This is a genomic window from Polaromonas sp. P4_F9 (genome assembly GCF_056401235.1).
Genome location: NZ_JBFUJT010000016.1, coordinates 55880 through 112091, shown reverse-complemented (window position 1 = coordinate 112091; position 56212 = coordinate 55880). Strand labels below are relative to the sequence as shown.

The following is a 56212-nucleotide window of genomic DNA, read 5'->3' as shown; positions in this document are numbered from 1 at the left end:
GATGCTGCCCATGGCGAAGGGGCGGTAGCCGAAGAGGGCGAGGTTCATCAGCGGCGCGCCACCCGTGGCGGCCAGGCGGCGTTGCCACCCCACAAACACCAGCAGCGCCACTGCCGCAGCGCCCAACAGCCCCAGCGCCGGCAGCCGGTCGCCGCCGTGCAGTTCCACCATGCCATTGAGCAGGCACAAGGTGCCCACGGCGGCCAGCAGCAGGCCGCGCCAGTCAATCATGGCACCGTTGCGGTTGGCGGGCGCCCCGCCGGGTGCGGTGGCCGGCACATAGCGCCAGGCCAGCCACAGCGACACCAGGCACAGCGGCACCACCATGAAGAAAATCGAGCGCCAGCCGAACAGGTCGACGAGGATGCCGCCGATGCTGGGCCCCAGGGCCGGGGCCAGCACCACGCCCATGCCAAAGAGGCCGCTGGCACGGCCCTGTTCGTGGGGGCCGAAGGCGCGCATGATGATGATGGCCGGGATCGGCTGCACGATGCCCGCGGCCAGCCCCTCGGCCACACGCGCACCCAGCACCAGGCCGAAGCTGTTGGCCAGGCCGCCGACCACGCCGCCGGCCATCAGCAGCAGCATGGTGCCGGCATACGTGCGGCGGTAGCCATAGCGCGCCAGCAGCCACGGTGTGGTGAGCATGGAAACCGTCGTGGCCGCCATGAATCCGGAAGTGACCCATTGCGCACGCTCCTGCCCCAGCGCGAAATGCTGGCTCATGTCGGGAATCGCCACATTGACGATGGTCGACGACATGATGGAGGCCATGGTGCCTATCATCACCGACAGCAGCAACAGCCAGCGGTAACGCGGGCCGTAGCGCGCCTGCATGTCGGCGAGCGAGGAGGGGGCGGCGGGGGCGGTCACAAAAAGATCCGTCGGATGTATGCCAACCGATTGTGCCAGCTGCCTGCGTCGCTGTCCGGGCTCCGGGACGGAGGAGGCCTGCGGCTCTTATGTCACGGGTACGGCCTTGGCCCAGCACCGATTCGCTGGCTTCGCCCGGCCCGACGCGCCTGGCGCGGGGCGCGGTCGAACTTCGCGCGGAAGGGCTGGAACGGCTGGTATTTCCAGGCCCGGATGCGCAATCAGGGCAGGAGCTGCAGAGCTATTTCCGTATGTTCAGTCAACCTTGATGCCGTTGTCGCGGATCAACCGCCCCCAGCGCTCGCGCTCGCTCTTGACGTAGCTGGCCATCTGCGCCGGCGTACCGGGCAGGCCCTCGACACCGAGCGCCTGAAAGCGTGCCTTGACCGTGGTCGAGTTCAGCGCGTCAACCAGTGCCTTGTTGAGCTTGGTGACTGTCTCGGGCGGCGTGCCGGCGGGCACCGAAAGACCTTGCCATGCGTAGGCCTCGAAGCCGGTCAGCCCCTGCTCGGCGAGCGTCGGCACGTCGGGCAAGGTGGCAATGCGCTGGGCGCTCGCCACGCCGATGGCCTTGACCTTGCCGGCCAGCACAAACTGGTTGCCGCTCGCGCTATCGACCAGCATGAAGGGGACAACGCCGCCCAGGATGTCCTGCATCGCCGGCGCCGCGCCGCGGTAGGGCACATGCGTCATCTTGAGGCCGGTTTTCTCGCGCAGCATTTCGGTCGCCAGGTGGTGCGGACTACCCGCGCCGGCCGAGGCGTAGTTGATGCCGTTCGGCTGCGACTTGGCCCAGGCCAGGAACTCCTGGAGGTTTTTCACCGGCACGTTCGCACCCACCACCAGCACCAGCGGAAAGCGTGCCAGCATGCCGACCGGCATCAGGTCCTTCTCGGCGTTGTAGCTGAGTTTGGAAAACAAAAAAGGATTGGCCGCGAGCGTCGCGAAGTCGGCCGTGAACATCATGTGGCCATAGTCTTTCGAGCGTGCCACATAATCGGCCGCGATGTTGGTCGCCGCGCCGGGCTTGTTGTTGATGATGATGGTCTGACTGAGCGCCTTCGACATGGTTTCGGCGGTGGCGCGCGCCACCGAGTCCGAGCCGCCGCCGGCCGCGTAGCCGACGACCCATTCGATCGGTTTGCTGTCTTGCGCCGCGGCCGCGAAGGCGGTGAACGACAGGGCCAGGGCGAGAATGCGGGAAGTGAATGTCATGAATGTCTCCTTGGGGTTGGGGTGCGGGAATCAGGCGCGCTGCGCTGCGGCGAAGGCCTCACGCAATACAGCGAGCGCGCCGACGTGGTTGGCTAGCACCAGCACGAGACGCGCGTTGAGGGCGTGGCTCTCTTCGGTCGAGAGCCCCTGGTGGGCTTCGATCAGCGCTTCGTAAAAATCGTCGGGCGCATCGAGGTTCGGGGAGGTGATCAGATTCATGGCGGGCTCCTTCATGCCTTGGCGAGTGCGTGGTCCAGTGCGGTGCGGACGGCTTGGGCGCTGGGCTGCCGCCAGCGTGCGCAGACGTGGTGGTCGGGCCGCAGCAGGTAGACGGTGCCGGGCCGTGCGTCGTAGCGCTGGGTAGCGAGCGCGTGAACGCTGCTCAATGCGATGCGCACCACCTTCATGGCCGGGTCGGCCTCGGCGACTGCGCGCACGCTGCGCTCGGCCAGATCACCGCCACCACTGTCGTCGCCGAACACCAGCGCGCTGAAACCCCTGGGGTTCAGTTCGCGTAGCAGCCAGCCGGCGCTGCCGTCGGTGCAAGCGACAGGCGCGTCGGCGGCCGGTGCGCCGGGCACCAGCTGGCTGTCGAAGACGTCGGTATCGGCGGTGTTCAGCACGGAGCCGTGCAGCGTGGACGGCACCGAGAGCCGGCCGCTGTTGACCAGCGTGCGCGCAAAGCCGTGGCGCTTGGCCAGTTCGAGCACCGCGTCGCGGAACAGCCGGCTGATCTCGCTCTTGGGCGTGATGAAGTCGGTGGCCCGCGTGGAATTGCGGATGTTCTCGTCGGCCGCGTATTCGCGCTCGCTGGCGTAGCTGTCGAGCAGCGCATCGGGCGCGTCACCGCGCACGACCGCCGCCAGTTTCCAGGCCAGGTTCTCGGCGTCCTGCACGCCCGAGTTGGCACCGCGGGCGCCGAAGGGCGACACGCCGTGCGCCGAGTCGCCGGCGAACAGCACGCGGCCATGGCGGAAGCTGTCCATGCGCAGGCAGGCGAAGGTGTAGACGCTGGCCCATTCGAGCTCGAACTGCGCGTCCTTCATCGCCGAGTTGGCCAGCAGGGCCTTGACGCGCGGAATGATGTTCTCGGGCTTTTTTTCGTGCTCGGGATCGGCATCCCAGCCGAGCTGGAAGTCGATGCGCCAGACGTTGTCGGGCTGCATGTGCAGCAGCACGCTCTGGTTCGGATGAAACTCGGGGTCGAACCAGAACCAGCGCTCGGCTGGCCGGTCCAACTTCATCTTCACATCGGCAATCAGGAAGCGGTCGCGAAAGGTGCGGCCATGGCTTTCCTGCCCGATCAACTGGCGCAGGCTGGAGCGCGAGCCGTCGCAGGCGGCGACGTAGCCGGCTTCGATCTGGTAAGCGCCATCGGGCGTTTCCACCGTGAGCAGCGCATGGTCGTCGCGCTGCTCGATGCCGACCACCTTGTTTTTCCAGCGCAGGTCGATCAGCGGCAACTGCGCCGCGCGCTCGGCCAGGTAGCCTTCGACGTAATACTGCTGCAGGTTGATGAAGGCGGGCCGCTCATGGCCAGCTTCGGGCAGCAGGTTGAAGCTGTAGATCTGATCGTTCTTGAAGAACACCTTGCCGACATTCCACGACACGCCCTTGTCCGTCATGCGCTGGCCGCAGCCGAGGCGGTCGAACACCTCGAGCGTGCGCTTGGCAAAGCAGATGGCGCGCGAGCCGGTCGAGAGCGTGCAGTCGTTGTCGAGCAGCACTACCGGCACGTTCTGCTGTGCCAGGTCGATGGCCAGCGCCAGGCCCACCGGACCGGCGCCGACCACCACCACCGGGTGGCGTGCGGGCGGGTGGGCGTCTTGGTCGGCATGACGCTCATAGTCGAACGCCAGCTTCTGGTAATCAACGCCGCGACCCCGGGTGTTTGGAAGTTCTTGCAGTTCTTGCAGTTTCATCTTTGTCTCCTCAGGGGGTCAACCTTCCAGCGTTTCCCACATCTGCTGGTCGCGCTCGGCCGTCCAGATGCGCGGGTCGGGGTACTGTGTCGCCTCGTCGAAGCAGCGGGTCACGTCGAAGGGCATGCAGTGGTCAAAGATCACCCAGTGGCCGTACCTGGGTTTGAGCCTGGCGTAGGTTTCCTTGTAGACCGCGTTGAGGTCCTTCCCGGCCTTCACGCCGGCCTGGACGCTGGCATACACGTCGGCAATGAAATCGCGCGTGCCGGCCAGGCCCTTCTGCACTTCCTCGGGGGTAGTGAGCGCCGCGCCGCGGCCGGGCACCAGTGCCGCCGGCTTGAGCGCCGCCAGGTTGTCCAGCGTCTTCGGCCAGTCCTTGAAGTAGGCGTCGCCGGCATAGGGCGTCGCGTCGAACTCGACCAAGTCGCCCGAGAACAGGATCTTGTCCTTCGGCAGCCAGACCACCGTGTCGCCCTTGGTGTGGCCGCGCCCGAGCTGCAGTAGCTGCACTTCGAGCGAGCCCAGCCACAGCGTCATCTTGCCGGTGAAGGTCAGGGTCGGCCAGGTCAGGCCGGGCGGTACTGATTCCACATCGCGGAACAGACGCGGGAAGCGGCCGATCTCGCTGGCCTTGTCCTGCTCGCCGCGTTCGACGATCAGCTCGTAGGTGTCCTGGCTGGCCAGGATGTGCTCGGGCTGGTAGCCGCTGGCGCCCAGCACACGTACCGCGTGGTAATGCGTCAGGACCACGTACTTGATGGGCTTGTCGGTCACCTCGCGGATGCGGCGCACCACGTCGGCCGCCATGGCCGGCGTGGCCTGGGTGTCGGCCACCAGCACGCAGTCGTCGCCGATGACGATGCCGGTGTTGGGGTCGCCTTCGGCCGTGTAGGCGTAGGCGTTGTCCGAAAGCCTGGTGAAGGTGACCTGTTTCTCGTCGAGGTCGGCTTGGGAGGCGAATTTCTTGGGGCTGCTCATGAGATCTCCGGAGTTGGCGGGGCAGAATTAAATTTGTCTATTGCAAATCGATTTGTCAATTTTATGCAAAAGTTTGCTATTGTCAAATCGATTTGTGAAATGATTGGTGCTTGTGGCCACCAGCCACCCCCCACCCCCTTCACACCTCAACCGGGAAGCCAGCCATGGACAAGGACGAACACGATCACCAGAAAGAACATAAAGAGCAGCGGGCCGTGCAGTCGGTCGAGATAGGCGGGCGGCTGCTGCTAGCGCTGGCCGAGCACCCAAGCCCCATGACGCTGAAGGATCTGGCGGCCAAGGCCGGCCTGCCGGCGTCGCGCGCGCACACCTATCTGGTGAGTTTTGGCAGGCTGCGCCTGATCGAGCAGGACGCGGTCACAGGCCGTTACGCGCTGGGCGCGGCGGCGTTGCAGGTGGGGCTGAGCTGCCTGCACCAACTCGATCCCCTGAAAGCCGCCACGCCGGTGGCCGAGGCGCTGGCGCTGGCCATCGACCAGACGGTGGCCATCGCGGTGTGGGCCAATTTCGGCCCGACGATCGTGCGCTATATCGAGGCCAGCCAGCCGCTGCACGTCAATATGCGCATGGGCACGGTCATGTCCATCCTGGGCACGGCCACGGGGCGGGCTTTTGTCGCCGCGCTACCCAAGCAGCGACTGGAGCAGTCCATGCTGGGTGCCTGGGGCGATGCGCCCCGGCGGCTGGACCGCAGCGCCGTGAAGGACCTGGACCAGGAGATCAAGAACATCAAGGCTGAAATGCAGCAGCACGGCGTGGTACGGGCAATGGGGCGGCCGATTCCCGGCGTCAATGCCTTCAGTGCCGCCGCGCTGGACCACGAGGGCAACGCCGCGCTGGTGATCACGGCGCTGGGCCATGAGGATAATTTTCCGGCGGACTGGGACTCCGATATCGCCCGCGCCGTGCGCCAGGCGGCGGCGGATGTGTCGTTGCGGCTGGGCTACCGGGTCAAGGCGTCAATTGGGCCTTAGAGCCGCTAACAAAACCCTCCTGGCGTTGTTGCGCCGCCTTGCCGTGCTACAGCACTGTCTGCGGCGGCACGCCTAGCCAGGACCGCTTCGCTGGGTTTTGTTAGCGGCTCTTAGCCCGGGCGGGATGGGCGCTGCAAGCCATTAAGCGATTAACTTGCATGCCGGCCGCAGCGCGCCTGCCGGTCGGCGAGCGAAGCAGGGGATGCGGACGGGCTTGAAAATTTCCTGGCGCTCAGCTTCTGGGTTCGGACCAGAGCTTGCCGCCGGTGGCCCAGTTCTCGCGCTTGATGTCGGTGATGATGATGTCGACCGAATCAGGCTGGCCGCCGAGAATCTCGACGCTGACGCGGGTGATGGCTTCGGCGAGCTTTTTCTTTTGCTCGACGGTGCGGCCTTCCATCATTTCTACATGGTATGTGGGCATGGGTTCCTTGGGTGATAGTTGAAGATGACCAGATGATAAAAGTAAAAGCAAGGGCTGATCGAGCAAGGGCTGGCCGGCAGGCGGAAGTTTGCTGAACTGAAAGTGCCGGGTGCCGGGTGTCGCTTATCCGGGTGTCACTTATGTCAGCAGGCGCTTACACGCGCACAAGGCTCACTGCCCTCACGTCGCCGTCATCAAACGTGGGACACTGGAAGCCATGGAAGTGCAGGGTTCTGCAGGTTCCTTTTTTTCCGGCACATCTCGCGTGTGCCTTTTACCTTTGTCATTCAATACGTTTCCAAACACCGCGGATCAACCCCTGCCCCTGCTGGCAGGGCGTAATTACCGCTGCCAGTGCGGGCAGCCGGTCTTTTTTCGCAACAGCAAATGCCTGGCTTGCGACACCCCGCTGGGCTACGACCCGGAGCGCGGCATGTTGCTGCCCCTCATGCCGGGGCCACGAGAGGGCACCTGGCGGGAGTGGCAGGCGCAGGCCGCGCCCGCCAAGGCCACTCCCGACGACGCGCATCCGCCCTTGTTGCAGGACATCCCCGGCCAGCAATCCGCCAACCCCCCAACCGCCGCTCCCGGGCCGGACGTCGCCGGGACCGTGTCTGGAGCCGTGTCTGAGAGCGGCGCACCGGTGTACAAGCGATGCCTGAATCTTTCGACGCCGGCTTCCTGCAACTGGCTGATATCCGTCGAAGACCCGCACGACATGTGCCGGGCCTGCAGGCTGAACCGCACCATCCCCGACCTCACCGACCCGGCCCTGCCGGACAACGGCTATCTGTGGGGCCAGGTGGAACTGGCCAAGCGCCGCCTGGTCTCGTCGCTGATCCTCCTGAAGCTGCCCGTGGCGTCGCGCATGAGCGAGGACCCCGAGCGCGGCCTGATGTTTGATTTTTTGCATTCCCCCCTCAACGGGCCGCACATCATGACCGGCCACAACACCGGCCTCATCACGCTCAACATCGATGAAGCCGATGATGCCAAGCGGGAGGCGGTGCGCAAAGCCCTGCGCGAGCCCTACCGGACACTGCTGGGGCATTTGCGCCATGAGGTCGGCCACTACTACTGGGGCCGCCTGATCGCCGGCACCCACTGGCATGAGGGCTTTTCCTGGCTCTTTGGCAATGAGTCGGTGGATTACCTGGCCAGTCTCCAGCGCAACTACGACGAAGGTCCGCCGCCGGATTGGCCCATGCATTTCGTGAGCGCCTATGCCAGCGCCCATCCATGGGAAGACTGGGCCGAATGCTGGGCTCACTACCTGCACATGCGCGATGCGATTGACACCGCACTGAGCTTTGGCCTGAGCGTGGATCGCTTCGACCTGGAGTTCACGCCCTTCACCCTTGACGCCCTGTATCAGCCGGAGCATCCCGAGGCGGGGCAGTTCCTGGCGTTCCTGAACCACTGGACGCGTCTCACCACCATGCTGAACGAAATGTCGCGCAGCATGGGTCAGCCCGACTTCTATCCATTTGCGTTGCCTCTCAATGTGGTGGGAAAACTGCATTTCATTCACCTGGTGGTGACCTCGGGCAGCTGGCTGGACACCGGCCATCGTGGTGCGGTTGACGGGTGATCGACGGCCGCAGCATGCGGTACAGTGTGCCCACACTGCCTCCATCTCCCATGCCCAGCAAGCCCCGTGGCCACCATTACAGCGTGTATGTGATCGAGCTGGCGCCCGAGGTCTGGGATGCGGCACGGTTTCGCCGCGCCAATCCCGACTACCAGCTGGGCAGACCGTTTGTGTATGTCGGCATGACCGGGCTGGACCCGGACGTGCGCTTTGACAAACACAAGGCCGGCATCCAGTCGAACCGCTTTGTGCGCGATTTCGGTGTGCGCCTGATGCCCGAGCTGTACGCCATGTACAACCCCATGCCGTACGAAGGTGCGCGCGACATGGAAGTCGAGCTGGGCATTGGTTTGCGGGAAGCCGGCTATGGTGTCTGGCAGGCTTGAATGCCAGATGGCCACCGCCCGTGCCCCCTGCCGCGGTGTGAGCGGGCAGCGCTGCGCTGCACCCTTCCCCTAAAAAAGGGTAGCGCTTGCCCGGGGCGGCCCACCCGGAGAATTGTCTTCAAGCGCCTTCAGCGGCAGCGTCAATGCGCGGTCGTAGGCCATCAGGTCGGCCCGGTAGCACGGGCAGGCTTGTGCTTGCAGCCTGGCTTCATCAAGCAGCATCAGGTAGCCCCGGCTGTAGCTGATCAGGCCCATTTTTTGAAACACGCTGGCTGCCTGCGACACGCTCTCGCGCCGGACACCCGCCATCAGGCCCAGGGCTTCATGGGTGAGAAAGAGCTCCCCGGAATGGGCTCGGTCGCGCGTCATCAGCAGCCAGCGCGCCAGGCGCTGCGGCACCGTGTGGTAGTGCAGGCAGGCCGCCTGCTGCGCCATATGGCTTGCAAAAACGTCGACGTAGCGGTGCAGGACATTGCGCAGACAGGCATCTTCAGCTCGCCGCAGTCGCAATGCATTGCGGTGGATCTTGAAGGCGCGCCCTGCACCCAGCACCAGACTGGTAAACGACGAGGCGGCCACACCCAGCATGAGCGAGGTGTGGCACATGCCCTCGCTGCCGACCAGGGCAACGCCAAGGCCCGGGGCCTGGACCTGCTCCACCGGCAGGATCACCGAGACAAAGCCTTCCACGGGAAAGTAGGCGTGCTCGGGCGTCTGGCCGGCTTCTATCAGCACCGTCTGGGGCTTGAGCTCAACCAACTCGCTGTGTTCAATGAACATGGCGCGTTCGTACGCCGGCAGTGCTGAGATCAGCCGGTTGGCCAGAGACAGATCTTTTTGAAACGACAAGGCACCTCCTGTTGGCTTTGCGGACAACGAGTGGTGCGTACTAGTCTAGACGCTTCACTCGCCGCACAAGCGAAGCTATTGCTGCGATCTGCATCCATGTGTATCCAGGCCTGCTGGAAAAAAAGCAATGGGGCAATGGGGCAATGAGGCAATGAGGCAATGAGGCAATGGGCGGACAAGCCGCGGCGGACCCCGCCAGGCTCAAACCGGGGTTTTGCGGACCGGATCTTCGGCGTCGGGGATCCCCGGCGCGGGCAAGTCCCTGTCGTCAGGCTGCACGGGCAGGCTGGGCGGGTCATCGGGCTCATCAACCGGCGGTGCGCCGGGAAGGGGCGGGGGCCGTGGGTGGCTGGACTTCATGGTTCGATCTCGTGAGGAATTTATTGTGGCAAGTTCGGGCTGTTACACCTGAAAGCAATCCAAAAAAACCCTTCCTGCATGCCGGTCGAGGCCGATGGCGGTCGGTCGAGGTCGGTAGCGCCAGCCGTATCGCCACCTTCAGGGTTGGCGGACAAGGAAAAAGCGTTTGCGAGCTTAAACGCTCATGAGGTCCGCTGATGCCGGAACCTCACCGGGCGTGCTGGCAGGGGTGTCCGCTTCCAGGGCCAGCGCGTCAAGCGCCTGGCCGACGACGCCTTGTGTATCGACGGGCCGCAGAAGGCGGTCCCGGATCAGTCGCTCGCAGCTTCGCCGTGTCATGGAATGGGGTTGCCCGCCATGGCTCACAAACATGAAGAGGGTGCCTTTGGTGCCGGCCCAGATCAGCTGGGCGCGCAGCCAGCGGTGCTTGGAGTACAGGTCGACCCAGTGCCCCGCCCGCAGGCCGAGCAGCAACCGTTCGGCTTCGGCCGGGGCGATGGCCGGGCCGGTTGCTGGAGAAAGAACGTCCTGCTGCTGTGCCGCCGGCTGTGTTCCTGGGGTCCCGGCCGGATCGCCGGCTGCCGCTGACTCGGCCACGGCCACGACCACGGCAGGGGTGTCGTCTTCCAGGGGCGCGAGTTCCCCGGGCGCAGTGGGCAGCGTGTCTTCAAAACCGGCTGCGTCCAGGTCATCGCGGCCCAGCCAGGGCGGCGCGGCAGATCGGGCCTCGCGGGGCTCGGTGGTGGGGTCCGTGATGAACGTGGTGGTGCGGGCCTCTTCAGGCTCCAGCGGCATGGCGCCGGACTCTTCCGCGTCACGCTGGCTCTTGAGCCGGCGCAGCTTGAGTACCGGCCTGTGCAGCTTCATCAGCTCGTCAAAAAAAACCTCGCTTTCGCGCGGGTCCTGGCCCAGCAAGGTCAGTCCTGCGTGAAGTTTGCCCAGCAGGCTCGGCAGCATCTCGAACAGTTTGGCGGGACGCTTCAACGTCACTCCACGCTTGACGCTCCACAGCAGGTCGGGCACCACCGAGCCAAAGCCTTCCGGGTCGACCTGGTTGCGCGTGTCGGTGAGCCTGGCATGGGCCATGGCGAGCGCCCAGGAGTCGAACAGAAAGTCCAGCACCAGAGCCGGGACATCCCCAAGATCTGAACGCCTGCTCAGTTCCAGGGCAATTTCATCGGCAAGGGTTTGGCGTTCCTCTGCAAAATGCAGGGCCTGCAGCAGGTTGTCGCGGTTTTTGGCCTCCAGCCGGTCCTGTTCGTCCCAGTGTTGGGCCAGTGTGGCCAGCGCGGCATCGAAAGGCTGGGCATTCTTGATATCCAGCCCGTTGAGTTTGTTGAAGGCGCGGATGACCGGCTGGAGAAACTCCGAGAATTCGCTACTGAACTCGTCGTTGTAGCTGAAGCTGCGTTGGGCCACGCGCTCCATCAGCCGCCTGCCGGGGTGGTCCTCGTCACTGAAAAAAAGCGGATCCACCATGGCCAGGCGCATCAGCGACGGCTCCAGCGCCACAATGGCCTCGCGCACCGGCGCCAGCAGGCGCGGGTCCTGCGCCACATGGCTGACCAGCTTGCGTACCACCTCCAGCCCCATCACCTGCCCGACCTGCCTGGCCTCCTTCTTCAGCTGGGTCCGGACAATGTCGCGTTCCCGGGGGCGCCCATAAGCTCCCCAGACCTGCTGGCTCAGCTGGCTGCGTTCATCGACAACCCGCTGGGGGCGGTCGACGGTCGGCATTTTCTGATAGCCGGAAAGCGGTGCCGCGCGTGACTCGAGCGGAGCCTGTGCCGTCTCGCGCGCTGCTTTCAACGCCTTCAGTTCTTCTTCGATGCTGTCGTAATAGGCGGGCGCCAGGCCGCGCTGCGCATTGCTTGCGCCATTGAACAGGAAATCATGGAACAGGTCGCTCTTGACCCCGGGGTCGGACAGGTCGGCAAACTGCGAGGGCCGCAGGGGCTCGTCGGAGACGTAGCCGACCGGCGGCGGTGGGGGCGCGTCATCTCCGCGGCTGGCGCCCTGGGCGCCCTCCGGCCCGGTACCTGTTTGTGGGTTGCCCCGGCTCCTGTTGCCGCCGCTGGCAGGCGTTTGCAGCACGCGATAGCCGGCGCCCTGCACATTGGCCATTTCAAGCTGGTTGATCAGCCGTTCGTACACCAGCTTGAGTTCGCGCCCGAGCGGGGCTGCCAGGTACCGGATCCACAGCGCGCCGATGGCCCGATCGACGGGCACGGCAAAAATCATGTCCTGAAGCGCCTGCGCGAAGACGTCCGGGCGCAGCGGGTTGAGTTCCGGCCGCACATTGGGCAGGCCCTGTACGGCGCTGATCAGCGTGTTGAGTTCCGCGAGGCTTTGCTCGACCGCCGGTAAAACCTGCTGCAACAACCGTGACGACTCAATCGCATGGGATACATCGGCGTCATCCATCAGCGAAAACGCCTCGGTGGAGCTGAGCGTGCTGGTCGCGGTGACGGTGGAAGCGGCCCCCCGGCCCTGAGGCGACACGCCGGCCGGTGCCGAGGCCGCTTGCGCAGCCGCTGCTGCAACCTGGGTTTTGAAAACGGTAAGCAGGTCGGCGCGGTACTGTGCGCTCCAGGGCGCCTTGTGTTTCAGCAACTCGCGGTAGGCTGCAAAAAGCTCTTCGCGCTCTGCCGCATCAGCGCTTTGGCTTTGCGCGAGCTCCAGCGCCGCTACTGCATCCTCGATGCAGCGCTCCATGGCCGGCTTGGCCGCTTTGGCGGCTTCCTCTATGCAGGATTGAAGAACTTCGGGTTGCGAGGCCATCTGGAGCGGGTTTGCGGGAAATTTTTTTTGATAATGACACTCAGCCGGGCAGCTTGCAACCGCGAATGCTTGAACGGAGGAGCCCTGAGGTTAAAGGGCAACGGTAATTTCCTTGGGACACTTGCAAAGTGTTTCAATTGGTTTCTACTTCACACACCTGTTGGCGCCGGACCCTGTTTTGGAACCCGGGGGCACTCCCGGTTGCACTATCGGCTGCACTACCTGTTCGCCGCAGCGACCCCGGCAGGCCCAAGTCGAGAGGTCCATCGAGTTAGCGTTAACATGGTTGCATGGATTCCCTTAAAAAGCCTGGCCGGGCCGCCAGGCCAGGCACGGGCGGCATCACGCTCAATGATGTGGCCAAGCTGGCCGGCGTGTCGGCCATCACCGTTTCGCGCGCCCTCAACACGCCCGCTGCCGTGTCCCCCGACACGCTGGAGCGCGTGCGCGGCGCCATCACGCGCAGCGGTTATGTGCCCAACCTCGTGGCGGGCGGCCTGGCGTCCAACCGCAGCCGCCTGGTGGCTGCGCTGGTGCCAACGATCGCCGGACCGGTGTTTCTGGAAACCATTCAGGCGCTGACCGATGCCCTCGCGGAAGCGGGCTGCCAGCTGATGCTGGGCCAGAGCGGCTATGGCGGCGCGCGGGAAGACGCCCTGCTGGACGCCATCATCGGGCGCCGGCCCGACGGCATCGTGCTGATCGGCATCATGCATTCCATCGACGGGCGGCGGCGCTTGCTGGCGTCCGGCATTCCGGTGGTGGAAACCTGGGACATCACGCCCACGCCGCTCGACATGATCGTGGGGTTTTCCCACGAGAAAGTCGGCGTTGCGGTGGCCGATTACCTTCACGGGCGGGGCTTTCGCCGGCCCGGCATCGTCAGCGCCAGCGATGAGCGTGCGACGCGGCGGCGTATCGGGTTCGAGCAGCGTTTTGCCGAGCTGGGCGTTGCGGGCATTCCGGCGTGTGTGGTGCCGTCACCGTCCTCGCTCGGCAATGGCAGGGCCGGATTTGCCGAGCTGCGCGCCGGCCATCCCGGCATTGACGTGGTGTTTTGCAGCTCCGACGTGATTGCCCACGGCGTCATCACCGAGGCCCAGGCCACCGGCCTGAGCGTGCCGGACGATATCGCCGTGATGGGCTTTGGCGACCTGCCGTTTGCCGCTTTCACCTATCCGCAGCTGAGCACCGTCCGCATCGACGGCACCTCCATCGGCCAGCAGGCTGCCCGCTTCATCCTGGATCGGGTAGAGCGCCGCGACGTCGGCCCGCCGGTGCGCGATATCGGGTTTTCCCTTGTCCAAAGAGGCAGCGCCTGACTTGACGTCTTGTCGGGTCCTGTTTTATGATCAATTGTTAGCGCTAACATTTTGAGTTTGGCGCCTCTGCATCGTTGTATTCAAGCAACTCTCTTCTCAAGTCTTTTCAAGGAACCCGTCATGACGACAAATCTCTCCCGCCGCAAGGCAGTTCTTGGCCTGGGTGGCCTCGGCCTCGGCACCTTGTTGCCCCTGCCCGGCGTGGCGAGCGCCGCGGACACAGCCACCACGGGCTGGCCCGCCAAACCGATCACCTATGTCGTTCCCTTCACGCCGGGCGGCTCCACCGACGTGATTGGCCGGACGCTGTCGCAGAAGCTGGCTGAAACACTGGGCCAGCCGGTGATCGTCGACAACAAGCCGGGAGCCGCCGGTGCCGTGGGCGCGACCTACGTGGCCAAGGCCAAGGCGGATGGCCACACGCTGCTGGGCGGCACCATCAGCACGCACGCCATCAATGCCAGCCTCTACAAGAACCTGCCCTACGATCCGGTCAAGGACTTTGAGCCGGTGGCGCTGGTCGCCATGCTGCCCAATGTGTTGATCGTCAACCCCAACCTGGGCATCAATTCGGTGGCGGACCTGGTGGCGCTGCTCAAGCGCGAGCCGTCCAGGCGCAACTTCGCCTCCTCGGGCGCGGGCACTTCGACGCATCTGGCCGGCGAGATGTTTGCCGACCTGATTGGCGTGCCGCTCACCCACATCGCCTACAAAGGCACACCGCCCGCCATGCTGGATGTCTCGTCCGGCCAGGTGACCTTCATGTTTGACCAGATGACGGCCGCCGTGTCGCTGGCCCAGGCTGGCCGGCTCAAGCTGCTCGCGGTGACCACCCCAAAACGCATGGCGCTGGCACCCAACCTGCCCACCATGATGGAAGCGGGCATCAAGAACTTCCAGATGGCCTCATGGCAGGCGGTGTATGCCCCCAAGGGAACACCGCCAGCCATCGTGCAGCGGCTCAATGCCGAGATTGTCAAAATCCTGAAGATGCCGGACGTGGCGGCCAAGCTGACCGACCAGCTCGGCATGGAGATCGTGGGCAGCTCGCCCGAGGAACTCGCGGCCCACATGAAGTCCGAGATCACGCGCTGGGCCGAGCTCGTGAAGAAATCCGGCGCGACGGCGAGCTGATACGGGAACTACGAGCGCTACGAAAACCAGCTCCGGATCGCGCAGCTGCGCGCGATGGTGGGGTTGCGCCGTCAGTCAGATTTCGACCCGTGGCTGGAACTCCACCGCAGGAACGGTACAGCCAAACTCGCGGCACCAACGCTCGTACTCCGATGTATCGCCGTGGCCTGCGAACAGCGGATTCCATACGAAAAGGCGGGCGTGGATGCGACAGCGCAGCGTGGCGGGTTCGGCCGCTGCATCGGTCCTCAGCGCCTGCTTGACGGCCGCCATGTCGGTGCGTATTCGCGCCATGCGGATGCCGCCATCGCGCGCCGTATCGAAAAGCAGGCACTCGGCTTGTTTCGCATCGAGACAGCGGCGCGGCCACTCATGGCCTGGCAGCGTCGGTACGCCGTCGCGTGCAAAGCGGGTCCACGCATCGCCCATCGCCTGGGTCAACACGGACCGGCCGGACCGGTTGAACGGCGTGTTGACGCCAAAGATGTCGAGTTCGCCCGCCGTGTCGCGAAAAACAAAGGCCATCTCCATGCCGTGCGCGGCGCCAAGCAGCAGGTCGGGGCGGATGAAGGGTATGGCAGTGGCCTCGTCCCAATCGAAGCGGTAGGTCCATACATCGGCGTGTCCGCCCGCCAGCATCGCATCGGCCGGCGTATCGACATGCAGTGCCTTCCAGGCCAGCGACAGGTACTTCATCTCGACCTGATAGGCGCGGCGATCGAGCAGAATCGGTACCTTCCCCAGCAGCAGGCGCGCGTGTTCGGGCTTGTCTGCACTGAAGGTCTTGAACTCATCACGATTGCTGCCCAGGATCACCGGCACGCGGTTCCATCGACCAGCGGCGAAGACCTCGGCCAGTGGCTCGCGCGGCAGGACCACGCCGTCGCGCACGGGACGAGGCGCCAGGTAGACCCCGACGCTGCCGGGCGTGAAGGCGCCCAGCAGCCGGGCCGGGCTGAGCGAGCGCAGAAAGGCGGCAATTTCTGTTGCGGGCAGCGTCGCGAGCTGTGTCCTTGCAGCTTCGCGGTCATGGGCGCGGCCCTCGGCGACCCACAGCCTCGCAGTGACTTCGAGCGAACTCTCGCGGTGGCCCGGCTGCACGTCGTCGCGCCAGTTCATCGCCTGTTCGACACTGAAGGTCTCGGCCACCGGTGACTGCGCGATCGCACGGTGGAACAAGCCCTGGGCCAAGGGGCTCGCCAACAGCGTCAGCACATTTTGTCCGCCGGCGGATTCGCCGAAGATCGTCACGCAGCCGGGGTCGCCGCCGAAGGCCGCAATATTGGCCTGCACCCATCGAAGCGCGGCAATCAGGTCGAGCGTGCCAAAGTTGCCCGAGCGCTCCTCGGGTGTGGCGTCGTCGGCGTCATGCAGTGCCGGGTGGGTGAACCAGCCCAGCACGCCGAGCCGGTAGTTGACGGTGACGACCACCAAGCCGTCGTGGCTCGCATAGTTGCGCGCCGCGTCGTAGGTGGCCGAGGTGCCCACCGAATTGCCGCCGCCGTGGATCCACACCATCACCGGGCGGCGTTGGCTTGCACCCGGCACCGCACCCGGCTCGAAGGCGGGCGCGAAGATGTTGAGCGTGAGGCAGTTCTCGTCGCCCACGATCTGGCCGCGTTGCCGCGCCGGCGTGCCGGAAAGCAAGTCGGCGTATTGAGGCCCCATCGAGCCGTGCGCGCAGGCCTCGAACACGCCGCTCCAGGGCGCGACAGGGCGCGGCGCGCGCCAGCGCAAGGCCCCGGTGGGCGGGCTGGCGTAGGGGATGCCGCGCCAGCCGTGGACGCCGCCCGGCTCACGCGTGCCGACAACTTCGCCACCGGTCACACGGCGCCTGGACGCCGCATCAAGGGTGCGCTGCGCAGCCCTCATGCGTGCGCTTTGACGATGCGGTCGCTGATGTAGCTGGCCAGTGCGTACACCGTCTCCGAGGGGTTGTAGCCGATCGAGGTCGGCAGCAGGCTGGCATCGGCCACGTACAGGTTTTTCACGTCATGCGTTTCGCCATAGGGGTTGACCACGGTGGTCTTCGGGTTGCGCCCCATGCGGCAGGTGCCCTGCGGATGGAACGAGGTGTATTTGTAGCGTGCCGGCTCGTTCTTCAGCGCCCCGATCACGCTTTCGACCTGATCGGCGCTCTCGACCACCGCCTTGTTCGATGACGGCAGGTAGAGCTTGCTCGCCCCGGAAGCAAACAGAATGCGCGCCGTGGCGACCAACCCTTTCTTCATCGCATCGAAGTCGTCGTTGTCTACCGTGTAATGGATCTGCTTCTGGCCGTTTTCCCAGCGCACCTCGCCCACATTCTTGTCGTGGATCAGGCTGATCAGGCGGATCGTATTTTTGTAGCCCGTCATGTAGGCCACGTAGGGCTTGCCGGTACCGGGCTCGGCCTGAAAGCCAGCCTCCACCGGCTCCTGGATCGCGTTGAGCAACAGGTAGCCGCCTTTCTCGGGCAGCGTGTGCTGGTCCATGTAGAGCGAGTGGGTCGCGCCGTGGAAGTCGTTGACCTCGTGGGGAAATTCAGCGGTGACCGACAAGGTCGGGTGGCAGGCGAAGTTCTTGCCCACTTGCGCGCTGCTATTGGCCAGCCCGCTTTTGAGCAGCAGCAGCGGCGTCTGGATCGGCCCGGCCGCCAGCACGACGATGGGGGCATCAACGCGCACATCGGCCTTCTTCTTGCCGGTAGCCGGGTCGATGACCTCGGCCAGCACGCCACTGGCCTTGCCGCCCTCGGCCAGCACTTGCGTGACACGCGTGTCGGCGAAGATGGTCGCGCCATGCGCCACGGCCCAGGGCAGGTAGGTCACCAGCATGGATTGCTTGCGGTCGGAAGTGCAGCCGCTGAAACAGGCGCCGGTGAGCGCGCAGTCCTTGATGTTGCGCCGCGCCTTGCCTTCGGGGTAGCCCAGCTTTTTCATGCCCACGCCAATCAGCGCCGCGCCCGCGCTGGTCTCGTGCGAGGCGACGGTGCGGATGTGCAGGTTGCGCTCGATCTTCTCAAAGTAGGGCGTCATCACCGCCTTGGTGAGGTTGCTCAGGCCGAACTCCTTGGCCCACAGCTTCAGGTAGTAATCGGGCGTGCGAAAGCACAATGCCGCATTGACCACCGTGGAGCCGCCAACACAGGCGCCTTGCAGGATGGCAATATCGCCGTGCATGTTGGACTGCCCGCCGTGGTCCTGGTAGAGCGTGCCCATCGAGACGGCCAGCATCTCGGTGAACTTCTCCGACGGGATGTACGGCCCGGCCTCCAGCACGATGACCGTCTTGCCTGCGCGCGCCAGTTCGTAGGCGGCGATGGCGCCGCCAGCGCCCGAACCGATGATCACCGCGTCGGCCTTCAGGTGCAGTTTTTCCTGCGTGATGTCACCGGCCTGCGTGACCTTGAGTCCCTGTTTGGCGAGCTTCACGGGAATGGATTTTTTCATGGGGTGTGTCCTCGAATGGTGGTGTTCAGCGTGTCGGCAGCGGTGCGTTGCCCAGGGACTTCAGGCCCAGGCGCTTGGTCATCGGTCCGTCGTAGCCAAGCGGTGCCCAGCTTGCCGGATTCGCCCAATACGACAGCTGGATCAGCTTTTTCAGCCCCACAGTCAGGCCACGTTGCGGCGGCAGATCGGAATTGCCCCAGGCATCGCAGAACTGCGTGGCTTCGGCGTCGTCGAGCGCGGTGAAACGCTTTTTGTACAGGGCCACGGGGCCGTCGTTGAAGTACTGCATGCCGCCTTTGAGGCCCGCCAAGATATGGGGCGCCATGGTGGCCAGCAGCGCGCCGTCCAGCGTTTGCAGCAAGCCGTCAGGCGTCCACGGGACCAGTGGACTACCGGCCACCGGCAGCACCACCTGGGCCAGCCGCGTGAAGATGGCGGCTTCCGCTTCGTTGATGAACTTCACGCCGGGAGGCAGTGCCGCAAGGCTGGCGCCGCCGGCCAGTGCCGTGATGGCACCCGCGCCGGAAAAGCGCAGAAAGTCGCGCCGCTGCAAGCGACCGATGGCCGCGACCACCGTGCTGAGGTCGGCGGCCTGGTGATGAGAATCGAATGGCATGGTGTCTCCTTGACTGGGTTTTTTGCGTCTTAAAACGGCAGGATCATTTTGACCTTCAGCGCCGCGCCTTCAGGCCGGTTTCGAACCGCGAAGTCCTGCTGGAGCTTGGCGGTAATGAAGAAACCCGAAGGGCTCTGGTACTTGATCGACGGCCCGATAGCCATCGCCGAGCCCTTGGCATTCGGCACGGTCACGCCGGAAACCTTGTCATCGGTGATTTGCTTGTAGGCATAGCCTCCCACACCCGCCGTCCAGCCGTTGCCGAAGCCCCAGCCCAGTGCATAGTCGAAGTGGAACTCCTGGCCGGAGCGGTACTTCGTGTCCTTGTTGGAGCCGTTGAACTCGTAGTGCAGCTTGATGTCGGCGTTGATGCCCGACGGCTGTGTGTAGGTGATCGCTGCCACCGGACCGGCAGTCCAGTGGTTGCGTCCAAGGTTGACCAGATCGGTCTTGCTATACGACCCGGTGGGTGCATGGATATCCACCGCCAGCACGTAGTGAAGTTTGTCCGAGGGGTGGTAGGTCAGAAACGGGCCGAAGATGACGTCGCCGAGGCCTTTCTTGTGTTGACTGAGTCCCGCAATCTTGGCATTGATGTCGAGCAGCGGCAGGAAGCCGTGAAAACCGATGTTGCCTCCCAGCATCCTGGTTTCACCGATCCAGATAAAGCGGGGAACGAGGGCCGCGACATCGACCTTGAACGGAACGGGGATTTCGTTGCCGTTGTTGTCGCGCAGCTTGTTCAGGTGGTCGTACGAGGGGTAGAGCAGCACGTAGGTGCCGGGGGGAGGCGCCGCACCGGCCAGGAAGTTTTCCGCGCCGTTCGGGTAGGCGCTACCGCCTCCTTCGGTGGCGAAGGCCGGCGTGCAAGTCAAGCAGACGAGGGCGGCGGCGAGCGTGATGTTTGACCGCAGGGTGTTTTGAAGAGGGTTCATGATTTTCCGGGTTTTTCGGGGGGCGGGGTTTTTTGGGGTAACAGGGTTGAGTGGCTTGATTCAGAACGGGTACACGATGGGCTTGTCCATCACGCTGACCCACTGGCTTTGGGTGAACTCCTCCAGGTTGGCCGGACCGCCAAAGCGCCCGCCATTGCCCGAGGCGCCCATGCCGCCAAAGGGCACGTGGAACTCGTTGTTCACCGTCTGGTCGTTGATGTGAATCATCCCGGTGTGCAAGCGGTTGGCCAGCGCCATGGCGCGTGAGATGTTGCTGCTGTGGATGGCCGCCGCCAGGCCGTAGGCCGAGGCGTTGACCAGCGCCGCAGCCTCCTCGTCGGTGTCGAATACCGTGATGGGGGCGACCGGGCCAAAAATTTCATCGGTGAACGCCGGCATCTCCGGCTGCACCTCGGCGAGCACGGTCGGGCGGTAGAGCAGGCCCTCGTAGGTACCACCAGTCACCACGCGCGCGCCTTGCGCCACCGAGGCCTGCACGATCTGGTCAATGCGGTCGCGCTGTTTGGCGTTGATGACAGGTCCCAAATGTGCGGGGCCGGCGTGCGGGTTGCCCACATGCAGCGCCTCGGCACGCTGCTTCAGCCGCTGGGAATAGGCCTCGGCCACGCTGCGGTGCACCAGGTGGCGGCCCGCCTGCATGCAGATTTGTCCCTGGTGCAAAAAAGCGCCCCAGGCACCACAGGAACTGGCGGCGTCCAGGTCGGCATCGTCCAGCACGACGAAGGCGTTGTTGCCGCCCAACTCCAGCGCCACCTTTTTGAGCAAGCCACCGCACACTTCGCCAATTTGCCGCCCCACCGCCGTCGAGCCGGTGAACGAAATCATGTTGACCGCCGGGTGCCGCACGACCGCATCGCCCGTGGCGGGGCCGCCCGGCAGCACATGCAAAACGCCCGCCGGCAGGCCGGCGTCGGCAAACACCTGGGCGATCAACATGCCACCCGTGACGGCAGACTGCGCATCAGGCTTGAGCAGCACCGCGTTGCCCAGCGCCAGCGCCGGCGCCACCGAGCGCATGGCCAGCAGCAGCGGGAAGTTCCACGGGGCAATCACGCCCACCGTACCGATCGGCACGCGCCGCCACAAGTTGGTTCGCCCGGGCATGGTCGAGGGGAACATCTGCCCGTTGGCCTGCATCGGCAGCGCGGCGGCCATCAGCATTTGCTCGTAGGTGGCGTTCAGCTCCCATTCGGCTTTGGGCATGATGGAGCCGCATTCGCGCACATTCCAGCCGTTGAATTCGCCGGCGCGCTCCTTCAGCAGCCGCGCGGCCTCGCGCATCACGGCCGCGCGTTGGTCAAAGGGGGTCGCGGCCCACGCGGCGCGGGCCGATTGGGCGCTCTGCGCGGCACGGTCAACGTCTGCGGTCGAGGCCATGCCGACCTGGCCCAGCGTGCCGCCGGTGGCAGGCTCCATCACCGCAGCGGTGCCGCCTTGCGCCGCGACCCAACCGTCGCTGTAAATCTTTCCCGTCCATTGCCCCTGGCTCGGCGGCGGATAAAGAAGGGTGTCCATGTGTTTGTCTCCAGTGCTTGTGTTTCTTGATGGATTTGCCGGCTGTTCGGCGCCACCAGTGCCGCCGTCCAACGCAGCCTCTTCCGCAAGGGCTGTGCCAAAAAGGCAGTCAATTGCATAAAGTTGGGGTATTGCCCGGGTAATTACCCATGTAGGTGGCATTTTCAGGAATTAAACTGCATGTCCACTCACCGGGATACCGCCTCAAAACGAGACGAGGGTCTCAAATCGAGACGACCAGAGAAACGCATACGTGCTGGCAGCCCTGGAGACAACTTGTGCAACAAGCGATTACTTTTGAGCCGAACCTCTACGCTCCCGAACGCATCTGGCAAGCGCGTCGGGCCTTCTTTGACGAAGGCAGTGCGCCCGCGGGTCTGATTGACGACCCGGTGCTGCGTTCCTGGCAACGCTGCCGGGGTCAGGGTCGCGGCGCCTCGGAACAGGTGGAATTCGATCCCGTGGACCGTCTCGCATTGGCCCGTTTGCTGGAGGCCCAGCGCACATTGCTGGAGGCGGCACGCCCCGAGCTGGATGCGCTCGCCCGCGCGGTGTCGGACGCCGGCTATGCCGTGCTGCTGACCGACGTCCAGGGGCGAGCCCTGGCGGTCGAGGGTTGCACCGACCGCCGTAGCGAGCCGCTACGGCAAGCCTTTCGTCCCGGGGTAGACCTGTCTGAGGCGGTGATCGGCACCAACGCGATGTCATCGGCGATTGCCGAGCAGCGGGTGGTCCGCGTGCTCGGGCCCGAGCATTTTTTTGCCGACAACCAGATCTTTCACTGTTGCGCTGCACCCGTGTTTGACCCGCAGGGGCGCGTGGTCGGCGCGGTCGATATCTCGCGTGACATGCCGGGCCTGGCGGCTGGTGCCGTGGCGTTGACCCAGCGCTGCGCCCGCCGCATCGAGCGCAAGCTTTTCGAGGCGCTCCCGGCATTCGTACGGCTGCGGCTGGAGACGCAGGATGCGAGCGATGAAGCCTGGCTCGCCTTCAACCGCGATGGCGGCCTGCTGGCGGCCAACATCGCCGCGCGCCATCTGATCGATGTCCCTTTCGTTCCGCAGGGGCTGGGCTTTAGCGACCTGTTTGACGGCCGTTTCGATACGCTGGCCGCTGCGGCAAGCCAGGCGAGCGGCGAACTGAGCCTGCGTCTGCGGGGCGGGGTGCAGCTGCGCGCCCGCGCCTCGGGCGTGCCGCCCATGGCGCGATCCGTTGCCACGCCCAACCGTTCAGCGCCGCCGCGCACCGCGCCGAGGCCTGAGTTCGGCGATGTGTCCTTTGCCGCCGACTTTGAACGCGCGCTGCGCGCCTTCAATGCCGGTTTGCCGGTTTTGGTCACGGGCGAAACCGGTGCTGGCAAGGAAGTCGCAGCCCGCGCCCTGCATGAGGTGAGTCATCGCCACGACGGCCCGTTAATAGCGATCAACTGCGGCGCCATCGCTCCCCAGTTGATGGCCGCCGAGCTGTTCGGCCATGTCGAAGGCGCCTTCACTGGCGCCCGGCGCGGCGGCAGCGCGGGAAAAATCGAAGCGGCCCAAGGCGGCACCTTGCTGCTTGACGAAATCGGCGACATGCCGCTGGAGTTGCAGGTCGGCCTGCTGCGCATGCTCGACAGTGGCGAAGTCCTGCGCGTCGGTGCGACCCGGGCGGTGCGGGTGGACGTGCGCTTTGTCTGTGCGACCCACCGCGATCTGCGCGCGCTGGTGGCTTCGGGGCTCTTTCGCGAGGATCTCTATTACCGCATCAGTGGCTTTCAGTTGCAGGTACCACCGCTACGCATGAGAAGTGATTTCAACGCAGTCCTTGACGCCTTGCTGGCGGAGCAGGGCTGCGCGCCGCGGCTGCTCGACGCCGGGCTGCGCCGGGCGCTCAAGAGCAGACGCTGGCCGGGCAACGTGCGCCAGTTGCGCCATGCGCTTCGACTGGCACTGGCGCTGCTGGACGCCGATGAAGCGCTCACCCTGAGTCATTTTCCCGACCATGAACCCGACCATGAACCCGGCCTGCGAGTACCGTCTGATCGTCCGCGCACCGGTGCACCCGACGACGGGCTGAGTTGGCGGCAGACGCAACAGCAGGCCATCGATGCGGCGCTGCGGCAAACCGGCGGCAACGTCACCGCCGCGGCTGCCTTGCTTAACATCGGTCGCGCAACGCTCTACCGCAAGCTGGCGAAATGATCAACGGCCAATTCGCCCCAACTCGCCGTTAGCTATCGCTATCGCTATCGAGAAGATGGCGTCGTCAAGCCGAAGCCGCACCCGCCTTCACTTTCAACCGCCACGCATGCAGCAGCGGCTCGGTGTAGCCACTCGGCTGCTCCAGCCCCTTGAACACCAGGTCGCAGGCGGCCTTGTAAGCCGCTGAGGTGTCGAAGTGGCCGGCCATGTTTTGGTAGAGCGGGTCGCCGGCGTTCTGCTTGTCCACGACGGCGGCCATGCGTTCGAAGGTCTCCTTGACCTGGGCTTTGGTCACGACGCCATGGTGCAGCCAGTTGGCGATGTGCTGGCTCGAAATGCGCAGTGTGGCGCGGTCTTCCATCAGCGCGACGTTGTGGATGTCGGGCACCTTGGAGCAGCCCACACCCTGGTCGATCCAGCGCACCACGTAGCCCAGGATGCCTTGCGCGTTGTTGTCGAGTTCCTGCTGCTTTTCCGTCGCCGGCCACCTGGCTTCTGCCGCCACCGGAATTTGCAGCAGGTCATTGAGGATGTTGTCGCGTTCCGCATTGGCATCGATCTTCTCGAGCTCCTTCTGCACATCCGACACCAGCACCTGGTGGTAGTGCAGCGCATGCAGGGTGGCGGCCGTGGGTGAGGGTACCCAGGCGGTGTTGGCGCCGGCGCGGGGGTGCGCAATCTTTTGCTCCAGCATGGCGGCCATCAGGTCGGGCATGGCCCACATGCCCTTGCCGATCTGCGCCTTGCCGCGCAGGCCGCACGAGAGGCCCACGAGCACGTTGTTCTTCTCGTAGGCGCCAATCCAGGCGCTGGTCTTCATGTCGCCCTTGCGGATCATGGGGCCGGCGTGCATGGCGGTGTGCATCTCGTCGCCGGTGCGGTCCAGGAAGCCGGTGTTGATGAAAGCCACGCGGGCGCCGGCCGCGGCGATGCAGGCCTTCAGGTTGACACTGGTGCGGCGCTCTTCGTCCATGATGCCGAGCTTGACGGTGTTGGGGGCCAGGCCCAGCAACGCTTCGACGCGGGTAAACAGTTCGGACGCAAAGGCGACCTCCTGGGGGCCATGCATCTTGGGCTTGACGATGTAGACCGAGCCGGCGCGCGAGTTCTTGATGCCGGGCTGGCCCTTGCGCTTGAGGTCATGCATGGCAATGGTCGTGGTGATGACCGCGTCCATGATGCCCTCGGGAATTTCCCTGCCGCCTTCATACAGAATGGCGGGGTTGGTCATCAGGTGGCCGACATTGCGCACAAACATCAGCGAGCGGCCGTGCAGCGTGACCTCACCGCCCTGCGCACCGGTGTATCGGCGGTCAGGGTTGAGGCCGCGCGTGAAGGTCTTGCCGCCTTTGCTGACTTCTTCGGTCAGCGTGCCCTGCAGGATGCCCAGCCAGTTGCTGTACGCCAGCACCTTGTCTTCGGCATCGACCACGGCCACAGAGTCTTCCAGGTCGAGGATGGTGGACAGCGCGGACTCCAGCACCAGGTCACTGACGCCGGCCGCATCGCCCTGGCCGATCGGCGTCTTGCGGTTGATCTGGATGTCAATGTGGATGCCGTTGTGCTTGAGCAGCACCGACGAGGGGGCGCCAGCGTCGCCCTGGTAGCCGATGAGCTGGGTGCTGTCCTTCAGGCTGGCGCGGCCGCCATTCGTCAGCGTCACGGCCAGCTTGCCGTCCACGACGGCGTAGCCTGCGGAGTCCTTGTGCGAAGCGGCCTCCAGCGGGGCGGCCTGGTCGAGGAAGGTGCGCGCGAACTCGATCACCCTGGCGCCGCGTAGCGGGTTGTAGGCCTTGCCCTTCTCGGCGCCGCCGGATTCGGAAATGGCGTCCGTGCCGTACAGAGCGTCGTAGAGCGAGCCCCAGCGGGCGTTGGCCGCGTTCAGTGCGTAGCGGGCATTCAGGATGGGCACCACGAGTTGCGGGCCGGCCTGCTCGGCCAGTTCGGCGTCGACATCAGCGGTGGTCGTGGTCACGTTGGCGGGCTGCGGCACCAGGTAGCCGATCTGTTCCAGAAAGGCGCGGTAGGCCGGCATGTCGGTGATGGGGCCGGGATGGGCCTGGTGCCAGCTGTCGATCTCGCTCTGCAGGCGGTCGCGTTCGGCCAGCAGGGCAATATTTTTGGGCGCCAGGTCGGCCACGATGGCGTCAAAGCCTTGCCAGAAGGCGGCACTGTCAACGCCGGTGCCGGGCAGCACCTTGTCTTCAATAAAGCGGTAGAGGCCGGTGGCCACCTGGAGGCGGTGAGCGGTGGTGCGTTCAGTGGTTGTGGTGTTCATGGTGGGTCGTCCCTTGTAAAAAATAAAACGTTGGAGGGTGTGAAGGAAGGCGCGTCATGCCGCTGCGCCAGGCAGGTTCATGCCCGGCAGTGTCAGCACATCGCGCAGGCTGCTGCCCGTGTACGTCGGCGCTGTGCCAAGCTCTTCAAACGGCAACTGGTAGCGGTTGATCCAGAGCGTCTGGTAGCCATACCAGGTGGCGGCCAGTGCGTCCCAGCCGTTGCAGCTGACAAAAGCGATCTGCCACACCGCCAGGCCGGTTTGTTGCGGGCCCAGTGCATAAGCGTCGGGGTGCGTCTTGTATTTGCGGATGCTGTCCACGCTGATCACATGGTCCAGCAGGCCTTCCAGCCCGGCGGATTTCACGGCCACGTCGAGCATCGACGGATCGCCATTGGACAGGATGCCGGTGACGATGCCGCGCTTTTTCAGCGCCTGCAGCACGCCCTTGTTTTCCGGAAAGGCCGACAGGTGCCGGTACTGGTTCATGAGCCGTTGCTCGCGCTCCGCCGTGAGGTCCAGCGCCAGGCGCTTGCAGACATAACGCAGGCTGGCGCGGGTCAGATCCCAGAAAGGCCGGTAATGCACACCGTCATTGCAGGTGGTGACCAGGCGCGTGTACTCAATCTGCTTGTCGCGCCACAGCAGCCCCAAGGTTTGCCCCTGGCCGGGAAAGAGCTGCTCCGCGAGCAGGCCCACGCTGTACACGTCGAACAGTGTGCCGTAGGCATCAAACAGCACGCCCCGGATCGGGACAGGGGCGAGCGCACGGGGTTTTTCCATAGGCTCTACTTTATTTGATACGAGACCAGTCATTAACTAACTGAAAATTGTTTTATTCATGACTATTTTCAGCCTAATGTGGAGCGTCGCCCGGGCCAGAGGGGGCGCTTATCAGACGGGTTCATTATGAGTCGATGGCAGGGAAATGGGCCAGCTGGCGCCTGGCGCGCCTTCCGCCCGGATGTGCTGTCCCAAAGATGACAGCCCGGTCAACTGGCATATCTCTTGCATCTCATCTTGTACACATGATTGGATGCTTTAAATTGGTGCACACCTCTTCAGCGTTAATTTCAGCGAAAGACCCGATGGAGGCCGCCGTGCCCGAGGGTGGTGAATCCGCTGCGGGATCGGCTGGCCTGCATGCCGAATGGGCGACCGAGGCCTGGATCTCGCGGGTGCCGGAGCCTTTGCCCCCGGCCGTGGACGGCCCGCTGGCGGGGCTGGCATTTGCAGTCAAGGACAACATTGATGTCGCGGGCGTGGCCACCACCGCAGCTTGTCCGGCCTTCGCCTACACCCCTTCTGCGCACGCCGTCGTTGTGCAAAGGCTGCTCGATGCTGGTGCGCAGTTGATCGGAAAAACCAATCTGGACCAGTTTGCTTGCGGCCTGAACGGAACACGCTCTCCCTATGGCGCCGTGCCCAATGCCCTTGATCCGGCTTATGTATCCGGCGGCTCCAGCTCCGGCTCGGCCTATGCAGTGGCTACCGGGCAGGTCGACTTTGCGCTGGGTACCGACACGGCCGGTTCAGGGCGCGTGCCGGCCGGCCTGAACAACATCGTCGGCCTGAAACCCTCCCGGGGGCTGATCAGCGCGCGCGGCGTGGTACCGGCAGCGCAGAGCGTGGATTGCGTCTCCATCTTTGCGCGCACCGTGGCCACGGCCGCCCAGGTGTTGCAGGCCGCGATGGGGTATGACGCGCTGGACCCCTATTCGCGCCGGCTCGCCCTGGCCAGCACCGCCCTGCCGCAGGCCTTCCGGTTTGGCGTGCCATCGTCGCTGGAGTTCTGTGGCGACGCGCTGGCCCAGGAGGCCTTCGGGCAATCGGTTGAACGCATGAAATCCCTGGGCGGCCACCCGGTGGAGATTGACTTCACTCCGCTGGCCGAAGCGGCCAGCCTCCTGTATGAAAGTGCGCTGGTCGCGGAGCGTTACACCGCCATCCGCGGCTTTTTCGACGAACACGAAGACCAGATCATGGAGCCGGTCTGCAGCATCATTGGCGCAGGGCGGCACTACAGCGCCGCCGATCTTTATGAGGCCCAGACCCGGCTGCGCGCCCTGGGCCAGCAGGCCGCCGCCATGTGGGCCGACATTGATGTGCTGCTGGTGCCGACCGCTCCCACGCACTACACCCTGCAGGCCATGCAGCAGGATCCGGTGACGCTCAACCGCCACCTCGGCACCTATACCAACTTCGTTAACTTGCTGGACTATGCGGCCCTGTCAGTGCCCAGCACGCTGCGGCCCGACGGCCTGCCGTTTGGCATCACGCTGGTCGGCCAGGCCGGCAGCGACTGGCAACTCACCGAACTCGGGCAGCGCTACCACCATGCCACGGGCCTGCCGCAAGGCGCGCTGAATGAACCCTTGCCACCGCCCCAGCCGCTGGCGGGTATCCAGCCGCTGCCTGTCGTCAAGGTGGCGGTGGTCGGCGCTCACCTCTCGGGCATGCCGCTGAACGGCCAACTGACCGAGCGCGGGGCCACGCTGCTGGCCACCACCTGCACCGCGCCGCATTACCGCCTCTACGCGCTGCCCGGCACGGTGCCGCCCAAGCCCGGCCTGCTGCGCGTGGCGCCGAACGAGGGTGCGCGCATTGCCCTGGAGGTCTGGGAGATGCCGGTGCAGCACTACGGCTCCTTTGTCGCGCTGATTCCCGCGCCGCTGGGCATAGGCACGCTGACGCTGGACGACGGCAGTTCCGTGCAGGGCTTTATCTGCGAACCGCAGGCATTACCGGATGCGCGGGACATCACCCACCTGGGCGGCTGGCGTGCCTACATCGAGTCCCTGCAGCGCCAGGTGGCGGCCTGACCCTTGTCCATTTCCTCAAACCCTCAAACCCGCAAACCCTCTCATTCACCTTCACGTTCACGCATCACTTTTCATCACCCGCAGGAGTATTTCCATGAAACCGACCGAGAACCCGTCAACCGCCACCCCCGGTGCCGTGCGCCGCACGCTGCTCAAGACAACGGCGGTGAGCGCTGCGCTGGGCCTGTTGGGTGCGCCGGCCATCGTGCGTGCGCAGGGTGTCAAGATCCGCATTGGCTACTGGCCGGTGGCCGCCGGCCTGCCATTCTTTTCAGCCATTGAGAAAGGCTACTTCAAGGAGGCCGGCCTGGAGGTCGAGCCGCTCAAGTTTGCCGGTGCCCAGCAGGTGATGGAGGCCATGCTGTCGGGCCGCTCCGACGGCAGCTCCAACGGCACCGGCTCGGCCAACCTGGCGATTGGCGAGATCGCGCAGCCGGGCCTCTTCAAGATATTTGCTACCAACCCCAGCAACGCCAAATATGTGCTCGACGAATTCATCGTCCCCAAAGACAGTCCGGTCAAAACCATGGCCGACCTCAAGGGCAAAAAAGTGGCCTCCGGCCCCGGCATCCAGAACGTCACGCTCGCCAAAACCATGCTGGAGCGCGCCGGCGCCAGCGGCGCGACCGTGATGGAGCTGCCCATCGGCCAGCATGTCGCTTCGCTGGTGGCAGGGCAGGTCGACGCCTGCTACACGCTGGAGCCCACGGGCACGATTGGCCGCATGAACGGCACCACGCGTGTGATCGAAGCCGGTGTGGTGGCCCGCTACATCCTGGGCGACCCGATGGCCCCCTGGCATGGTGGCGCCGCCAGCCTGACCAGCGAGTTCATCAAGAAGCACCCCGACGTCGCGAAGAAATTCATCACTGCCTACGCACGCGGCATCGAGCTGGTGCGCAGCAAACCCGATGAGGCGCGCCAGTTCATGAAGGGCTATACCGCGATCGAGGGCCCGCTGACCGGTGAGGTGCCGCTGGCGTCCTACATGCTCTACAACGAGTTCAAGCCCAGCGACGTCGCCTACTTCCAGAAGTTCTACGACCTGTTCACCGAAAAAGGCATCTTCGAGAAAAAGGTTGTGGTCGACGGCCTGCTGTACAAGGGCTGACCATGGCTGACGCACCTACCCCTGCCGCGGCGGTTGCCGTGACGCGGTCCGCGCCGGCCTGGTCTCCGCCCAGCACCAGCGCCGCGACCCTGCCCAAGGCGCCCGCCTGGGAGCGCTTCCTGCCCTTCATTGGCCCCGTGGCGCTGTTCATCATCTGGGACCTGGTGGTGCGCTTCGGCCTCATCAAGGCCATCTTGCTGCCCAGCCCCTGGGCCACGCTGATGACGCTCGTCAGCGGCCTGGCCGGCGGGCCACTGCTGCTGGACTTTGGCGTGACCGTGCTGCGCACCCTGGAGGCCTTCCTGATTGCCGCCGTGGTCGGCATGCCGCTGGGCGTGCTGCTCGGCAGCAATGAAAAAGCCTACCGCAGCGTGGAGTTCCTGATCGACTTCTTCCGCTCCACGCCGTCGTCCGCCCTGATCCCGCTGTTCCTGCTGATCTTCGGCGTGTCCGACATCAACAAGGTCGCGATTGCCGCCTTCGGCGCCTTCCTGATCGTGGTGTTCAACAGTGCCTATGGCGTGATCAATGCGCGCAAGCAGCGTGTGATGGCAGCCAAGGTCATGGGCGCCTCGCGCTGGCAGGTGTTCAAGGACGTGCTGATCTGGGAAAGCCTGCAGCCCTCATTCGTCGGCCTGCGCTCGGCGGTGTCCATGGCGCTGGTGATTGTCATCGTGGCCGAGATGTTCATCGGCTCCGACAACGGCCTGGGCCACCGCATCATCGACGCGCAGCAGGTGCTCAACGTCAAGAGCATGTACGCGGCCATCCTGGCAGCGGGTGCGCTGGGCTACGCGCTGAATATTCTTTTCCTGGTCGCTGAAAGGCGCATTGTTCACTGGAGTGGAAGATAGACATGGCCCCCACGCTTGCCACTACGTGTGCTGCGCTGCCCCCCGGGGGGGCTAATTTCCCTTGGGGCGGCCCGGCGGGAAATTCTGGCGTCTACACATCGGGCGTTTCCCCCTTGCACTGCTCATCAAAGGACTGACCATGTCGGCTGTACTCAACGCTTCCGTGTTTGCCGACGTCCCGGTACCGGCCTTTCAACCCGGCCCCGCCGGCACACACATCACCATACGCGGCCTCACCAAATACTTTGCCGGCTGGCCGCTGTATGAAGACTTCAACCTCGACATTCCCAAGCACAAGATCGTTTCGGTGTTCGGCCCCAACGGCTGCGGCAAGTCGACGCTGATCAACATGATCGCCGGGCTGATTCCGGTCGATGCGGGGCAGATCCTGTTCGACGGCAAGTCGCTGAAGGACACCAAGATTGGCTACGTCTTCCAGAACTACCGCGAGGCCCTGTTCCCGTGGATGCGCACCATCGACAACATCGCCTACCCGCTCAAGCTCGAGGGCAAGACCAAGGCCGAGGTGGACCGCCGCATGGCCGAGCTGGTGGCCTCGTTCGATGTGAAGTTCGACCTCCATCGCTACCCCTACGAGCTGTCGGGCGGCCAACAGCAGACCGCGTCCATCATGCGCGCCCTCGCGCCCAACCCCGAAGTGCTGTTCCTGGACGAACCGTTCTCGGCGCTCGATTTTGAAATGACGCTGTTCATCCGCGAAAAGCTGCAGGAAGTCTTCATGAAGACCGGCACCACCATGTTGCTGGTCTCGCACGACCTGGAAGAAGCCGTCTACCTGGCCGACCAGGTGCTGCTGCTGACCAAGCGGCCTACCCGCGTGGCCGAAATCCTGCCCTACGGCGATGCGCGTCCCCGCACGGTGGAAACGCTGTCGGAGCCCAGCTTCATCAGCACCAAAAAGCATAGCCTGGAAATCTTCCAGCGCGAGGTCAGGCGCTGACGCCGTCTTTGCCTTGCCCCACATCAGGACTGTCATGACGCCCCAACAGATGGAAACCTATGTAGACGCCGCGGCAGCGGCGCTGGACTTGCCGCTGAGTCCGGCGCACCGGTCCGGCGTGCTGCAGTTTTTTGCCCTGGCCGCCGGCTTTGCCGAGCAGCTGCAGGCCGTGCCATTGGGTGCGCATGACGATCCCGCGCCGGTGTTCGTGCCGGTTTCTGTGCCGGTCTCTGTGCCGGTCTCGCCGAAAGCCGCCGAATGAGCCGCGCCGCAGATTACCTGCTGCAGGACGCCGTGGCCATGGCCCAGGCGGTGCGCGCCGGCCAGGTCAGCGCCACGGCGCTGGTCGAGGCCAGCCTGGGGCGCATTGCGGCCACCAATCCGCGCGTCAACGCCTTCACCGAGGTCACGGCGTCGCGGGCGCTGCAGCGCGCGGCCCTGATCGACCAGCAACTGGCCAGCGATGCATCCGGCCCGGAGGCCGACCAGCCGCTGCTGGGCGTGCCCTTTGCGGTGAAGAACCTGTTTGACATTGCCGGGCTGTCCACGCTGGCCGGCTCGCGCATCGAGCGCGAGCGCCTGCCCGCCAAAGCCGATGCGCTGCTGGTGCAGCGGCTGGAGGCGGCCGGCGGCGTGCTGGTAGGCGCGCTCAACATGGATGAATACGCCTACGGCTTCACCACCGAGAACAGCCATGCCGGCCCGACACGCAACCCGCACGACCTCACGCGCATTGCCGGCGGCTCGTCCGGCGGTTCGGGCGCAGCGGTGGCGGCCGGCCAGGTCCCGCTGACGCTGGGGTCGGACACCAACGGCTCCATCCGGGTGCCGGCGTCGCTGTGCGGCGTGTTCGGGCTCAAGCCGACCTTCGGACGCCTGCCGCGCACCGGCAGCTACCCTTTTGTTTCGGGCCTGGACCACCTCGGTCCGTTTGCCCGCTCGGTGCGCGACCTGGCACTGTCGTATGACCTCTTGCAGGGCCCCGAAGCCGGGGACGCTTTGGACCCTGGCTGCGCGCAGCGCGCCACCGAGCCGGTGCTGCCGGTGCTGGCGAGGGGTATGGAGGGCCTGGGTGGCCTGCGAATCGGCGTGCTGGGCGGCTATTTCCAGGACCATGCCCAGCCTGCGGCCTGGGCCGCCGTGCAGCGCGTGGCCCAGGCGCTGCACGCCCGGGAGACTGTCGATCTGCCGATGGTGGAGGCCGGCCGGGCGGCCGCCTTCCTGATCACCAATGCCGAGGGCGGTGCGCTGCATCTCGATGATTTGAGGCGGCGCCCCGATGACTTCGAGCCCCTGTCACGCGACCGTTTCCTGGCGGGTGCCTTGCTGCCGGCCGCCTGGATAGACCGCGCGCAGCGGGTGCGCCGGCTGTATGCGCAGGCGGTGGCCCGGTTGTTCGAGCGCTTCGATGTGCTGCTGGCGGCCGCCACCCCGTGTGCGGCCACGCCGATAGGCACCGAGTGGTTCGAACTCAATGGCCGGCGCCTGCCGCTGCGCCCGAGCATGGGGCTGCTGACCCAGCCGTTTTCGTGCATCGGCCTGCCGGTATGCGCCGTGCCTGTCTGGCCCGAGCAGGGTTTGCCCGTTGGCGTGCAACTGGTCACCGCGCCCTGGCGTGAAGACCGCGCGCTGCGCGTGGCCGCCGCGCTGGAGGCCGTCGGCGTGGCCCGCGCGCCCGTCGCTTCCCTCTCCTGACGCGATCACCAGGAATGACCACGATGACCATGAGCCACGCCATCAACCTGCCCGACGTTCATGCCGAAGTGTCGGCGGCCTTCGCGCGCTATGAAGAAGCGCTCGTCAACAACAAGGTCGACGTGCTCGACGAGTTGTTCTGGAACAGCGAGCACACGCTGCGCTACGGGGTCACCGAGAACCTCCATGGCTACGAGGCTATCCGCGCCTTTCGTGCAGCGCGACCCGCGCAAGGTCTGGCGCGCACGCTGCACGCCACGGTCATCACCACCTATGGCCGCGACTTCGCCACGGCCAATACCGAGTTTCAGCGCGCGGGCAGTGCCAGGCCCGGGCGCCAGAGCCAGACCTGGCTGCGCACGCCCGCCGGCTGGCGTGTCGTTGCCGCCCACGTGAGCCTGCTGGCATGAACCCCGCCCCCCGTTTTTCGCAGTCCTTCCTCAACCTCACCTCCGGAGAGTCATGATGAGCACCCAAACCTTCAACCGTCGAGAGTCCCTCAAATCGCTGGTCGCCCTCGGCGCTGCCGGCACGCTGGGCAGCTTCAGCGGCCTCGCCCTGGCGCAGAAACCCATCACCGTGGGCGTGATTTACGTCGGCCCGCGCGACGACTACGGCTACAACCAGGCCCAGGCCCAGGCCGCGGCCGAGCTCAAGAAGATGCCCGGCGTGAAGGTGGTGGAAGAAGAGAACGTGCCCGAAACCGCGGCGGTGCAGAAAACCATGACCGGCATGATCGCGCAGGACGGCGCTTCGCTTGTGTTTCCCACCTCGTTCGGCTACTTTGATCCACACATGCTGGCCGTGGCCGCGAAGTTTCCCGAGGCCCGCTTCGCCCATTGCGGCGGCATGTGGACCGAGGGCAAGCATCCGAAGAACACCGCCAGCTTCTTCGGCTATATCGACGAATGCCAGTACCTCAACGGCGTGATCGCCGGGCACATGAGCAAGAGCGGCAAGATCGGCTTCGTCGCCGCCAAGCCCATTCCGCAGGTGCTGCGCAACATCAACGCCTACACCATGGGCGCCCGGTCCGTGAAGCCGGGCATCACCACGCACGTGATCTTCACCGGCGACTGGTCGATGCCGGTCAAGGAGGCCGAAGCCACCAACAGCCTGGCCGACCAGGGTGTCGACGTGTTCACCATGCATGTGGACGGCCCGAAGGTCATCGTCGAGACCGCCGCCAAACGCGGCAAGATGGTGTGCGGCTACCACGCCAGCCAAGCCAAGCTGGCGCCCAACGCCTATCTCACCGGCGCCGAGTGGAATTGGCTCACGGCCTACACCGGCTTCATCGACGCGGCGCGCAGCGGCAAGCCGCATCCCAACTTCGTGCGCGGCGGGCTCAAGGATGGCTTCGTCAGGATGTCCGCCTACGGGCCCATGGTGCCCGACGCGGCGAAGAAGGCCGCGGACGCCACCAAGGCCAAAATGGTCGCGGGCAGCTTCGACATCTTCAAGGGCCCGCTGAAGGACAACAAGGGTGCCACCGTCATTGCGGCTGGCAAGTCCTTCAAGCAGATCGATCTCGAACTGGAAAAGATGAACTACCTGGTCGAAGGCGTGACCGGCTCGATCTGATGGCCGCCGCATGCCCCTCACCCCAACCCTTTCCCCGGCGGGGAGAGGGAGCATGGTTTTCCTCCCTCTCCTTTTGGGAGAGGGCCGGGGTGAGGGCATGCCATGCGTAACGCATTGAAGGCGGCCATGCTTCCTGCGGGCGCCATCCTGGCCGCGCTGCTGCTGTTCGGCGTCTTCGTCTGGTTTGCCGGCGTCAATCCGGCTGAAGTCTGGTTGCTGCTGTTCAAGGGCGCATTTGGTGACTGGTACTCGTGGCAGAACACACTGCAGCGCGCGGCGCCGCTCATGCTGACGGCGCTGTGCGTGGCGATTCCGGCGCGCGCCGGGTTGGTGATCATTGGAGGGGAGGGGGCGCTGGTCCTGGGCGGTCTCGCTGCTGCGGGGCTGGCCCAGGGCCTGTCGTTACCGGCCAATAGCGCGGGCACCGTGCTGGTCTGCGCTGCTGGCGCTGCCGCGGGCGGCTTGTGGATCGCGATGGCGGGATGGCTGCGCCAATACCGCGGTGTCAACGAAACCATCAGCAGCCTGCTGCTGGCCTACGTGGCCATCGGTCTGTTCAAGCATCTCGTGGAAGGGCCGCTGCGCGACCCGGCCAGCCTGAACAAGCCCTCGACCCATGCGCTGGCCGAGGGCTTGCGCATCGGCGGCATCGGCGGCTCCGATGTGCACTGGGGTCTGGTGGCCGGCGTGCTGGTCTGCCTGGCGGTGGGGCTGTGGCTGCGGCTCACGCCCTCGGGTTTTGCTGTGCGCGTGGTTGGTGGCAACCCGCGCGCGGCGCAGCTGGTGGGCCTGCCGGCCTCCCGGCTGATCCTGCTGGCCTGCGCGCTGGGCGGGGCCGCGGCCGGGCTGGCCGGTGCCATTGAGGTGGCGGCCGTGCACACCAGTGCCAACGCCTCGCTGATTGCCGGCTACGGCTACGCCGGCATCCTGGTGTCGTTCATCGCGCGCCACCAGCCGGTGGCGGTGATTCCGGTGGCCATCCTCTTCGGCGGCTTTGGTGCCGCGGGCAGCCTGTTGCAGCGCCGGCTCGGTCTGCCCGATGCCTCGGTGCTGCTGCTGCAGGGCATCGCCTTTGTGCTGATCCTGGCCAGCGAAGCCCTGCGCGACATGGACTGGAAGGCGCTGTGGGCGCGTGTCGGGCGCTTCGGCCCGCCCGAGCCCAGCGCGGTGCAGCTTGGCATGGGGGACAAGATCGTATGACCGGCGACCAGGTGATCATCTTCCTGGCCGGCATCCTCGGCGGCGCCCTGCGCGTAGGCGCGCCCTTCCTGTTCGTCAGCCTGGGTGAATGCCTGACCGAAAAATCCGGGCGCATCAACCTGGGCCTGGAGGGCGTGCTGGTGCTCTCGGCCATGTCGGCCTTCGGCGCGTCCTACCTCAGCGGTTCGCCCTGGATCGGCGTGGTGGCCGCAGCGCTCACCGGCGCGCTGCTGGCCACCCTGCACGGCGTGCTGTGTTCCTTTCCCCGCGTCAACGACATCGCCACCGGCATCGCGCTCATGCTGCTGGGCATGGGTCTGGCTTTTTATCTCGGCAAGCCCCTGATCCAGCCGCAGGCGCCGCAATTACCGGCCATCGCCCTGGGCGAGTGGAGCAGCTCGGCTGCTGTGCGCTCGGCGCTGCAGGTCAATGCCCTGGTGCCGATCGGCCTCGTGATCGCTGTTGCGCTGTGGTGGGCTTTTGCCAGCACCCGCGCCGGCCTGCTGGTGCGCCTGGCCGGCGACTCGGCCAGCGCGGCGCGGGCACTGGGCTATTCGGTGGCGGGCATCCGCATCGCCGCCACCGCGGCCGGCGGCATGATCGCCGGCCTGGGCGGTGCATCGCTCACGCTGTTCTATCCCGGCAGCTGGAACGAAGGCATCTCCAGCGGCCAGGGCCTGATCGCCGTGGCGCTGGTGATCTTCGCGCGCTGGAGTCCGCTGCGCTGCGTCGGCGCGGCCCTGCTGTTCGGCGGCGCCGGTGCCATCGGCCCGGCGCTGCAGTCGATCGGTATCGGCTGGGGCTACCACCTCTTCAACATCGTCCCCTATGTGCTCACCCTGCTGATTCTCGTGATCACCTGCCGCCCCGGCAGCGTGGTGGCCGGCAGCCCGGGCGAGCTTTCATCCCGCTAACCATGTGCCCCACGTTCGCATTCGCCAAGGAATGACCATGGAACGCTTCATTCAATCCAACCCCTATGCCTGGCCCTGGAACGGCGACCTGCGGCCGGCCAACACCGCGCTGGTGGTGATCGACATGCAGACCGATTTCTGCGGCATCGGCGGCTATGTGGACAAGATGGGCTACGACATCTCGCTCACCCGCGCACCCATCGCGCCGCTGCAAAAGCTCATGGCCGCGATGCGCCAGGGCGGCTGGCACATCATCCACACCCGCGAAGGCCACCGGTCCGACCTGTCGGACCTGCCGGCCAACAAGCGCTGGCGCTCCCGGCAGATCGGCAGCGGTGGCGTGGGCATCGGCGACGACGGGCCCTGCGGGCGCATCCTCGTGCGCGGCGAGGCGGGCTGGGAGATCATTCCGGAGCTGGCCCCGCTGCCCTTTGAGCCGGTGATCGACAAGCCCGGCAAGGGCTCGTTCTGCGCCACCGACCTGGAGCTGATCCTGCGCACCCGCGGCATCGAGAACCTGATCCTCGCCGGCATCACCACCGACGTGTGCGTGCACACCACGATGCGCGAGGCCAACGACCGCGGCTTCGAATGTCTGGTGCTGTCGGACTGCACCGCCGCCACCGACCCGGGCAACCATGCCGCGGCGCTGAAGATGATCACCATGCAGGGCGGCGTGTTTGGCGCACACGCGACGTCCCACGCCGTGCTGGTCGCGCTGCAGGTCCGGCCATGACGATGAAGGCGGCCCCATGACCTTGCATATCGACCCGATGCATGCACCCACCGGCGCCATGGCGCTGGAGACCTACGAGCTGACCAAGCGCTTCGGCGATTTCACCGCGCTGGACCATGTGACGATGAAGGTCGCGCCCGGCAGCGTGCACGCCCTGCTGGGCGAGAACGGCGCCGGCAAGAGCACGCTGGTCAAGTGCATCGCCGGCTTTCATCGGCCGGAAGAAGGCAGTGTGGTCACGGATGGCCGCGAGCACGACATCGCCAGCCCGGTGGTTGCGCGTGCGCTGGGCATCGGCATGGTGTACCAGCACTTCACGCTGGCGCCCGGCATGACCGTGGCCGAGAACCTGCTGCTGGCCGGCGGCAAGACGCCGGCGCTGATTGACTGGAAGGCCAGGCGCGCCGAACTCAGGGAGTTTCTCGCCTCGACGCCGTTCAGCCTGGACCTGGATGCGCGGCCCATGGAGCTGGCGGCCGGCGAGAAGCAGAAGCTGGAACTGCTCAAGCAGCTCTACCTGAAACCGCGCCTGCTGATCCTGGATGAACCCACGTCGGTGCTGACGCCGCAGGAGGCCGATGAAGTGCTCGGCCATGTCCGCGCCTTCGCGCGAAGCGGGCTGTGCACCGTGCTCATCATCACGCACAAGTTCCGCGAAGTGATGACCTATGCCGACGACGTCACGGTCCTGCGCCGCGGCCGGCTTGTCCACCATTGCGCGGTCTCGTCGACCGACCCGGCCTCGCTCGCGCAGGCCATGGTGGGCGACGCCAGCGCTGCGCAACCCGAGCACCTGGCCGGCGCAGAGGATGGTGCTGCGATCGGGCAATACAGGAGTCCGGCGCAGCTCTGCGGCACGGGCGACGCCGCGCCACCGTCCCTGCAGGTCGACCAACTGCAGGTGATGGGCGACCGCGGCACGCTGGCCGTGCGGGAGCTCAGCCTGTCCGTCAACCCCGGCGAAATACTGGGCATCGCGGGGGTGTCCGGCAACGGCCAGCGCGAGCTGGTCGAAGCCCTGGTCGGCCAGCGCGAGCGCGCCGGCGGCCGCGTGCAGGTCATGGGCCAGCCGTATGCGGCGACGCGCGACGAAAACCACCGGCTCAAGGTGCGCAGCCTGCCTGAAGAACCCCTGCGCAATGCCTGCGTCGGCGAACTCAGTGTTGCGGAAAACATGGCGCTGCGCGACTTCGACCGCGCGCCGTTGTGCCAGGGAGGGCGCCTGCGCTTTGGCCAGTGGCGCAGCCGTGCGCGCGCGTGGATCACCGGCTACGGCATCAAGACCCAGGGCGAGAACGCGCCGATTCGCAGCCTCTCGGGCGGCAATGTGCAGCGCGCCGTGCTGGCGCGCGAGCTGAACGGCGAGATCAATGTGCTGATCGCCGCCAACCCGGTGTTCGGCCTGGACTTCGCGGCGGTGAAGGAGATCCACGGCCGCATCCTGGGTGTGCGCGAGCAGGGCGGCGCTGTGCTGCTGATCAGCGAAGACCTGGACGAGCTGCTGGAGCTGGCCGACCGGATCGTCGTCATGAGCGAAGGGCGCATCGTTTTTGAAACCCCGGCAGCCAGCGCCGAGCGTCATGTGCTGGGGGCGCATATGGGGGGTGGCCACCATGCTCCAGAGGCTGAAACCCTCACCCCAACCCTCTCCCAAAGGCAGAGGGAGGAAGCTGGCGCATGACCACGTGTCCCCGGTTTTATTCCTTCTTCCTCTGGGAGAGGGCGAGTGTGAGCGTGAGCGTGAGGGCAATCGCATGATCGAAATCAACGCCAATCCGTTTCCCTACGCCTTCGACCCTGCCCACACGGCGCTCGTCATCATCGACATGCAACGCGATTTCATCGAGCCCGGCGGCTTTGGCGAGAGCCTGGGCAACGACGTGGCGCTGCTCGCCGCCATCGTGCCGGCCTGCCAGGCCGTGCTCCAGGCCTGGCGTGATGTCGGCGGCCTGGTGGTGCACACCCGTGAAGCCCACCGTCCCGATCTGTCGGACTGCCCGCCGGCCAAGCGTCAGCGCGGCAACCCCGCGCTGCGCATCGGCGATGAGGGACCGATGGGCCGGATACTGGTGAGCGGCGAGCTGGGCAACCAGATCATTGCCGAACTCGCACCGTGGCCCGGCGAGATCGTGCTGGACAAGCCGGGCAAGGGCGCGTTTTACGCCACGCCGCTGCACGAGTTGCTGCAACTGGCGAACATTACGCACCTGGTGTTCATGGGCGTGACCACCGAGGTGTGCGTGCAGACCTCCATGCGCGAAGCCAACGACCGCGGCTACGACTGCCTGCTGCTGGAAGACTGCACCGAGAGCTATTTTCCGCAGTTCAAGGCGGCGGCGGTGGACATGCTGCGCGCGCAGGGCGCCATCGTCGGCTGGACCGCCACCAGCGGCCAGTTGCTCGCGACCCTGCCGGTGCGGCAACACTGATAGAGTTCTGTCGTGTACACAGCAGCCCGTCCTCCCCACGTCCTTCCCGCCATTCCCGCCCACCGCTCGCGCGCGGACGAGGCCTATGAGCAGCTCAAGAGCGATATTGCCGAATTCAGGCTGGTGCCGGGTGACCGCTTCACCGAAAGCGATGTGAGCGAGCGCCTGGGCGTGTCGCGCACGCCGGTCCGCCAGGCGCTGTTCCGGTTGCAGCAGGAGGGTTTTGTGGAGGTGCTGTTCCGCAGCGGCTGGCGTGTGCTGCCGTTTGACTTTGAGAAATTTGAACAGCTCTACGACCTGCGCATGGTGCTGGAAACCACGGCGGTCCAACGCCTGTGCACCGGCAGCCAGCAGGTGGACCTCGCGTTGCTCGATGCACTGGCCGCGATCTGGCTGGTGCCGCCGACCGAGCGCAGCACCGACAGGGTGCAGGTGGCCGAGTGGGATGAAGCCTTTCACTGCGCGCTGGTGGCGGCGGCCGGCAATGCCGAAATGGCCCGCGTGCACCGTGAGGTGACCGACCGCATCCGCATCATCCGCCGGCTCGATTTCATCAAGCAGCCGCGCATTGATGCCACCTATGAAGAGCACGCCAAGATCTTGAAGGCGGTGAGCCTCAAGCGCAGCGACCAGGCCACGCTGCTGCTGCGCGCGCACATTGAAACCAGCCAGGCCGAGGTGCGCAAGATCACGCTGCACCAGATGCACCTGGCGCGCCAGGCCGGGTCGTCAACACCCCGCTGAAGAAACAATCGCTGCCAATCCGCTGCATGGCGGGGGCGTGCCGCAATTGCTATTGAAAGCTATTGAAAGCTATTGGGAAGCAGCAGCATCCGGTGTTTTTGCTTTTTGCCTGTGCGGCTCAAACCTGCCCGCTCAGCTTGCGGGCGGCCTCCAGCACCTTCTGAACGTGCCGTTCGTCATAGCGCTGTGCCGGCATGGTCAGCGTCAATGCGGCCGCCAGGCTGCCATCGGCCTTGAACACCGGCGCCGAAATGCCGGCCACGCCGGCCAGGCGGTCCCCCATGGCCGAGAAGTAACCCTGCTCCCGGATGCGGGCGTAGAGGTTTTTATCTTTTGCGGTGAGGCCGGTGGTGCGCCGGGGGCCAAAAGCCATCAGCACGCGGCCGCCGGTGCCCCGGTTCAGCGGCAGCACGTCGCCGGCCTTGATGTGGTCGCGGATCGGATGGGGTGAGTCCACGCGGTATAGGCACAGCCGCGCATCGCCCTGCACCACATGGTAGGCGGCGCTCTCACGGGTGGCCGCCACCAGCGCCCGCAGCACGGGCAGCACCACGCGGTCCAGCGAAAACGAGGCGGCGTAAACCGCGTTGAGCCGCGCCACTTCACTGCCCAGCCCGTAGCGGCCGTCCTCCAGTTTTTGAATCAGCCGCGCATGCTCCAGCGAGGCCAGCAAACGCAGCGCCGTGCTTTTGTAGAGCTGGGTGCGGCCGGCCAGTTCGGCCAGGCTCAGGGCAGTATCGCCCAGCTGAAAAGCGCACAGCAGGGTCAGCGCGCGATCTACCGCCGCGGTGCCACCGGGTGCGGCGTGGCTGTCGGCCAGGGATTCGGTGTGGGCTTTGCGGGGCATGGGAAAACCTCCAGTTCGTCGTGGCTTGACACGGGGGTGGGAAATGCGTCATTATTTCATAAGAAAGAACTGTGTTCTATCTTGCAGAACTATCATACATCACCTGTTGATGACGTGAACCCCCTATTTTTGAGAGATGTCCATGATGCAAACACCTTTCCGGCCCGATGTCCTGATCAGCGAGGTCGGCCCGCGCGACGGCCTGCAGTCCGTCAAGGCCATCATGCCCACCGCCGACAAGCTGCGCTGGATCACGGCACTCCACGACGCCGGCCTTCGCGAAATCGAAGTGGCCTCCTTTGTGCCGGCCACGTCGCTGCCCCAGATGGCCGACGCGGCCGAGGTGGTGAAGCACGCGCTCACCTTGCCCGGCCTCACCGTGATGGCGCTGGTGCCCAATGCGCGCGGTGCGCAGGCGGCACTGGCCGCCGGCGTGCACAAGCTGACCATCCCGGTGTCGGCCAGCGCCGCGCATTCGCTGGCCAATGTGCGCAAGACGCGTGAGGAGATGTTCGAAGAAGTCCGCCGCATTGTCGGGCTGCGCGATGAAATGGCCCCGAGCGTGAAGGTGGAGGCCGGTATCTCAACCGCCTTCGGCTGCACCCTGCAGGGCCTGGTGCCCGAAGACGACGTGATCCGGCTGGCAGCGCAATGCATTGCCGCCGGGGCGGACGAGTCGGGCCTGTCCGACACCACCGGCTACGCCAATCCGGCGCAGGTACGTCGCCTGTTCCGGCGCCTGCGTGCCGAGATCGGCGACCGGGCGGGCGCGGCGCACATGCACAACACGCGCGGCCTGGGCCTGGCCAATTGCCTGGCGGCTCATGAAGAGGGGGTGCGTACTTTCGACGCCTCGCTCGGCGGCCTCGGCGGTTGCCCCTATGCGCCGGGTGCATCGGGCAATGTGGTGACCGAAGACCTGGTCTTCATGTTCGAGGCCATGGGCATTTCGACCGGCGTGAACCTTGAACGATTGATGGTCGCACGCGCGCCGCTGCAGGCGGGCTTGCCGGGCGAGCCTCTCTACGGCATGACGCCCGAGGCCGGTTTACCCAAGGGTTTTGCGCAGGGAGCTGTCCATGTCTGAAGCCGGCACAACATCCAACGGCCAGGCTGCCAGCCTGCCCTACACCGGCCTGCGGGTCGTCGAGTTCACCCACATGGTCATGGGCCCCACCTGCGGCATGGTGTTGGCCGACCTGGGAGCCGAAGTCATCAAGGTCGAGCCCATGGCCGGTGACAACACGCGCAAACTGATCGGTTCGGGCGCCGGATTTTTCCCCCTGTTCAACCGCAACAAGAAAAGCATTGCGCTCGACTTGCAGACCCCCGAAGGCAAGGAAGCGGCACTCAAGCTGGTGGCCACGGCGGATGTGGTGAGTGAAAACTTCAAGCCCGGCACCATGAAGAAGCTGGGCCTGGACTACGCCAGCCTGTCACAGCTGAATGAGCGCCTGGTGTATGTGAGCCACAAGGGATTTTTACCCGGGCCCTACGACCACCGCACCGCGCTCGATGAGGTGGTGCAGATGATGGGCGGCCTGGCTTACATGACGGGCCGCTCGGGCGACCCGCTGCGCGCCGGCAGCAGCGTCAACGACATCATGGGTGGCATGTTCGGCGCGATCGGCGCCATGGCGGCTCTCGCCGCGCGCGACCATCCGACAAGAGGAACCGGCAAGGGCCAGGAGGTGCAATCGGCCCTGTTTGAAAACAATGTGTTTCTGGTGGCTCAGCACATGATGCAGTTCGCCGTGACCGGCCAACCCGCAGACCCCATGCCCAGCCGCATCTCGGCCTGGGGCATCTACGACGTGTTCACCGTGAAAGAAGGCGAGCAGATCTTTCTGGCGGTGGTCAGCGACACCCAGTGGGCGATTTTCTGTGATGCGTTCGGGCTGGAGGTGCTCAAGTCCGACCCGCGCCTGAAAACCAACAACGACCGCGTGCGGGCCCGCGAGTGGCTGATGCCCATCCTGCGATCGCACCTGGCCGGTCGCAGTGCCGCCGAACTCAGCGCGGTGTTTGAAAAGAACGCCTTGCCGTTTGCGCCGATCACGCGCCCGCAGGATTTGTTTGACGACCCGCACCTCCTGGGCACAGGGGGGCTGGCGCCCATGACCCTGCCCGATGGCCGTGCCACCACTGTACCGCTGCTGCCGCTCACGCTGGGGGGCGAGCGACTGAAGCTGCGCCGCAACGCGCCGCGCCTGGGCGAGCACACCCGCGAGCTCCTGCTGTCGCTGGGGTATGACGAGGCCCAGGTGGTTGCGCTGCTGGATAGCGGCGTGGCGGGCTCTGAATAAGAGCGATTCGCCAGGCATCCGCCGTATTGATCAGCGACGCTTTCTTTCTTTTCTTCCGCACCCTTTGCTTGCCGGCACCACCTCAAAAACTGGAGACCATTTTCATGAAAAAACCGATCCGATTCCTTATCCACGTGGCGCTGCTGGCTGGTATGGCCGCCTCTTCCCTCGTCGTGCACGCGCAGGGTGCGTGGCCCAGCAAGCCGATCCGCATCGTCGTGCCTTTCCCGGCGGGCGGGCCCACCGACATCACGGCGCGGGTGGTCGGGCAGGCCATCAGCGACTCGCTGAAAACGCCGGTCATCGTGGAAAACAAGGCGGGCGGCCACGGTTTCATCGGCGTGGGGGAGGCGGCCAAAGCGCCGGCGGACGGCTATACCCTGATGATGGCCAGCATCGGCACCATGGCCATCAACCCGAGGCTGCACGAGAAGATTCCGTATGACGCCAACAAGGATTTTGCGCCGGTCTCCCTCGTGGTCACCGTGCCGATCGTGGTGGTGGTGAATCAGCAGGCGCTGCCGGTCAAATCATTGCCGGAGTTCGTCAGCTACCTCAAGGCCCATCCCGGCAAGGTGAACTTTGCGTCGGCCGGCAACGGCGGTTCCTCGCACCTGGTGCCCGAGTATTTCAAATACCGCACCGGCACCTTCATGACGCACATTCCCTACAAGGGGTCCGGCCCGGCCATCGGCGACGTGGTGGCGGGCCAGGTGCAGCTGATGTTTGACACCCTGCTGACCAGCACGCCTTTTGTGAAAAGCGGCAAGCTCAAGATGCTGGGCGTCACCACGGCGCAGCGCCTGCCGCAGTACCCCGACGTGCCGACGTTGGCGGAAGCCCTCAACATGAAAGACTTCGAGGCGTCGTCCTGGTACGCGCTGTACGCCCCCACCGGCACGCCGGCCGACGTTGTCAAGCGCCTGTCGGCCGAGGTGGACGCGGCCCTCAAGCAGCCTGCCGTGGCCAAGCGCCTGACAGACCTGGGTGCCGTTCCGGTGGGTGGTCCGCCCGAAAAACTTGCCGCCTTTCAGCGCGTCGAGCAGGAGAAATGGGGCAAGGTGATTCAGGCGGCAAAAATCAAGCCGGATTAAGGCCTGGTCGAGTCTCAGGATTCATCCGTCAATCCGGCGCACGTCTGCCCGGGGTGACCCGCAACGCCCGCATGGGCGCGGGTCAGGCCTGGGTGTGTGAATCACATGGGTTGCCTGGCAAAAAAAGGCGCCATCATCATCACGGGTGTGATGATGATGGCGCCGTCTTGGTGTGGGTCGCTGTACGGAGGACCCCATGCTATGGGGAACTCATTTCGCTGGAGCCGGAACGATGACCACGGTATCACCGGTTTTGCCGCGCTGGCCTTGGGCCCCGGCATCACCCGTTGCGCCAGTGTCTCCAGTTGCACCGGTATACCCGGTCGAGCCGGTCGAGCCGGTCGAGCCGGTCGAGCCCGTGGAGCCAGTTGCGCCGGTGTACCCGGTTGATCCGGTCGAGCCAGTCGCGCCTGTCGCGCCTGTCGGGCCAGCGGGTCCGGGAACGGTGACTACTGCCGGAGGAGCCGCAGGAGTCACGACAGTAGTCGGCCTCTCGCATGCGGTCAAAGCCAGTGCCGTCAGTGCGGCTGAAAAAATGATGGAGTAGTTCATGAAAATTCCTTTGGGTTGTTTGCGGCGGACTGCTCGCCTGTTCAGGCGAGCGGCCGTCCCGCGTTGCATTTTGAAAATGCGCTATCCGCATGCGGTTCCGTTCGATGGCGCACGTCACCCCGCTTCCATGTTTGCCCGGAACGGCCCGCGCAAGGCCTGCTTCCGCTGCAATTCCTTGATCTCAACGTTGCTGGAACAGCACCAGCTGGATCTCGTTGGTGAGGTTGCCTTTGGTCGCCGTGATGGTGGATTCATAGCGTGCGCCCGGCACCGGCACTTGCGGCCTGAAGCTGAAGGCAAAGTTGCCACCGGCATCCGATCGCAGGGTCTGGGTCAATATCGGCTGGTTGACGCCGAAGAAGCCGGCCAACGAGGCGATCACGTGGACCTGCACATCCACTTTCGTGTCCGGGGCGGTACGTCCCCGTACCTCGATGGTGCCGCCGCTGACCTGTGCATTGTTGGCGTGGCTGGTGATCTGCAAGGGCAGTGTGGCGGCCGGCGGCGGGGTTTGCGGGCCGGCGACATTGAACACCCAGGTCTGGCGCACGGCGTTGCCAGCCATGTCGGCAGCGGTGATTTCCACCGATTGGGCACCGGGCCGCAAATCGCCGCGCCAGGTCAGGAACTGGGGCGTGATGCTGGCATTGCGCGTCACGTCCTGGCCGCCGATCATGATCTTCACGCTCTTCGGATCCACGCCGACACCGCCCCTGTCATCAAAAGTCGCGGACACCGACACCGGGTTGCCCACGACGGTCTCATTGTTTTGCGGTGCAAGGTTTCGCACGGTGGGCGGGCGGGCGTCCACCAACAGCGCCTGGTTCAGCCGCGAGCGAATGGTTTGGCCGTTGCCCTCCAGGGTGGCGACGATGTTGAGCGAGGGCGGGAAGTTGTCGTTGCGGCGGATGGTGTAGGCGCCTTCATAGCGGCCAGGGCGCACTTCCTGCATGGGCACGCCCTGCACCACGCCGTCGATGCTCAGCGTGGCGCGCGCACCGGGTGTACCGGCGGCGGCAAAGCGCAGTTCGGCACCGGGCTCGATGCGGGCCACCGGTGTGACCGTGAAGCGTTCAATCACCAGGGGTGGGGCGGCAGGAGGTGGTGGCTGGCTGGCCACCGGTGGCAGGCCACCGGCCAAGGCCTGGGTCACGACCTTGGAGGCATTGCGCACACGCAGGGTGGCGGTCGCGGTTGGCTGCGGGCCGAGCCGGTCGCGCCGGCTCAACGTGTAGGAGCCTTCATAAACACCGCGCTCGACTTCGCGCAGCACGATGTTTTTGTTGATGCCGCTCAGCCGGACGCTGGCCTGCCCGCGCGGCGAGCCTTCCAGCGTGAAACTGAGGTCGCTGCCGGGTGCAAGCTGGTCGGTCACGTCGACCTGGAAGCTGCTGATCTCCGGTGCAAAGCGCGCCTTGGGCTGCGCACCTGCAGGCTGCGGCGCCGTGGCGATGAAGCCGACGGCCAGCAACGACATGAGGAGTGAAAGAAATCGGTGAACTCGCATGGCTGACCTTTTGCGATGAAGTTACTCATTTGTAACTGGCGGCCGGCCGTTCCGACGTAGGCGCACGACCGGACAGGGCGTGAGCGTAATACCCGGCTATTTGCCCGATTTCCGCCCACTTCCGCCCATCGTCTCTGACGCGGTTTGCTGTCAAACAAACAGCTGTCAACGCCCGCAGTTCATGGGTCTGGCCGGTTGCCATGAACAATGTTGCGCCTCGCCGCGGATCCTTGAAATCCCCGGGTCCCGGCTGATGCCATGGAGAAGCCGGCGTCAAGTAGGGGGCAGGGCCGGAACAGGCCGCTTCCTGATGGCGCCTGCGTGGGGGGTGTCGTCTGCGCTGCTTATGCGCTTCGATTGACCAGAGTGCGTGCGTACAGGGGGTGGCGCATGCTGCGCACCTCGTGCTCGAGGGTTGCCAGCACCTCGCCCGTGTCCAGGTCGGTGATGTCCTGAAAGCGGTACTGGCTCTGGTTGCTTTCCTCGGTGATCAGGTCACGTTCGAGCAGACGCCGGTGCACGCCTGAAAAGTCGGCGATGGCGATCTGGACGTGGTGGCCGTCGAAGGGCGGCAGCGTGCGTCCGGTTTCACGGAATACCAGGCTTTCGCCGAGGCCTATGGGAATACGCGCGAAGGCGCCGGTGGCGTCGTGGCCGCTGTGGGCTGGCGCCGCAAGGATCTCTTGGTAGAAGCGGGCGATGCGCGAGGCGGTACCGGGGGCGCTGTCAATTTCCACATAGGGCATGCCCAGCGTCATGCGGCCAAAACGCGCGGGATCTGGTGCGTGCACACGGATTAGGTTGCCCCAAGGGCAGGTGACATCCACGCATTCGCCGGTGCGGGCAAAGGCAAACTTCGTGCCTTTCAGCCGGGGCGCCACCTGCGTCAGCCGTGCGACCAAAGCGTCCAGATCGGGCAGGACGAGGCCGGTCATGCCGCGCAGCACCTGCGCCGGCCCGACCGGCAAGTGGAACTGGCAGGTGCCGACATTGATCCAGGCGTTGTCCACACCGGTCATCAGGTAGGGGTCGCGGGTGAGGCCCAGGCCCATGATGTAGAAGATGATCGCCTGTTGCTGGTCTGGCACGCGGACATTGACGTGACCGAACTCGACGATGTTGCCGACGTCTTCGGTGGTGCGGTTGAAAACGGATGGGTTCATGTTTGATGCCAGTAATGGATTTCAATGTAGGCGATGAGGGTCATGGCGTCCATGTCATGGCGGAAATGGGCACCATGTCGTATTTACCATGTCGTATTTCAATGTGTGCCATGTTCCCGATGGCATGGGTGAGTGGGCCATCATTGCCTGTATTTCACCCGGCTTTTTGTCACCGCATTTTTTGAAATAGCCGCTTACGCCCGCATTGTCTGGGGTCAGGCATTTTTCATGAACAATTCGGCGCAGACGCCGCGCAGCCAGCGGCAGGCTGCGTCGTGGTGGTACCTGGCATGCCAGTATTGCTTGACGGTGAAGCCCGGAATCTCGAACGGACAGGGCAGCACGCGCAGTCCGGCGGCGTGGGCCAGGGTTTCGCCGATGTGGCGGGGCAGGGTGGCGATCAGGTCGCTGGTCGAGAGAATGGCCGACAGGCCCAGAAAACCGGGCAGCTCCAGCCGTATCTGGCGCGTGATGTGCTGTGACGCCACGGCGTTGTCGAGCAGCTGGTAGCCCGTGCCGGAACTGATGCCGATGTGCGCTTCGGCCTGATACACCGCGAGGTTCCAGTTCGCCCGGGTTTCGTCGATGACACGCGGATGCTGTGCATTGGCCAGGCAAACCCAGTCCTGCGCGTACAGGGTCTGCTGGTAAAAGCCGGCGTCCAGCCAGGGCAGAAACCCCACGGCCAGGTCGGCCTCGCCCGCCTGCAGGGCGTGCGCCAGGTTGGCATCAATACGACTCGCCTCCAGCGCCACACCGGGTGCGAGTGCCCGCACATGCGCCAGCAGCCGCGGCAGCAGGGTGATGTGGCTGGCGTCCGTCATGCAGATGGAGAAGCGCCGCTGCACCGTGGCCGGGTCAAATGCGGCGCCTGACTCGGACAGCCGTTGCAAGCCGGCCAGCACCTCGCGCACCGTGCCCATCAGTGCATCGGTGCGCGGCGTGGGCAGCATGCCTTCGGCCGTGCGCACAAAGAGCGGGTCGTTCAGCTGCTTGCGCAAGCGGGCCAGCCAGATGCTGACCGTGGGCTGGCTTTGCCCCAGCGCGTCGGCCGCACGCGTCACGCTATGGGTGGCATAAAGCTGGTCCAGCAGGCGCAGCAGTTTGATGTCGAGCAGATCAAGGTCCTTGTCCATACCTCTATTGTCTATCTCTATTGTGTTTTGCAATGACATGTATTGCATCCATTGCATGGACGGCATGAAGGGGGCTGCCCAGAATTCACGCCTGGATCAAGAAGGAGTCGCAGTGAAGATTTGTGTTCTGGGCGCCGGCGCGCTGGGTTGCGCCATCGGTGGTGTGTTGACCGAGGCCGGCCATGAGGTGTGGCTGATCAACCGCAATGCGGAGCAGGTCGACGCCATGAACAGCCGCGGGCTGATCCTGCGCGACGGCGGTGCCGACCGCGCCGTGCCGGTATACGCCGCCACCACCGCCCAGGGCGTGAACATCGACACGGGCGCCGTGGACCTGGTGATCGTGCTGGTCAAGTCCTTCCATACGCGCCAGGCCATGGAAGCGGCGACCTCATTGCTGGGGCCGGACACGGCCGTGCTGTCGCTGCAAAACGGTCTTGGGCATGAAGACATCTTGGCGGACATCGTCGGCCGCGAACGCGTACTGGCGGGCAAAACCTATGCCGGGGGCACGCAGATTGGCGTCGGCCATGTGGTCGTCGGCACCCGCGGCAAAGACACCCACATTGGCGAACTGGACGGCCGCATCACCGAGCGGGTACAGCGCATTGCCGACACCTTCAACCGTGCCGGGCTGGACACCACCGTCAGCGACAACATCATGGGCACGATCTGGGACAAGCTGCTGATCAACGTGGCGACCGGTGCGCTCACGGGCATCACGCGCCTGACGTATGGCCAGCTGTACCAGCAGCCCGAGCTCGAAGCCTGTGGCGTGGCGGCCGTGGCCGAGGCCATGGCGGTGGCAGAGGCCAGCGGCATCCGCCTCAGCATTACCGACCCGCGCCAGGCCTGGCTCAAGGCCGGTGCCGGCCTGCCTGATGAATTCAAGACCTCGATGCTGCAGAGCCTGGAAAAGGGCTCGGTCACCGAGGTCGATTTTGTCAACGGCTCGGTCGTGCGCTGGGGCGCCAAATGCGGCGTGTCCACGCCGGTCAACCAGACGCTGGTGGCCTGCATCAAGGGCATTGAGCTGGGCTTGCCCGGTTCATCGTCGCACTAACCAACAAGGGAAATAACGAGTCATGGCTTATTCGAACCAGGCATATGTCGAGCATGTCGCGGTGCGCGTCAGGGACATCCAGTGGTACATCAACTTCTTTTATGAGGTACTGGGCATGGACGTGCGCGAGATCGACGGCCCCGTCGACGCACCGCACCAGTACTGGACGATAGGCGGCATGCAGCTGATGAGCACGCCCGACTTTGAGGCGCCGCCTTCCAACGACGCGGGCTGGCTGGCCCATCTCGGCATCATGGTGGCCGACCTGGAAGGCGCGTTGCAGGCGGCGCAGAAGTGGGGCGTCAAGGCCCTGCCGCAAGGCCGCAACTGGCTGCAGCTGCCCGATGGCCTGGCGATCGAGCTGATCCAGGCCAGCGGCAACAGCGTGGCCGAGGCCCTTGCGGTGAACCCGAGGGCATGAAGTCCGCGCGGCTGATCCGATTTGACAGACAAACAGACTGAAAGAAACTCCCATGCCAAAACCCGACATCCAGTTCAGCACCCCGGAAAAATACTGGGACGACGCCAAGGTCGGTGACGAATGCACCAGCCCGACCTACACCGTCACCGCCGAGCGCATCGACGCCTATGCCGAACTCACCGGCGACTTCACGCCCGTGCATGTGGACGAGGAATACGCCAACGCTTCGCACTTTGGCTGCCGCGTGGCCCACGGTCTGATGGGTCTGTCGGTCGCCGACGGCCTGAAAACGCAGTGCGAGTACCGCTTTCTGCCCGGCATGTCGCTGGGTTGGACCTGGGACTTTGTGCTGCCGATCAAGATCAACGACGTGCTGCAGGTGCGGTTTCGGGTCGAGAGCATGCGCCCCTCCAAAAGCAAGCCCGGCTGGGGCATCGTGGTGCTGCCGGCCGAGCTGATCAACCAGCACGGCCAGGTGGTGCAAAAGGGCGAACACCGGCTGATGGTGCCGCGCCGGCCCGGCGCAGCGGCTTCCTGAGCCCCCTTCAGTCGCCATCAACACCATCAACAAATAGCTTATTACGCCCGCTCCATTGGGGCCGAGAGGACTTTTCATGACTAAACCATCACCCACCAAACCCGCGCAGGCGCTGCCGCTGGCAGGCCTACGGGTCATCGACTACAGCCACTTTCTGGCCGGCCCGCACATGTCGCGCTGCCTGAGCGCGATGGGTGCCGAGGTCATCAAGGTGGAGCGGCCCGTGGCGGGGGATGCCGGGCGTGCCAGCCCGACCATCGTCCAGGGCCAGAGCGGCTACTTCATGCAGCAAAACATGGGCAAGCAGGGCCTGTGCATCAACCTGCGTGACCCGCGTGGCCTGGAGATGATGCACAAGCTCACCGACAGCGCCGACGTGTTCGTCGAGAACTACCGCCCCGGCGCCCTGAACAAACTGGGCCTGGGCTATGAAGAGCTTTCCCGGCGCAACCCCAAACTCGTCTATTGTTCGGTCTCGGCGTACGGCCACACCGGGCCGGACTCGGCGCGGCCGGGGTTCGGCCTGATCGCCGAAGCCAAGAGCGGTGCCATGTCGCTGATTGGCGTGCCGGGCGAGCCGCCGCCGCTGTTTCGCATGCCCATCGCCGACATGTATGCCGGCATGCACGGCGTGTCGGCGATTTGCGCCGCGTTGTTTGGCCGCGTGAGCAGTGGCCGCGGGCAGCACATCGACATTGCCCTGTATGACTGCATGATCTCCATGCACGACTTTGCCGCCCAGAGCTATTTGATGAGCGGCGGCAAGGAGCTGCCGGTGCAGACCGGCCATGACCTGCCGCAGAGCACGGTGTATGGCGCGTTTTCCGCCAACGACGGTTATCTGGTGATTGCTGCGCAGATGACGGACACCTGGAAGAGCCTGGCCCGACTGATAGGCGGCGAGGACTACGCGGCGGACACCCGCCTGCACGACCAGGCCGGGCGCAATGCCCACCGTGAGGCCATCCTGGCCAGGGTGACAGCCTGGACGAAGGCCCATTCGGTTCAGGCGTGTTGCGCGGCGCTGGACGCTGCCGGTGTTCCGGCCGCGCCCGTACAAACCATTGACCAGGTGCTCAGCGACCCGCAAACCCTTGCGCGGGGCATGGTGGTGGAGCAAGATCACCCGGTGCTGGGCAAGATCAAGCTGCCCAATCTGCCCTTTCGCTTCTCTGAATGCGACACCTCGCCCAGCGGGCCCGCGCCACTGCTGGGCCAACACAACCGCGAGATCGCGGCGAGCGTGGGATTCAGTCCTGTCGAGATAGACGCCATGGAGCGCGACGGCGTCCTGTATTCGGAGTCACCTGTGGGAGTCCAGTCATGACCGACCGTTATGCTGTTATTGGCAACCCCATCCAGCAAAGCAAATCGCCGCTGATCCATGGCATGTTTGCCCAGGCCACCGGGCAGGACATCGAGTACACGGCCATCGAGGGCCCGCTCGGCCAGTTTGCCGGCGCCGTCGATGCGTTTCGAGCCAGCGGCGGGCGAGGCATGAACATCACAGCGCCGTTCAAGCTCGACGCTTTCAGCTACGCCACCGAGCGCTCCGAGCGGGCGCAGCTCGCCGGTGCCGTCAATGCCATGAAATTTGACGGCGAGCGCGTGCTGGCCGAGAACTTCGACGGTGTCGGCCTGGTGCGCGACGTGATCCATAACCTGGGTTGCCCGCTCAAGGGCAAACGCGTGTTGCTGCTGGGTGCCGGTGGCGCCGCACGGGGCGCGCTGCTGCCCTTCCTGGAACAGGCACCGGCAGAGCTGGTGATCGCCAACCGCAGTGTGGACAAGGCTCTCGAGCTGGCAAAAATTGGCGCGGCCAAGGGTAGCGTGCGTGGCTGTGCCTACACCGACCTGGTCGGGCAGACCTTTGATGTGGTGTTCAACGCCACTTCGGCCAGCCTGCGTGCCGAGCTGCCGCCGGTGCCGGCCGGCGTATTTGTCAATTGCGCCCTGGCGTATGAGCTGGCGTATGGCAAGGGCCTGACGCCCTTCCTGCGCCTGGCGCAAAACGCTGGCGTCAAACAGCTGGCCGATGGTGTGGGCATGCTGGCCGAGCAGGCCGCCGAAGCTTTTGTCTGGTGGCGTGGCGTGCGTCCCGATACCCTTGCGGTGATCGGGAAGCTGACGGTTCCGCTGGTGTAAATAACCGGCTGTCGTGCGCTGTGCAACCCTTCCGTATGAACACTTCCATGTGCTGCGCCGGGCCTCTATACTGCAGGAATGAACGAGTTAGTACATTCTGTCCCCAAGGCAAAAACAGCAGTCAAGCCGGCAACCAAACCGGCAACGAGGCCGACGGGCAGGACGGCGGGCAGGACCTTGCCGGTCCCCCGCACCAACGACCCGGCCCGCACCATGGCGGGCATTCTCGAGGTCGCCACCGCGGAATTCGCGAACAAGGGCCTGAGCGGTGCGCGCATCGACGAAATCGCGGCAGCCACGCGCACCAGCAAGCGCATGATTTACTACTACTTCGGCAGCAAGGAAGGCCTGTACGTCGCGGTATTGGAAGAGTCCTACCGCCGCATGCGCAGCATCGAAGCCGGCTTGCACCTCGAAGACCTGCCGCCCGAACAGGCCCTGCGCCGGCTGGTGGAGTTCACGTTCGACCATCACCAGGGCAACCCGGACTACATCCGGCTGGTGATGACCGAGAACATGGAGCGCGGCGCCTACCTGGCGCAAAGCAAGAGCATCCAGGAGCTCAACGTCCCGGCGATCGAGGCTATTCGCAATCTTTACGAACGCGGCGTGGCGCAGGGCGTATTCCGGGCCGGGCTCGACCCCATCGACATCCATGCATCGATTTCGGCGCTGACTTTCTTCAACGTGTCCAACCGGCATACCTTCGACCTGATTTTCAAGCGCGACGGGGGCACCCCCCAGTCGATCGCTGCGCGCCGCAACAGCATCGTCGAGATGGTGGTGCGTTTCGTTCGCAAATAGGCAACAGAGAGCTCGGGAGAGGCTCCGAAGAGCTGGGCAATCGTCTGGTGCGGGGCTGGACTGCGCTAGGGTAAGTACTGATTCCAATAAAACTAACTAGTTCGTACATTACTGTACCGAACACATACAGGAGACTGGTTTCATGCTACAAAAACTCATTGACGGCTATTGCCGCTTGCTGTCGGTGCTCATGGCTGGCGCGCTGGCACTGATGGTGGTGCTGGTGTTTGCCAACGTGGTGATGCGCTACGCCTTCAACTCCGGCATCACCGTCTCGGAAGAGCTGTCGCGCTGGCTGTTCGTCTGGGTCACCTTCCTGGGCGCCATCGTCGCGATGCACGAAGGTGCGCACCTGGGCACCGACATGCTGGTGTCCCGTCTGTCGGTAGGCGGCAAACGGATCTGCCTCGTGCTCGGGCATGCACTCATGCTGTTCATTTGCTGGCTGCTGTTCAAAGGCTCGCTGGACCAGGTCAAGGTCAACTGGGAATCCACCAGCGCCGCCATGGAAGTGTCCATGGGAATTTTCTACGCCAGTGGCATGGTTTGCGCCGTGTCTGGCGCGGTGATCCTGCTCAACCACCTGTGGCGCCTGTTGAAGGGTGAACTCACCGACGACGAGCTGATCGGCATCCGGGAGTCCGAAGAAGAGCCCATCGACGTGCCAAAGCCGCTGTAAACCACCAGGGGAATCTCCATCATGACTATTGCTGTTTTCCTTGGTTCCCTCCTGGCCGCCATGGCGCTGGGCATCCCGATCGCCTTTTCGCTGCTGCTGTGCGGCGCCGCCCTGATGTGGCACATGAACATGTTCGACGCGCAGATCCTGGCGCAGAACATCATGGAGGGCGCCAACAGCTTCCCGCTGCTGGCCGTGCCCTTCTTCATGCTGGCCGGCGAGGTGATGAACACCGGCGGCCTGTCCAGGCGCATCGTCGACTTCGCGCTGGCGCTGGTCGGCCACATCCGGGGTGGCCTGGGCTACGTGACCATCGTCGCCGCCTGCATCCTGTCGGCGCTGTCGGGCTCGGCTGTGGCCGACGCGGCCGCCCTGACCGCGCTGTTGCTGCCGATGATGGTGAAAGCCGGGCATGACAAGGCGCGCAGTGGCGGCTTGATCGCGGCCTGCGGCGTGATCGGCCCCATCATCCCGCCCTCCATAGGCTTTGTGATTTTTGGCGTCGCCGCCAACGTGTCGATTACCAAGCTGTTCCTGGCCGGCATCTTCCCCGGTATCTGGCTGGCCGCAGGTCTGTGGGCCACCTGGTGGTGGACGACGCGCCGCGAAAAGCTCGAGCCGCCGCCGCGCAAGTCTGCCGGCGAGGTATGGCATGCCTTTCGCAAGGCGGGCTGGGCGCTGACCTTGCCCTTGCTGATCCTGTTCGGCCTGCGCTTCGGCCTGTTCACGCCGACCGAGGCGGCGGTGGTCGCAGCGGTCTTCGCCCTGTTCGTGGCCGGCGTGATTTACCGGGAACTCACCTGGAGCCAGCTCTATGGAACATTCGTGGCCGCGGCCAAGACCACGGCGGTGGTGATGTTCCTGGTGGCTGCGGCCATGGTCTCGGCTTGGCTGATCACGGTGGCGCAGCTGCCCGCCCAGGTCGTTGACCTGCTCAGCCCCTTGCTGGGCAGCCCCACGCTGCTGATGATCGCCATCATGGTGCTGGTCATGATCGTCGGCACCGCCATGGACATGACACCCACCATCCTGATCCTGACGCCAGTGCTGATGCCCCTGGTAAAGGCGGCTGGCATCGACCCGGTGTACTTCGGCGTGCTG

Annotated in this window: 52 protein-coding genes (2 of these 52 cut by a window edge); 32 read left to right on the top strand and 20 right to left on the bottom strand. The window is 65.1% G+C overall.

Features of this window, described 5'->3' with window-relative positions:
* From AC1DUB_RS15670 to AC1DUB_RS15650, 5 genes are all read right to left on the bottom strand, one after another.
* Positions 1-837, bottom strand: partial view of an MFS transporter gene (locus AC1DUB_RS15670; RefSeq protein ID WP_477730294.1) — the 5' portion only. 624 nt of this gene lie to the left of the window's left edge; 837 of the gene's 1461 nt are visible here — the first part of the coding sequence; it begins with the start codon at positions 835-837; the stop codon falls past the left edge of the window.
* A gap of 291 nt (positions 838-1128) precedes the next feature.
* A complete protein-coding gene (locus AC1DUB_RS15665) occupies positions 1129-2088 on the bottom strand; it encodes a Bug family tripartite tricarboxylate transporter substrate binding protein (protein ID WP_477730282.1) in 960 nt (319 codons plus the stop codon).
* Between the two features lie 30 nt (positions 2089-2118).
* Positions 2119-2307, bottom strand: a complete 189-nt coding sequence (locus tag AC1DUB_RS15660; protein ID WP_477730281.1) for a DUF2783 domain-containing protein — start codon at positions 2305-2307, stop codon at positions 2119-2121.
* Between the two features lie 11 nt (positions 2308-2318).
* Entirely contained in the window at positions 2319-4010 is a 1692-nt protein-coding gene (locus AC1DUB_RS15655; protein ID WP_477730280.1) for an FAD-dependent oxidoreductase, read from the bottom strand.
* An 18-nt stretch (positions 4011-4028) separates the two neighbouring features.
* Entirely contained in the window at positions 4029-4988 is a 960-nt protein-coding gene (locus tag AC1DUB_RS15650) for an MBL fold metallo-hydrolase (protein WP_477730279.1), read from the bottom strand.
* A 164-nt stretch (positions 4989-5152) separates the two neighbouring features.
* On the opposite strand from AC1DUB_RS15650, the gene AC1DUB_RS15645 reads away from it, so the two are divergent.
* Positions 5153-5983, top strand: a complete 831-nt coding sequence (locus tag AC1DUB_RS15645; protein ID WP_477730278.1) for an IclR family transcriptional regulator — start codon at positions 5153-5155, stop codon at positions 5981-5983.
* A gap of 232 nt (positions 5984-6215) precedes the next feature.
* On the opposite strand, the gene AC1DUB_RS15640 is transcribed toward AC1DUB_RS15645, so the two are convergent.
* Positions 6216-6407 (bottom strand): 4-oxalocrotonate tautomerase, encoded by a 192-nt coding sequence (locus tag AC1DUB_RS15640; protein ID WP_305636226.1) that lies wholly within the window; start codon positions 6405-6407, stop codon positions 6216-6218.
* 217 nt (positions 6408-6624) lie between these two features.
* On the opposite strand from AC1DUB_RS15640, the gene AC1DUB_RS15635 reads away from it, so the two are divergent.
* Both AC1DUB_RS15635 and AC1DUB_RS15630 read left to right on the top strand, forming a co-directional pair.
* Positions 6625-7998, top strand: a complete 1374-nt coding sequence (locus AC1DUB_RS15635) for a zinc-binding metallopeptidase family protein (protein ID WP_477730277.1) — start codon at positions 6625-6627, stop codon at positions 7996-7998.
* Between the two features lie 50 nt (positions 7999-8048).
* On the top strand, positions 8049-8384 hold the full coding sequence (locus AC1DUB_RS15630; protein ID WP_477721607.1) for a hypothetical protein: 336 nt from the start codon (positions 8049-8051) through the stop codon (positions 8382-8384).
* A 69-nt stretch (positions 8385-8453) separates the two neighbouring features.
* Here the strand turns inward: AC1DUB_RS15630 and AC1DUB_RS15625 are convergent, their stop codons facing one another.
* The 3 genes from AC1DUB_RS15625 to AC1DUB_RS15615 all read right to left on the bottom strand — a co-directional run bounded on the left by AC1DUB_RS15625 (position 8454) and on the right by AC1DUB_RS15615 (position 12374).
* Complete coding sequence (locus AC1DUB_RS15625) at positions 8454-9233, bottom strand: Crp/Fnr family transcriptional regulator (RefSeq protein WP_477730276.1); 780 nt, start codon at positions 9231-9233, stop codon at positions 8454-8456.
* 201 nt (positions 9234-9434) lie between these two features.
* The gene (locus AC1DUB_RS15620; RefSeq protein WP_477730275.1) at positions 9435-9593 is read right to left on the bottom strand and encodes a hypothetical protein; all 159 of its coding nucleotides are present in this window, start codon (positions 9591-9593) and stop codon (positions 9435-9437) included.
* Between the two features lie 174 nt (positions 9594-9767).
* Entirely contained in the window at positions 9768-12374 is a 2607-nt protein-coding gene (locus AC1DUB_RS15615; RefSeq protein WP_477730274.1) for a DUF1631 family protein, read from the bottom strand.
* Positions 12375-12664: 290 nt separating this feature from the next.
* Between AC1DUB_RS15615 and AC1DUB_RS15610 the strand changes: the two genes are divergently transcribed.
* Together AC1DUB_RS15610 and AC1DUB_RS15605 are read left to right on the top strand one after the other, a co-directional pair.
* Positions 12665-13696, top strand: coding sequence for a LacI family DNA-binding transcriptional regulator (locus AC1DUB_RS15610; protein WP_477730273.1), 1032 nt, complete (start codon positions 12665-12667; stop codon positions 13694-13696).
* A gap of 120 nt (positions 13697-13816) precedes the next feature.
* Positions 13817-14830 carry a Bug family tripartite tricarboxylate transporter substrate binding protein gene (locus AC1DUB_RS15605; RefSeq protein ID WP_477730272.1) on the top strand — a complete coding sequence of 338 codons (1014 nt, stop codon included), beginning with the start codon at positions 13817-13819 and terminating at the stop codon, positions 14828-14830.
* Positions 14831-14905: 75 nt separating this feature from the next.
* On the opposite strand, the gene AC1DUB_RS15600 is transcribed toward AC1DUB_RS15605, so the two are convergent.
* Genes AC1DUB_RS15600 through AC1DUB_RS15580 form a run of 5 tightly spaced genes read right to left on the bottom strand, consistent with a single transcriptional unit; the run spans position 14906 to position 21348 of the window.
* Positions 14906-16702, bottom strand: coding sequence for a carboxylesterase/lipase family protein (locus tag AC1DUB_RS15600; protein ID WP_477730271.1), 1797 nt, complete (start codon positions 16700-16702; stop codon positions 14906-14908).
* Positions 16699-18261 (bottom strand): FAD-dependent oxidoreductase, encoded by a 1563-nt coding sequence (locus AC1DUB_RS15595; protein ID WP_477730270.1) that lies wholly within the window; start codon positions 18259-18261, stop codon positions 16699-16701. The genes AC1DUB_RS15600 and AC1DUB_RS15595 overlap by 4 nt, the downstream gene beginning before the upstream one ends.
* Before the next feature lie 25 nt (positions 18262-18286).
* The gene (locus AC1DUB_RS15590) at positions 18287-18877 is read right to left on the bottom strand and encodes a twin-arginine translocation signal domain-containing protein (RefSeq protein ID WP_477730269.1); all 591 of its coding nucleotides are present in this window, start codon (positions 18875-18877) and stop codon (positions 18287-18289) included.
* Between the two features lie 29 nt (positions 18878-18906).
* Positions 18907-19812, bottom strand: a complete 906-nt coding sequence (locus AC1DUB_RS15585) for a SphA family protein (RefSeq protein ID WP_477730268.1) — start codon at positions 19810-19812, stop codon at positions 18907-18909.
* 60 nt (positions 19813-19872) lie between these two features.
* Entirely contained in the window at positions 19873-21348 is a 1476-nt protein-coding gene (locus AC1DUB_RS15580) for a benzaldehyde dehydrogenase (protein WP_477730267.1), read from the bottom strand.
* A 278-nt stretch (positions 21349-21626) separates the two neighbouring features.
* Between AC1DUB_RS15580 and AC1DUB_RS15575 the strand changes: the two genes are divergently transcribed.
* Positions 21627-23528, top strand: a complete 1902-nt coding sequence (locus AC1DUB_RS15575) for a sigma-54-dependent Fis family transcriptional regulator (protein WP_477730266.1) — start codon at positions 21627-21629, stop codon at positions 23526-23528.
* 64 nt (positions 23529-23592) lie between these two features.
* Here the strand turns inward: AC1DUB_RS15575 and AC1DUB_RS15570 are convergent, their stop codons facing one another.
* A complete protein-coding gene (locus AC1DUB_RS15570) occupies positions 23593-25806 on the bottom strand; it encodes a malate synthase G (RefSeq protein WP_477730265.1) in 2214 nt (737 codons plus the stop codon).
* 54 nt (positions 25807-25860) lie between these two features.
* A complete protein-coding gene (locus AC1DUB_RS15565; RefSeq protein WP_477730264.1) occupies positions 25861-26589 on the bottom strand; it encodes a haloacid dehalogenase type II in 729 nt (242 codons plus the stop codon).
* Positions 26590-26834: 245 nt separating this feature from the next.
* On the opposite strand from AC1DUB_RS15565, the gene atzF reads away from it, so the two are divergent.
* From atzF to AC1DUB_RS15495, 14 genes are all read left to right on the top strand, one after another.
* Positions 26835-28628: an allophanate hydrolase gene (gene atzF / locus AC1DUB_RS15560; RefSeq protein WP_477730263.1), complete on the top strand. Its 1794-nt coding sequence runs from the start codon at positions 26835-26837 to the stop codon at positions 28626-28628.
* 94 nt (positions 28629-28722) lie between these two features.
* Positions 28723-29739 (top strand): ABC transporter substrate-binding protein, encoded by a 1017-nt coding sequence (locus AC1DUB_RS15555; RefSeq protein ID WP_477730262.1) that lies wholly within the window; start codon positions 28723-28725, stop codon positions 29737-29739.
* A gap of 2 nt (positions 29740-29741) precedes the next feature.
* On the top strand, positions 29742-30593 hold the full coding sequence (locus AC1DUB_RS15550) for an ABC transporter permease (RefSeq protein WP_477730261.1): 852 nt from the start codon (positions 29742-29744) through the stop codon (positions 30591-30593).
* 139 nt (positions 30594-30732) lie between these two features.
* Complete coding sequence (locus tag AC1DUB_RS15545; RefSeq protein ID WP_477730260.1) at positions 30733-31554, top strand: ABC transporter ATP-binding protein; 822 nt, start codon at positions 30733-30735, stop codon at positions 31552-31554.
* A 34-nt stretch (positions 31555-31588) separates the two neighbouring features.
* Entirely contained in the window at positions 31589-31816 is a 228-nt protein-coding gene (locus AC1DUB_RS15540; protein ID WP_477730259.1) for an AtzG-like protein, read from the top strand.
* The gene (locus AC1DUB_RS15535; protein WP_477730258.1) at positions 31813-33249 is read left to right on the top strand and encodes an AtzE family amidohydrolase; all 1437 of its coding nucleotides are present in this window, start codon (positions 31813-31815) and stop codon (positions 33247-33249) included. Before AC1DUB_RS15540 ends, AC1DUB_RS15535 begins: the two co-directional genes overlap by 4 nt.
* 29 nt (positions 33250-33278) lie before the next feature.
* On the top strand, positions 33279-33659 hold the full coding sequence (hpxZ, locus tag AC1DUB_RS15530) for an oxalurate catabolism protein HpxZ (RefSeq protein ID WP_477730293.1): 381 nt from the start codon (positions 33279-33281) through the stop codon (positions 33657-33659).
* A gap of 52 nt (positions 33660-33711) precedes the next feature.
* Complete coding sequence (locus AC1DUB_RS15525) at positions 33712-34833, top strand: BMP family ABC transporter substrate-binding protein (protein ID WP_477730257.1); 1122 nt, start codon at positions 33712-33714, stop codon at positions 34831-34833.
* 102 nt (positions 34834-34935) lie between these two features.
* A complete protein-coding gene (locus AC1DUB_RS15520) occupies positions 34936-36033 on the top strand; it encodes an ABC transporter permease (protein WP_477730256.1) in 1098 nt (365 codons plus the stop codon).
* Positions 36030-36947 carry an ABC transporter permease gene (locus AC1DUB_RS15515; RefSeq protein ID WP_477730255.1) on the top strand — a complete coding sequence of 306 codons (918 nt, stop codon included), beginning with the start codon at positions 36030-36032 and terminating at the stop codon, positions 36945-36947. The genes AC1DUB_RS15520 and AC1DUB_RS15515 overlap by 4 nt, the downstream gene beginning before the upstream one ends.
* Positions 36948-36984: 37 nt before the next feature.
* Positions 36985-37683, top strand: coding sequence for a biuret amidohydrolase (gene biuH, locus AC1DUB_RS15510; RefSeq protein ID WP_477730254.1), 699 nt, complete (start codon positions 36985-36987; stop codon positions 37681-37683).
* A 16-nt stretch (positions 37684-37699) separates the two neighbouring features.
* The gene (locus tag AC1DUB_RS15505) at positions 37700-39364 is read left to right on the top strand and encodes an ABC transporter ATP-binding protein (RefSeq protein ID WP_477730253.1); all 1665 of its coding nucleotides are present in this window, start codon (positions 37700-37702) and stop codon (positions 39362-39364) included.
* Positions 39365-39437: 73 nt separating this feature from the next.
* Positions 39438-40112: a cysteine hydrolase family protein gene (locus AC1DUB_RS15500; RefSeq protein WP_477730252.1), complete on the top strand. Its 675-nt coding sequence runs from the start codon at positions 39438-39440 to the stop codon at positions 40110-40112.
* Between the two features lie 12 nt (positions 40113-40124).
* The gene (locus AC1DUB_RS15495) at positions 40125-40856 is read left to right on the top strand and encodes a GntR family transcriptional regulator (protein ID WP_477730251.1); all 732 of its coding nucleotides are present in this window, start codon (positions 40125-40127) and stop codon (positions 40854-40856) included.
* 118 nt (positions 40857-40974) lie between these two features.
* Here AC1DUB_RS15495 and AC1DUB_RS15490 read toward each other — a convergent pair whose 3' ends face one another.
* Positions 40975-41703: an IclR family transcriptional regulator gene (locus AC1DUB_RS15490; protein WP_477730250.1), complete on the bottom strand. Its 729-nt coding sequence runs from the start codon at positions 41701-41703 to the stop codon at positions 40975-40977.
* 142 nt (positions 41704-41845) lie between these two features.
* On the opposite strand from AC1DUB_RS15490, the gene AC1DUB_RS15485 reads away from it, so the two are divergent.
* From AC1DUB_RS15485 to AC1DUB_RS15470, 4 genes are all read left to right on the top strand, one after another.
* On the top strand, positions 41846-42790 hold the full coding sequence (locus AC1DUB_RS15485; protein WP_477730249.1) for a hydroxymethylglutaryl-CoA lyase: 945 nt from the start codon (positions 41846-41848) through the stop codon (positions 42788-42790).
* Positions 42783-44009 (top strand): CaiB/BaiF CoA transferase family protein, encoded by a 1227-nt coding sequence (locus AC1DUB_RS15480; RefSeq protein WP_477730248.1) that lies wholly within the window; start codon positions 42783-42785, stop codon positions 44007-44009. The genes AC1DUB_RS15485 and AC1DUB_RS15480 overlap by 8 nt, the downstream gene beginning before the upstream one ends.
* Before the next feature lie 104 nt (positions 44010-44113).
* Positions 44114-45103 (top strand): Bug family tripartite tricarboxylate transporter substrate binding protein, encoded by a 990-nt coding sequence (locus AC1DUB_RS15475; protein WP_477730247.1) that lies wholly within the window; start codon positions 44114-44116, stop codon positions 45101-45103.
* Positions 45104-45335: 232 nt separating this feature from the next.
* On the top strand, positions 45336-45650 hold the full coding sequence (locus AC1DUB_RS15470) for a hypothetical protein (RefSeq protein WP_477730246.1): 315 nt from the start codon (positions 45336-45338) through the stop codon (positions 45648-45650).
* A 186-nt stretch (positions 45651-45836) separates the two neighbouring features.
* On the opposite strand, the gene AC1DUB_RS15465 is transcribed toward AC1DUB_RS15470, so the two are convergent.
* From AC1DUB_RS15465 to AC1DUB_RS15455, 3 genes are all read right to left on the bottom strand, one after another.
* The gene (locus tag AC1DUB_RS15465; RefSeq protein WP_477730245.1) at positions 45837-47162 is read right to left on the bottom strand and encodes an Ig-like domain-containing protein; all 1326 of its coding nucleotides are present in this window, start codon (positions 47160-47162) and stop codon (positions 45837-45839) included.
* A 344-nt stretch (positions 47163-47506) separates the two neighbouring features.
* Positions 47507-48325, bottom strand: coding sequence for a hypothetical protein (locus tag AC1DUB_RS15460; RefSeq protein ID WP_477730244.1), 819 nt, complete (start codon positions 48323-48325; stop codon positions 47507-47509).
* 215 nt (positions 48326-48540) lie between these two features.
* On the bottom strand, positions 48541-49461 hold the full coding sequence (locus tag AC1DUB_RS15455; RefSeq protein ID WP_477730243.1) for a LysR family transcriptional regulator: 921 nt from the start codon (positions 49459-49461) through the stop codon (positions 48541-48543).
* A 112-nt stretch (positions 49462-49573) separates the two neighbouring features.
* On the opposite strand from AC1DUB_RS15455, the gene AC1DUB_RS15450 reads away from it, so the two are divergent.
* From AC1DUB_RS15450 to AC1DUB_RS15415, 8 genes are all read left to right on the top strand, one after another.
* Complete coding sequence (locus AC1DUB_RS15450) at positions 49574-50524, top strand: ketopantoate reductase family protein (protein ID WP_477730242.1); 951 nt, start codon at positions 49574-49576, stop codon at positions 50522-50524.
* A 22-nt stretch (positions 50525-50546) separates the two neighbouring features.
* Positions 50547-50945, top strand: a complete 399-nt coding sequence (locus AC1DUB_RS15445) for a VOC family protein (protein ID WP_305640197.1) — start codon at positions 50547-50549, stop codon at positions 50943-50945.
* A gap of 52 nt (positions 50946-50997) precedes the next feature.
* Entirely contained in the window at positions 50998-51483 is a 486-nt protein-coding gene (locus tag AC1DUB_RS15440) for a MaoC family dehydratase (protein ID WP_477730241.1), read from the top strand.
* 76 nt (positions 51484-51559) lie between these two features.
* Positions 51560-52810 (top strand): CaiB/BaiF CoA transferase family protein, encoded by a 1251-nt coding sequence (locus tag AC1DUB_RS15435; protein WP_477730240.1) that lies wholly within the window; start codon positions 51560-51562, stop codon positions 52808-52810.
* The gene (gene aroE, locus AC1DUB_RS15430) at positions 52807-53628 is read left to right on the top strand and encodes a shikimate dehydrogenase (protein ID WP_477730239.1); all 822 of its coding nucleotides are present in this window, start codon (positions 52807-52809) and stop codon (positions 53626-53628) included. Before AC1DUB_RS15435 ends, aroE begins: the two co-directional genes overlap by 4 nt.
* A gap of 78 nt (positions 53629-53706) precedes the next feature.
* Positions 53707-54432, top strand: coding sequence for a TetR/AcrR family transcriptional regulator (locus AC1DUB_RS15425; RefSeq protein ID WP_477730238.1), 726 nt, complete (start codon positions 53707-53709; stop codon positions 54430-54432).
* Positions 54433-54574: 142 nt separating this feature from the next.
* Positions 54575-55111 carry a TRAP transporter small permease gene (locus AC1DUB_RS15420; RefSeq protein WP_477730237.1) on the top strand — a complete coding sequence of 179 codons (537 nt, stop codon included), beginning with the start codon at positions 54575-54577 and terminating at the stop codon, positions 55109-55111.
* Between the two features lie 21 nt (positions 55112-55132).
* Positions 55133-56212, top strand: the 5' portion of a protein-coding gene (locus AC1DUB_RS15415; RefSeq protein WP_477730236.1) for a TRAP transporter large permease subunit. It continues 198 nt past the right edge of the window; 1080 of the gene's 1278 nt are visible here — the first part of the coding sequence; its start codon is at positions 55133-55135; the stop codon falls past the right edge of the window.

Bases quoted from the DNA above. Each gene is read 5' to 3' on its own strand.
- AC1DUB_RS15665 (WP_477730282.1), bottom strand. From the start codon at position 2,088: ATGACATTCACTTCCCGCATTCTCGCCCTGGCCCTGTCGTTCACCGCC.
- AC1DUB_RS15660 (WP_477730281.1), bottom strand. From the start codon at position 2,307: ATGAATCTGATCACCTCCCCGAACCTCGATGCGCCCGACGATTTTTAC.
- AC1DUB_RS15655 (WP_477730280.1), bottom strand. From the start codon at position 4,010: ATGAAACTGCAAGAACTGCAAGAACTTCCAAACACCCGGGGTCGCGGC.
- AC1DUB_RS15650 (WP_477730279.1), bottom strand. From the start codon at position 4,988: ATGAGCAGCCCCAAGAAATTCGCCTCCCAAGCCGACCTCGACGAGAAA.
- AC1DUB_RS15645 (WP_477730278.1), top strand. From the start codon at position 5,153: ATGGACAAGGACGAACACGATCACCAGAAAGAACATAAAGAGCAGCGG.
- AC1DUB_RS15640 (WP_305636226.1), bottom strand. From the start codon at position 6,407: ATGCCCACATACCATGTAGAAATGATGGAAGGCCGCACCGTCGAGCAA.
- AC1DUB_RS15635 (WP_477730277.1), top strand. From the start codon at position 6,625: ATGGAAGTGCAGGGTTCTGCAGGTTCCTTTTTTTCCGGCACATCTCGC.
- AC1DUB_RS15630 (WP_477721607.1), top strand. From the start codon at position 8,049: ATGCCCAGCAAGCCCCGTGGCCACCATTACAGCGTGTATGTGATCGAG.
- AC1DUB_RS15620 (WP_477730275.1), bottom strand. From the start codon at position 9,593: ATGAAGTCCAGCCACCCACGGCCCCCGCCCCTTCCCGGCGCACCGCCG.
- AC1DUB_RS15615 (WP_477730274.1), bottom strand. From the start codon at position 12,374: ATGGCCTCGCAACCCGAAGTTCTTCAATCCTGCATAGAGGAAGCCGCC.
- AC1DUB_RS15610 (WP_477730273.1), top strand. From the start codon at position 12,665: ATGGATTCCCTTAAAAAGCCTGGCCGGGCCGCCAGGCCAGGCACGGGC.
- AC1DUB_RS15605 (WP_477730272.1), top strand. From the start codon at position 13,817: ATGACGACAAATCTCTCCCGCCGCAAGGCAGTTCTTGGCCTGGGTGGC.
- AC1DUB_RS15600 (WP_477730271.1), bottom strand. From the start codon at position 16,702: ATGAGGGCTGCGCAGCGCACCCTTGATGCGGCGTCCAGGCGCCGTGTG.
- AC1DUB_RS15595 (WP_477730270.1), bottom strand. From the start codon at position 18,261: ATGAAAAAATCCATTCCCGTGAAGCTCGCCAAACAGGGACTCAAGGTC.
- AC1DUB_RS15590 (WP_477730269.1), bottom strand. From the start codon at position 18,877: ATGCCATTCGATTCTCATCACCAGGCCGCCGACCTCAGCACGGTGGTC.
- AC1DUB_RS15585 (WP_477730268.1), bottom strand. From the start codon at position 19,812: ATGAACCCTCTTCAAAACACCCTGCGGTCAAACATCACGCTCGCCGCC.
- AC1DUB_RS15580 (WP_477730267.1), bottom strand. From the start codon at position 21,348: ATGGACACCCTTCTTTATCCGCCGCCGAGCCAGGGGCAATGGACGGGA.
- AC1DUB_RS15570 (WP_477730265.1), bottom strand. From the start codon at position 25,806: ATGAACACCACAACCACTGAACGCACCACCGCTCACCGCCTCCAGGTG.
- AC1DUB_RS15565 (WP_477730264.1), bottom strand. From the start codon at position 26,589: ATGGAAAAACCCCGTGCGCTCGCCCCTGTCCCGATCCGGGGCGTGCTG.
- atzF (WP_477730263.1), top strand. From the start codon at position 26,835: ATGATTGGATGCTTTAAATTGGTGCACACCTCTTCAGCGTTAATTTCA.
- AC1DUB_RS15555 (WP_477730262.1), top strand. From the start codon at position 28,723: ATGAAACCGACCGAGAACCCGTCAACCGCCACCCCCGGTGCCGTGCGC.
- AC1DUB_RS15550 (WP_477730261.1), top strand. From the start codon at position 29,742: ATGGCTGACGCACCTACCCCTGCCGCGGCGGTTGCCGTGACGCGGTCC.
- AC1DUB_RS15545 (WP_477730260.1), top strand. From the start codon at position 30,733: ATGTCGGCTGTACTCAACGCTTCCGTGTTTGCCGACGTCCCGGTACCG.
- AC1DUB_RS15540 (WP_477730259.1), top strand. From the start codon at position 31,589: ATGACGCCCCAACAGATGGAAACCTATGTAGACGCCGCGGCAGCGGCG.
- AC1DUB_RS15535 (WP_477730258.1), top strand. From the start codon at position 31,813: ATGAGCCGCGCCGCAGATTACCTGCTGCAGGACGCCGTGGCCATGGCC.
- hpxZ (WP_477730293.1), top strand. From the start codon at position 33,279: ATGAGCCACGCCATCAACCTGCCCGACGTTCATGCCGAAGTGTCGGCG.
- AC1DUB_RS15525 (WP_477730257.1), top strand. From the start codon at position 33,712: ATGATGAGCACCCAAACCTTCAACCGTCGAGAGTCCCTCAAATCGCTG.
- AC1DUB_RS15520 (WP_477730256.1), top strand. From the start codon at position 34,936: ATGCGTAACGCATTGAAGGCGGCCATGCTTCCTGCGGGCGCCATCCTG.
- AC1DUB_RS15515 (WP_477730255.1), top strand. From the start codon at position 36,030: ATGACCGGCGACCAGGTGATCATCTTCCTGGCCGGCATCCTCGGCGGC.
- biuH (WP_477730254.1), top strand. From the start codon at position 36,985: ATGGAACGCTTCATTCAATCCAACCCCTATGCCTGGCCCTGGAACGGC.
- AC1DUB_RS15505 (WP_477730253.1), top strand. From the start codon at position 37,700: ATGACCTTGCATATCGACCCGATGCATGCACCCACCGGCGCCATGGCG.
- AC1DUB_RS15500 (WP_477730252.1), top strand. From the start codon at position 39,438: ATGATCGAAATCAACGCCAATCCGTTTCCCTACGCCTTCGACCCTGCC.
- AC1DUB_RS15490 (WP_477730250.1), bottom strand. From the start codon at position 41,703: ATGCCCCGCAAAGCCCACACCGAATCCCTGGCCGACAGCCACGCCGCA.
- AC1DUB_RS15485 (WP_477730249.1), top strand. From the start codon at position 41,846: ATGATGCAAACACCTTTCCGGCCCGATGTCCTGATCAGCGAGGTCGGC.
- AC1DUB_RS15480 (WP_477730248.1), top strand. From the start codon at position 42,783: ATGTCTGAAGCCGGCACAACATCCAACGGCCAGGCTGCCAGCCTGCCC.
- AC1DUB_RS15475 (WP_477730247.1), top strand. From the start codon at position 44,114: ATGAAAAAACCGATCCGATTCCTTATCCACGTGGCGCTGCTGGCTGGT.
- AC1DUB_RS15470 (WP_477730246.1), top strand. From the start codon at position 45,336: ATGACCACGGTATCACCGGTTTTGCCGCGCTGGCCTTGGGCCCCGGCA.
- AC1DUB_RS15465 (WP_477730245.1), bottom strand. From the start codon at position 47,162: ATGCGAGTTCACCGATTTCTTTCACTCCTCATGTCGTTGCTGGCCGTC.
- AC1DUB_RS15460 (WP_477730244.1), bottom strand. From the start codon at position 48,325: ATGAACCCATCCGTTTTCAACCGCACCACCGAAGACGTCGGCAACATC.
- AC1DUB_RS15455 (WP_477730243.1), bottom strand. From the start codon at position 49,461: ATGGACAAGGACCTTGATCTGCTCGACATCAAACTGCTGCGCCTGCTG.
- AC1DUB_RS15445 (WP_305640197.1), top strand. From the start codon at position 50,547: ATGGCTTATTCGAACCAGGCATATGTCGAGCATGTCGCGGTGCGCGTC.
- AC1DUB_RS15440 (WP_477730241.1), top strand. From the start codon at position 50,998: ATGCCAAAACCCGACATCCAGTTCAGCACCCCGGAAAAATACTGGGAC.
- AC1DUB_RS15435 (WP_477730240.1), top strand. From the start codon at position 51,560: ATGACTAAACCATCACCCACCAAACCCGCGCAGGCGCTGCCGCTGGCA.
- aroE (WP_477730239.1), top strand. From the start codon at position 52,807: ATGACCGACCGTTATGCTGTTATTGGCAACCCCATCCAGCAAAGCAAA.
- AC1DUB_RS15425 (WP_477730238.1), top strand. From the start codon at position 53,707: ATGAACGAGTTAGTACATTCTGTCCCCAAGGCAAAAACAGCAGTCAAG.
- AC1DUB_RS15420 (WP_477730237.1), top strand. From the start codon at position 54,575: ATGCTACAAAAACTCATTGACGGCTATTGCCGCTTGCTGTCGGTGCTC.